Origin of the sequence: Pantoea vagans (assembly GCF_001506165.1) — a bacterium.
GTDB classification, from domain to species: domain Bacteria; phylum Pseudomonadota; class Gammaproteobacteria; order Enterobacterales; family Enterobacteriaceae; genus Pantoea; species Pantoea vagans_C.
Genome location: NZ_CP011427.1, coordinates 4082396 through 4140066 on the forward strand (window position 1 = coordinate 4082396; position 57671 = coordinate 4140066).

52 protein-coding genes and 1 pseudogene (1 of these 53 cut by a window edge) are annotated in these 57671 nt (G+C 54.4%); 13 read left to right on the forward strand and 40 right to left on the reverse strand.

The window, feature by feature from the left end; all coding sequences use genetic code 11:
* Window positions 1-27: 27 nt before the first annotated feature.
* From LK04_RS18855 to LK04_RS18870, 4 genes are read right to left on the reverse strand one after another with little or no spacing between them, the layout of a single operon-like run.
* Window positions 28-828: a 2OG-Fe(II) oxygenase gene (locus LK04_RS18855; RefSeq protein ID WP_039332088.1), complete on the reverse strand. Its 801-nt coding sequence runs from the start codon at window positions 826-828 to the stop codon at window positions 28-30.
* 5 nt (window positions 829-833) lie between these two features.
* Entirely contained in the window at window positions 834-1544 is a 711-nt protein-coding gene (locus tag LK04_RS18860; RefSeq protein ID WP_039332044.1) for a class II glutamine amidotransferase, read from the reverse strand.
* Window positions 1532-2809 carry an ATP-grasp domain-containing protein gene (locus LK04_RS18865; RefSeq protein WP_039332046.1) on the reverse strand — a complete coding sequence of 426 codons (1278 nt, stop codon included), beginning with the start codon at window positions 2807-2809 and terminating at the stop codon, window positions 1532-1534. Before LK04_RS18865 ends, LK04_RS18860 begins: the two co-directional genes overlap by 13 nt.
* A 17-nt stretch (window positions 2810-2826) precedes the next feature.
* Entirely contained in the window at window positions 2827-4293 is a 1467-nt protein-coding gene (locus LK04_RS18870) for a hypothetical protein (protein WP_039332048.1), read from the reverse strand.
* 170 nt (window positions 4294-4463) lie between these two features.
* On the opposite strand from LK04_RS18870, the gene LK04_RS18875 reads away from it, so the two are divergent.
* Window positions 4464-5912: a PLP-dependent aminotransferase family protein gene (locus LK04_RS18875; protein WP_039332051.1), complete on the forward strand. Its 1449-nt coding sequence runs from the start codon at window positions 4464-4466 to the stop codon at window positions 5910-5912.
* 7 nt (window positions 5913-5919) lie between these two features.
* On the opposite strand, the gene LK04_RS18880 is transcribed toward LK04_RS18875, so the two are convergent.
* The 9 genes from LK04_RS18880 to LK04_RS18920 form a co-directional block, all read right to left on the reverse strand.
* Entirely contained in the window at window positions 5920-7158 is a 1239-nt protein-coding gene (locus tag LK04_RS18880) for a valine--pyruvate transaminase (protein WP_039332052.1), read from the reverse strand.
* Window positions 7159-7240: 82 nt separating this feature from the next.
* Window positions 7241-8215, reverse strand: coding sequence for a glyoxylate/hydroxypyruvate reductase GhrB (ghrB, locus tag LK04_RS18885; RefSeq protein ID WP_039332054.1), 975 nt, complete (start codon window positions 8213-8215; stop codon window positions 7241-7243).
* Window positions 8216-8286: 71 nt separating this feature from the next.
* Window positions 8287-9567 (reverse strand): MFS transporter, encoded by a 1281-nt coding sequence (locus LK04_RS18890; RefSeq protein WP_039332056.1) that lies wholly within the window; start codon window positions 9565-9567, stop codon window positions 8287-8289.
* A 249-nt stretch (window positions 9568-9816) separates the two neighbouring features.
* Window positions 9817-10755, reverse strand: a complete 939-nt coding sequence (locus LK04_RS18895; RefSeq protein WP_039332059.1) for a sugar kinase — start codon at window positions 10753-10755, stop codon at window positions 9817-9819.
* Between the two features lie 10 nt (window positions 10756-10765).
* Window positions 10766-11515 (reverse strand): sugar phosphate isomerase/epimerase family protein, encoded by a 750-nt coding sequence (locus LK04_RS18900; RefSeq protein WP_039332061.1) that lies wholly within the window; start codon window positions 11513-11515, stop codon window positions 10766-10768.
* Window positions 11516-11659: 144 nt separating this feature from the next.
* A complete protein-coding gene (locus LK04_RS18905) occupies window positions 11660-12685 on the reverse strand; it encodes a LacI family DNA-binding transcriptional regulator (protein WP_039332063.1) in 1026 nt (341 codons plus the stop codon).
* 58 nt (window positions 12686-12743) lie between these two features.
* Window positions 12744-13748, reverse strand: coding sequence for a LacI family DNA-binding transcriptional regulator (locus LK04_RS18910; protein ID WP_039332065.1), 1005 nt, complete (start codon window positions 13746-13748; stop codon window positions 12744-12746).
* Window positions 13749-13908: 160 nt separating this feature from the next.
* Window positions 13909-14571 (reverse strand): OmpA family lipoprotein, encoded by a 663-nt coding sequence (locus LK04_RS18915; RefSeq protein ID WP_039332068.1) that lies wholly within the window; start codon window positions 14569-14571, stop codon window positions 13909-13911.
* Window positions 14572-14680: 109 nt separating this feature from the next.
* Entirely contained in the window at window positions 14681-15241 is a 561-nt protein-coding gene (locus LK04_RS18920) for a DNA-3-methyladenine glycosylase I (protein ID WP_039332070.1), read from the reverse strand.
* 195 nt (window positions 15242-15436) lie between these two features.
* Between LK04_RS18920 and LK04_RS18925 the strand changes: the two genes are divergently transcribed.
* From LK04_RS18925 to LK04_RS18940, 4 genes are all read left to right on the forward strand, one after another.
* On the forward strand, window positions 15437-16129 hold the full coding sequence (locus LK04_RS18925) for an autotransporter domain-containing protein (RefSeq protein ID WP_039332072.1): 693 nt from the start codon (window positions 15437-15439) through the stop codon (window positions 16127-16129).
* A gap of 97 nt (window positions 16130-16226) precedes the next feature.
* The gene (dnaT, locus tag LK04_RS18930; RefSeq protein ID WP_039332074.1) at window positions 16227-16763 is read left to right on the forward strand and encodes a primosomal protein DnaT; all 537 of its coding nucleotides are present in this window, start codon (window positions 16227-16229) and stop codon (window positions 16761-16763) included.
* Window positions 16763-17503, forward strand: coding sequence for a DNA replication protein DnaC (gene dnaC / locus LK04_RS18935; protein WP_039332076.1), 741 nt, complete (start codon window positions 16763-16765; stop codon window positions 17501-17503). The genes dnaT and dnaC overlap by 1 nt, the downstream gene beginning before the upstream one ends.
* 15 nt (window positions 17504-17518) lie before the next feature.
* Window positions 17519-18652, forward strand: a complete 1134-nt coding sequence (locus tag LK04_RS18940) for an ROK family protein (protein ID WP_039332079.1) — start codon at window positions 17519-17521, stop codon at window positions 18650-18652.
* Window positions 18653-18665: 13 nt separating this feature from the next.
* On the opposite strand, the gene LK04_RS18945 is transcribed toward LK04_RS18940, so the two are convergent.
* Window positions 18666-20129 carry a sugar porter family MFS transporter gene (locus LK04_RS18945; RefSeq protein WP_039332081.1) on the reverse strand — a complete coding sequence of 488 codons (1464 nt, stop codon included), beginning with the start codon at window positions 20127-20129 and terminating at the stop codon, window positions 18666-18668.
* A gap of 403 nt (window positions 20130-20532) precedes the next feature.
* Here LK04_RS18945 and LK04_RS18950 point away from each other — a divergent pair, with 403 nt between their 5' ends.
* Both LK04_RS18950 and LK04_RS18955 read left to right on the forward strand, forming a co-directional pair.
* Complete coding sequence (locus LK04_RS18950; protein WP_039332083.1) at window positions 20533-21525, forward strand: LacI family DNA-binding transcriptional regulator; 993 nt, start codon at window positions 20533-20535, stop codon at window positions 21523-21525.
* A gap of 104 nt (window positions 21526-21629) precedes the next feature.
* A complete protein-coding gene (locus LK04_RS18955) occupies window positions 21630-22781 on the forward strand; it encodes a DDE-type integrase/transposase/recombinase (RefSeq protein WP_059109794.1) in 1152 nt (383 codons plus the stop codon).
* A gap of 79 nt (window positions 22782-22860) precedes the next feature.
* Here LK04_RS18955 and LK04_RS18960 read toward each other — a convergent pair whose 3' ends face one another.
* The 24 genes and pseudogenes from LK04_RS18960 to ravA all read right to left on the reverse strand — a co-directional run bounded on the left by LK04_RS18960 (window position 22861) and on the right by ravA (window position 49750).
* Window positions 22861-24099, reverse strand: coding sequence for an MFS transporter (locus LK04_RS18960; RefSeq protein ID WP_039333019.1), 1239 nt, complete (start codon window positions 24097-24099; stop codon window positions 22861-22863).
* A gap of 119 nt (window positions 24100-24218) precedes the next feature.
* Window positions 24219-24953 carry a phosphate signaling complex protein PhoU gene (phoU, locus tag LK04_RS18965; protein WP_038643963.1) on the reverse strand — a complete coding sequence of 245 codons (735 nt, stop codon included), beginning with the start codon at window positions 24951-24953 and terminating at the stop codon, window positions 24219-24221.
* A 14-nt stretch (window positions 24954-24967) separates the two neighbouring features.
* Window positions 24968-25741, reverse strand: a complete 774-nt coding sequence (gene pstB / locus LK04_RS18970) for a phosphate ABC transporter ATP-binding protein PstB (RefSeq protein ID WP_039333017.1) — start codon at window positions 25739-25741, stop codon at window positions 24968-24970.
* A gap of 44 nt (window positions 25742-25785) precedes the next feature.
* Window positions 25786-26673: a phosphate ABC transporter permease PstA gene (gene pstA / locus LK04_RS18975; protein ID WP_039333015.1), complete on the reverse strand. Its 888-nt coding sequence runs from the start codon at window positions 26671-26673 to the stop codon at window positions 25786-25788.
* On the reverse strand, window positions 26670-27632 hold the full coding sequence (gene pstC / locus LK04_RS18980) for a phosphate ABC transporter permease PstC (protein WP_039333012.1): 963 nt from the start codon (window positions 27630-27632) through the stop codon (window positions 26670-26672). The genes pstA and pstC overlap by 4 nt, the downstream gene beginning before the upstream one ends.
* A 90-nt stretch (window positions 27633-27722) precedes the next feature.
* Window positions 27723-28766 carry a phosphate ABC transporter substrate-binding protein PstS gene (gene pstS / locus LK04_RS18985; protein ID WP_039333010.1) on the reverse strand — a complete coding sequence of 348 codons (1044 nt, stop codon included), beginning with the start codon at window positions 28764-28766 and terminating at the stop codon, window positions 27723-27725.
* 177 nt (window positions 28767-28943) lie between these two features.
* A complete protein-coding gene (gene glmS / locus LK04_RS18990; RefSeq protein ID WP_039333008.1) occupies window positions 28944-30773 on the reverse strand; it encodes a glutamine--fructose-6-phosphate transaminase (isomerizing) in 1830 nt (609 codons plus the stop codon).
* A gap of 247 nt (window positions 30774-31020) precedes the next feature.
* The gene (gene glmU / locus LK04_RS18995; protein ID WP_039333006.1) at window positions 31021-32391 is read right to left on the reverse strand and encodes a bifunctional UDP-N-acetylglucosamine diphosphorylase/glucosamine-1-phosphate N-acetyltransferase GlmU; all 1371 of its coding nucleotides are present in this window, start codon (window positions 32389-32391) and stop codon (window positions 31021-31023) included.
* Between the two features lie 270 nt (window positions 32392-32661).
* On the reverse strand, window positions 32662-33081 hold the full coding sequence (locus tag LK04_RS19000; protein WP_034830038.1) for a F0F1 ATP synthase subunit epsilon: 420 nt from the start codon (window positions 33079-33081) through the stop codon (window positions 32662-32664).
* A 24-nt stretch (window positions 33082-33105) separates the two neighbouring features.
* Window positions 33106-34503 (reverse strand): F0F1 ATP synthase subunit beta, encoded by a 1398-nt coding sequence (gene atpD, locus LK04_RS19005; protein ID WP_039333004.1) that lies wholly within the window; start codon window positions 34501-34503, stop codon window positions 33106-33108.
* 63 nt (window positions 34504-34566) lie between these two features.
* On the reverse strand, window positions 34567-35433 hold the full coding sequence (gene atpG / locus LK04_RS19010) for a F0F1 ATP synthase subunit gamma (protein ID WP_039333002.1): 867 nt from the start codon (window positions 35431-35433) through the stop codon (window positions 34567-34569).
* A 52-nt stretch (window positions 35434-35485) separates the two neighbouring features.
* Complete coding sequence (gene atpA, locus LK04_RS19015) at window positions 35486-37027, reverse strand: F0F1 ATP synthase subunit alpha (RefSeq protein ID WP_039333000.1); 1542 nt, start codon at window positions 37025-37027, stop codon at window positions 35486-35488.
* Window positions 37028-37041: 14 nt separating this feature from the next.
* Window positions 37042-37575: a F0F1 ATP synthase subunit delta gene (gene atpH / locus LK04_RS19020; RefSeq protein WP_039332998.1), complete on the reverse strand. Its 534-nt coding sequence runs from the start codon at window positions 37573-37575 to the stop codon at window positions 37042-37044.
* 14 nt (window positions 37576-37589) lie between these two features.
* Window positions 37590-38060, reverse strand: a complete 471-nt coding sequence (gene atpF / locus LK04_RS19025; RefSeq protein WP_007893603.1) for a F0F1 ATP synthase subunit B — start codon at window positions 38058-38060, stop codon at window positions 37590-37592.
* Window positions 38061-38167: 107 nt separating this feature from the next.
* A complete protein-coding gene (gene atpE, locus LK04_RS19030) occupies window positions 38168-38407 on the reverse strand; it encodes a F0F1 ATP synthase subunit C (protein WP_003849523.1) in 240 nt (79 codons plus the stop codon).
* 50 nt (window positions 38408-38457) lie between these two features.
* Window positions 38458-39276, reverse strand: a complete 819-nt coding sequence (gene atpB, locus LK04_RS19035; RefSeq protein ID WP_039332979.1) for a F0F1 ATP synthase subunit A — start codon at window positions 39274-39276, stop codon at window positions 38458-38460.
* A gap of 8 nt (window positions 39277-39284) precedes the next feature.
* Complete coding sequence (atpI, locus tag LK04_RS19040; RefSeq protein WP_039332977.1) at window positions 39285-39665, reverse strand: F0F1 ATP synthase subunit I; 381 nt, start codon at window positions 39663-39665, stop codon at window positions 39285-39287.
* Window positions 39666-40378: 713 nt separating this feature from the next.
* Entirely contained in the window at window positions 40379-40996 is a 618-nt protein-coding gene (gene rsmG / locus LK04_RS19045) for a 16S rRNA (guanine(527)-N(7))-methyltransferase RsmG (protein WP_039332975.1), read from the reverse strand.
* 47 nt (window positions 40997-41043) lie between these two features.
* Window positions 41044-42933 carry a tRNA uridine-5-carboxymethylaminomethyl(34) synthesis enzyme MnmG gene (mnmG, locus tag LK04_RS19050; RefSeq protein WP_039332973.1) on the reverse strand — a complete coding sequence of 630 codons (1890 nt, stop codon included), beginning with the start codon at window positions 42931-42933 and terminating at the stop codon, window positions 41044-41046.
* A 441-nt stretch (window positions 42934-43374) separates the two neighbouring features.
* On the reverse strand, window positions 43375-43815 hold the full coding sequence (gene mioC, locus LK04_RS19055) for an FMN-binding protein MioC (RefSeq protein ID WP_039332970.1): 441 nt from the start codon (window positions 43813-43815) through the stop codon (window positions 43375-43377).
* 154 nt (window positions 43816-43969) lie between these two features.
* Window positions 43970-44431 carry a transcriptional regulator AsnC gene (asnC, locus tag LK04_RS19060; RefSeq protein ID WP_034830053.1) on the reverse strand — a complete coding sequence of 154 codons (462 nt, stop codon included), beginning with the start codon at window positions 44429-44431 and terminating at the stop codon, window positions 43970-43972.
* 108 nt (window positions 44432-44539) lie between these two features.
* A complete protein-coding gene (gene ovoA, locus LK04_RS19065; RefSeq protein ID WP_039332967.1) occupies window positions 44540-46666 on the reverse strand; it encodes a 5-histidylcysteine sulfoxide synthase in 2127 nt (708 codons plus the stop codon).
* A gap of 130 nt (window positions 46667-46796) precedes the next feature.
* Window positions 46797-48257: pseudogene (viaA, locus tag LK04_RS19070) on the reverse strand (ATPase RavA stimulator ViaA).
* On the reverse strand, window positions 48254-49750 hold the full coding sequence (gene ravA / locus LK04_RS19075; protein WP_039333021.1) for an ATPase RavA: 1497 nt from the start codon (window positions 49748-49750) through the stop codon (window positions 48254-48256). Before ravA ends, viaA begins: the two are co-directional and overlap by 4 nt.
* A gap of 299 nt (window positions 49751-50049) precedes the next feature.
* Here ravA and kup point away from each other — a divergent pair, with 299 nt between their 5' ends.
* Complete coding sequence (gene kup, locus LK04_RS19080) at window positions 50050-51918, forward strand: low affinity potassium transporter Kup (protein WP_039332964.1); 1869 nt, start codon at window positions 50050-50052, stop codon at window positions 51916-51918.
* A 12-nt stretch (window positions 51919-51930) separates the two neighbouring features.
* Here the strand turns inward: kup and qseC are convergent, their stop codons facing one another.
* Both qseC and qseB read right to left on the reverse strand, forming a co-directional pair.
* Window positions 51931-53262 (reverse strand): quorum sensing histidine kinase QseC, encoded by a 1332-nt coding sequence (gene qseC / locus LK04_RS19085; RefSeq protein WP_039332962.1) that lies wholly within the window; start codon window positions 53260-53262, stop codon window positions 51931-51933.
* Window positions 53259-53921 carry a quorum sensing response regulator transcription factor QseB gene (qseB, locus tag LK04_RS19090; RefSeq protein ID WP_039332960.1) on the reverse strand — a complete coding sequence of 221 codons (663 nt, stop codon included), beginning with the start codon at window positions 53919-53921 and terminating at the stop codon, window positions 53259-53261. The genes qseC and qseB overlap by 4 nt, the downstream gene beginning before the upstream one ends.
* Window positions 53922-54081: 160 nt before the next feature.
* On the opposite strand from qseB, the gene LK04_RS19095 reads away from it, so the two are divergent.
* The 5 genes from LK04_RS19095 to rbsB all read left to right on the forward strand — a co-directional run.
* Complete coding sequence (locus LK04_RS19095; protein ID WP_039332957.1) at window positions 54082-54477, forward strand: YgiW/YdeI family stress tolerance OB fold protein; 396 nt, start codon at window positions 54082-54084, stop codon at window positions 54475-54477.
* Window positions 54478-54647: 170 nt separating this feature from the next.
* Window positions 54648-55067 carry a D-ribose pyranase gene (gene rbsD / locus LK04_RS19100; protein WP_039332955.1) on the forward strand — a complete coding sequence of 140 codons (420 nt, stop codon included), beginning with the start codon at window positions 54648-54650 and terminating at the stop codon, window positions 55065-55067.
* 7 nt (window positions 55068-55074) lie between these two features.
* Window positions 55075-56583: a ribose ABC transporter ATP-binding protein RbsA gene (gene rbsA / locus LK04_RS19105; protein ID WP_039332954.1), complete on the forward strand. Its 1509-nt coding sequence runs from the start codon at window positions 55075-55077 to the stop codon at window positions 56581-56583.
* Complete coding sequence (gene rbsC, locus LK04_RS19110; protein ID WP_034830072.1) at window positions 56580-57551, forward strand: ribose ABC transporter permease; 972 nt, start codon at window positions 56580-56582, stop codon at window positions 57549-57551. The genes rbsA and rbsC overlap by 4 nt, the downstream gene beginning before the upstream one ends.
* 27 nt (window positions 57552-57578) lie before the next feature.
* Window positions 57579-57671, forward strand: the start of a protein-coding gene (gene rbsB / locus LK04_RS19115; RefSeq protein ID WP_039332952.1) for a ribose ABC transporter substrate-binding protein RbsB. Its footprint extends 783 nt past the window's final position; the window shows 93 of its 876 coding nt (coding positions 1-93); the start codon lies at window positions 57579-57581; the stop codon falls past the right edge of the window.

The following is a 57671-nucleotide window of genomic DNA, read 5'->3' on the forward strand; positions in this document are numbered from 1 at the left end:
ACTCTTTTCCTCGTCGAAGGCCTGGCGTTAACTCCAGGCAATGGCGTGCTTCATTTTTTTGTCGGTCAGGCCAAAGAAAAAGCCCATGGTGATTCGCGTGTCGCCTTCCACGCGATCAATCTCGTGATAAAACGCCGGGTTAAACAGATAGATATCGCCGCTGCGCGGAGAGAATTCGCACACTTCGCTGTCTTCTACCACGCCGCTCTGATAGCCGAGTTCGCCCTGGGTTTTGAAACGTTCATCAACCGGCTGCCACTTCTTGTTGAAGATGCGCAGTTCACCGCCCGCGTTGCACTCCTGCAAACAGACCACACAGCTCAGCTGATGCAGAATCTGCGTCACCGCCAGACCACTGCCAGCGGCATCGCGCACGATGTTGTCGTTATGCAGTGGATTGGCGACGCCGTTGGCGTGGAAGCGCACGATGGAACCGGCATAGTGGCCCAGATCGGGTTCGCTGGCGGTTTGCAGGCTGTCCAGACGCAATGAGTGCTTAACCCAGTTGTAAACCTGGTCGCGCAGGCAGTGCAGTGATGGCGGCAACGCAGGCTGAATATCGCGCAGCTCGGTGAAGTAGTTTTCCGGCTCGCGGGTGTGTTTGGCCAGATAAGGGCCAAGTGTGGTCAACGCGCCATTGGGATAGTGCGATACGCGAACCTGCTCGCGGCACTGCTGTAAATCATCCACTACCGCTTCGCGCACGTCTGGCGTGAGGAAATTTCGCAACACCAGCAATGGCACACGAGCGGTGACGATGTCATCCAGCCAGGCGCTTTCGACAAACATCTTCGGATTGATAACGCGTATCTGATTGAAAATGGCCATGCTGATCACTCCCCCAATGGAAATTCATAAAGTTCATGGTTGTGCATACGACGCCAGTCAGACGCCGCGCCCAGTGCTGGAATAGGTTCAGAAGCGATAATTGTGGTGTTGTTGTGATGCAGGTGGTGCAGCGTGAAATAGTTGGGATAAGGCGTATCTTCAGGATGCCACTGCCACGCCCAGGCTTTCTCTCGCGTAACGAAAATCGCATTGGCGGCGCTGCCCCCCGGTGCGACGCGCGCCATTTTGTCGCGCAGGTAGTCGCGGGTGAAATCGGCTGGCGTGGCCTGTTTGACCATGTACTCAAGGTATTCGGCGGAGTCGAAGCGGGATTCTGCCATGCCAAGCTGGGCATACACCGTGGGCAAAAAACCGTTATGCATCATGTGCCACTGTGTGGCGCCACTGGTTCGCCACAGCGGATGAGAGAATTCGATGCCCTGATTTTTGCTCAACGTGGCATGACGCACATGCACCGCCAGAAAACGGCAGTGGCGCAGGCGATCAACATCAATGCCCGGTAAGGCATCGGCGAAGGTGCCGGTGCCGTGCAGGGTGCGAATGTGCCCCTGTTCCAGCCATAAACAGCCCCAGCCGTTAGGATGCTGCTTAATCGGACCTTCATGCGTGGCGGTTTCCCCACAACTCATGGCGCGCGCGGCATCCAGCACCGCGGCGGCGTCGAACTGGCCGTGAGCCACAATCATTCTGCACATAGTAAATCTCTCCGTGTGGCTAAGGTCGGCACCGCGAGAATATGGTTGAACACCGCCAGTACCTCATCACGGCTGCTGGCGGCGAGACGGAAGGTGGCGAGAATTCCGGCATGGCGGGTGAGATCGGCATACAGCGAAGAGCGGGACGACACCTCCAGCACCGGCAGATTCAGCGGCGGCAGGAGCTGCCCGCGCTGATGCTGTGCAATCCAGCGCTCGGCGGCGTCATGCTGGAGACGCTGGCGCAAACGCAAACGTCCAATCGCTTGCGGCTGTGGCGGGAAGTGCAAAGCGGGTAAACCGCGCCCGGCTTCAATCTGGAACGCCACTTCTGCCCAGTTGATGCCGGTAACCTCTTCCACCAGATTCACCACCCCCATGCCTGATAAGCGGAAGCCCATTTCGAGGAAGTGCGGCTCACCGTTTACCATGATGAAGTCGATGTGGAATGCGCCCTGGCGATAGCCAAAGGTTTCGCAGCAGAAGCTCATCAGGCTGACAAACGCGGCAGGCAGCTGTTGCGCTGCCATAGCAACATGGCCGGATTCGTAGAAGCTGATACTGCCTTCCTCATCAATCTGGTGCTCGATCACCTTCTGACAGCAGGTCAGCGCCACCGCATGACCGTTATCCACCACGCCCTGCAGCGAGTATTCATCGCCCGCCAGCCAGCTCTCGACAATAAAGCCGCTAAAGCCGCGTCCGCCGTAGTTCATGGTTTCCACCAGCTTGGCGACGGCGGCATCCAGCTGGCTGGGTTCTTCTACTAACCAGATACCCAGCCCGCCGCCCCCATCAACCGGTTTGATCACGCAGGGGTAAAGCAGCGCATCACGCGCGTCACGAATACTGAGCGGCGAGGCGAAGAAGCGGAACTCCGGCTGGGGAAAGCGCGGCCAGGCTTTGCGTAACGCCATGCGCTGCGCATATTTGTCCGGTGGAATAAAACAGGGACCGGCATCCGGCCCGGCCAGCAACTCACGCACGCGACCGGCGCTGGCGTTGTAGGCTTCGAAGCCTGCCAGTACCACCTGAGGGTGTTCCAGTAACCCGGCCCGCAGGCATGCCTGCAACACATCCCACGGATTTTCCGGGCGATCGAGACGCACAATCAGATCGAACGGGAGCTGAAGGCTAAGGCTCTGGTAGTCGACGAAGTCGCCCATCTCTGCCAGCACGGTAAAATAGCCTTCACGTTTTGCCACCGCGCAATAGGGATTTTGTCCGTCACGGGTGGCACCAATCTGCAGGAAAATCTTTCTCATCGCGTCGCCTTACCGGGTTAACGCCCGGAGATCACTTCCGTAACGATGTCTTGCAAGGCACCGTTGTTGACCTGAATCACGGCTTTATGTGGATCGAAACGCAGCACGCGCGACAGCGCATCACCACGCGTTCCGTCCAGCAAGGTGTTGACCTGTGCGCTGCGCCAGCACTGGCGCATTTGCGCAATCGTCAGACCCGAAAGCCGTTCCAACTGCTGAGCCAGCAGCACGTCATCACTGTCACTGCTGAGCAGCGCACGCACCGCCTGCTCATCTGGTGCATCGGTTAACTGCTGTAACCAGGCATTGAGCTGGTGGCCCTGCGCGATAAACGGCGAATAGATCATGCACACCAACTGTGTCTCATTCAGGCCAAAAGCCTGTTCAGCAAAGCGGGCGGCACGCTCACGCGCCCGTTCTATCGCTGCATCGTCCTGATAACGCGCGGCCATTTCGCTGATCAGCTGCGGCGGGAAATCTTTCTTCTCCATCAAGCCGAGGGCAAAGCGCACATATTCGCGAATGCCTTCGGCGTAGCTGCGCTGCATCAGCGTCTCCGCACGCAGACCGCGAATATGTGCCATTAACGTCGGGTTACCGCAGTCCGATTCGGAGAAGCTGAACATCAGTTCATCAAAGCGGAAATGCATGAATTCAGTGAGCAGGGCCCAGTGCGCACCGGCTTCATAGGCGGTGTCCTGGTAGATATTGAAGAACAGGGGATCGCGCTCAAGCTGCCAGGTAATGCGATGCGCAGGCGTGACCTGATCGGCACCGTAGATATCGGCAAAATAGCGCTCTGCCACGCCATCCAGGGTTTGCAGGAAACCGCTAAAGCCGCGTGATTTATCCGCCACAGGCGCATCAAACAGGCGTGACAAGTGGCGCGCCCAGGCGAGGTAGGCGGTCTGCTCCTGTGGGGAATCACCGGTGATGATCACATCGACGCCGCCCGCGTAGTGCGCCGCCAGGCCAAAGGAGTTCACCATACTGAGGTTGCAGGCGTTGCAGAAGGTGGAACGTGCATCGGCGCGAAAACGGTGGCCATTCATCAGCACATCGTTGCGATTCTGCTGGCGCACGCTGTCGGGCATCGGTAAGTGGCGATCGAAAGCGCGGATCTGCAAGCCATCGGTCACCAGGCACTCGGTAAAATCATCGTTGTGGATGCGCAAAGCGCGGTACACGCGGTCAATATTCTCCATCACGCTGTCATTCATCGCCGCGTGACGGTTAGTGCTGATACGGAGCTGGAAGGTGCTGCCCTGCTGTTGCCAGATCAGCCCCTGAATGTAACGCACATAGGCCACCATGTAGCTGCTGTCTTTACCGCCGCCATACGCAAGCAGCACGCGGTTGCGAGCAGGATTTTCACTATCGGGTAGGGCATCGAGTAAACGGCGAGAGCAGCGTTGAGCAGAATCGATAATGGCGGGTGTCAGGTAGCCTTCTATTTCTCTCATCATGGTGGGCAGATTATTCATTTTTTGACTTCATCCTTTGGCGATTAAAAACGCGTTTGCCGTGCTGGCGGCAAACCACGGGAAAAGGAAACGCAATGAATGTCTGAAGCTGAATTAACAGATGCAACCTAAAGTACTTTGAATGTAATCTGAGGGATACGCACAGATGTGTACGATATGGGGTGGAACAGATGACGGCTGGAGCGAGTGAACAGGAGAGTCAGAGTAGTCGTTACCGTCAGATCGCAGAGCAGATAAAACAAGCCATTCACAGCGGATCGCTGCCGCCGGACAGCCGTTTACCTTCAGTGCGTACGCTGGCCACACAGTACAGTGTCAGCATGACCACCGCGTTGAAAACATTACGCACGCTGGAGGATGAGCACTACGCTGTGGCGCGTCCTAAGTCCGGTTTTTTTGTCGCGCCACGTAAGGTGGAAAAGTCACTGCCTGTGCCACTTAACAGCGAACAGCCGCGCGAAGTGGCGCCGCTGGATGAGCAAACCGAACTGCATCTGGCGATGCTGGGCTCCGATTGTCGCGTCAGGCTGGATCTGGCGAACGGCGATATTTCCCTCTATCCGGTTAAGAAAATTGGCCTGCTGATGCGTCAGATGGGTTACAGCAAACCGGCACTGTTGGGTAACACGGTGAAAGGCACCGGCTATGCGCCACTCAAGGCAGAAATCGCCCGACGCGCAGTGGATTATGGCTGCAATATCAGCGCGGATGACATCCTGATCACCAATGGCTGCATCGAAGCCATTTCACTCGCTTTGCGCGCCACCACGCGTCCTGGTGACATCGTGGCGGTGGAGTCACCTTGCTACTTTGTGCTGTTACAGATGCTGCACAACCTCAACCTGCGGGTGATTGAAGTTGAAGCTGGGCCTGAGGGCTACGTTAACGTCTCCAAGCTTACGGCGTTGTTCCAGCGCAAAGCGGTGCAGGCGTATCTCACCATCAACAACATCAATAATCCGCTGGGCAAAAGCATTCCCAACGAGCAGAAGGCCTACATCGCGCGTCAGGCTGATGAAAACGATGTGGTGATTATCGAGGACGATATCTTTGGTGACACCGCGTTTGGCGAGCGGCGTCCGTTCCCGATGCGCGCTTTCAGCCCAAATGCCATCCTGTGCAGCGGCTTTTCAAAAACCGTGGCACCCGGCATTCGCATTGGCTGGGTGCACAGCAGCAACTACATGCGCAAGATTGCCTCACTGAAGTACACCACCAGCATGGGCACCTCGGTACTTTCACAGGCGGCGATTGCTGAACTGCTGCGCAGTGGCGGCTACGATGCGCACCTGCGCAAACTGCGCCGTGAGCTGAAGAATCAAATCCACCATATGCGCCAGGCGGTGCTGCGCTATTTCCCGGCGGGCACGCGCGTATCAGAGCCGGAGGGCGGGTACGTATTGTGGGTGGAGATGCCGATGCAGGCGTTAAACGTGCGCGCTCTGTTTCTAAAAGCGCGCAACGCGGGGATCGGCATTGCGCCGGGGCATATCTTCGCCACTGACCACCGCTACGATCACTGTTTCCGACTCAACGCCGGGTTTGGCTGGAATGCTGAAGTGGAAGAGGCGATCAAACAGCTGGCACAGTGGTGCCAGCTGTCGTTAACAGCGGATTAAGCAGCCTTTAAAGCTTATCCAGCTCTTCCGCCAGAATCTGTACCGCGCGTTCAATCTTCTCTGCATCCGGCACATAGTTCATGCGCATACACTGATGGGTATGCGGCCACGCTTGTTCCAGACCAGGGAAGAAGAAGTGACCTGGCACCATCAACACGCCGCGTGCCTTCAGGCGTTGATACAGCGCTTCGGTGCTGATCGGCAAATCGCGGAACCACAGCCAGAGGAAAATCGCCCCTTCAGGTTTGTGGATCAAGCAGCGGTCTTCCGGCAGATAGCGACGCAGAATCGCAATCGTCTCGCTCACCTTGGACTGATAGAACGGCTTGATCACCTCTTCTGACAGACGCAGCAAATCACCACGCGCAATCATCTCATTGGCGATCGCCGGACCAATGCTGCCCGGCGCCAGGCTGATTATGCCGTTCATGTTGCCAATGGCGCTGATGGTGTTCTCATCGGCGACGATAATGCCGCAACGTGCACCAGGCAGGCCGAGTTTCGACAGGCTCATGCACAGTATGGTATTCGGGTTCCACAGCGGACGCGCTTCGCTAAAGATGATGCCGGGGAAAGGCACACCGTAGGCGTTATCAATCAGTAGCGGCACGCCGTGTTGCTGCGCCAGCGCATCCAGTTGCATCAGTTCGTCATCGGTGATCACGTTGCCAGTCGGATTGGTCGGACGCGACACGCAAATCAAGCCCACATCATCATTCAGCGGCAGGTGCTCGAAATCGACGTGATACTTAAACTGGCCTTCTGGCAACAGCTCAATGTTCGGTTTAGCGGAAACGAACAGATCCTCTTCTAACCCTGCATCGGCATATCCGAGATACTCCGGTGCCAATGGGAACAGCACGCGTTTCTTACTGCCGTCTGCGCGACGACCCGCGAACAGGTTAAACAGGTAGAAAAACGCACTCTGGCTGCCGTTGGTGAGCGCAATGTTCTGTGCCGTAATCGGCCAGCCCAGCTCTTCCCGCAGCATCTTCGCCAGTGAATCCAGCAGCAACGCTTTGCCACGCGGGCCATCGTAATTGCACAGCGCTTCGCTCAGCTTGCCGTCCTGATGCATCTGCTGGAGCAGCTGATTAAAGTAGTCATTGATGGCCGGGATCTGCGCCGGGTTGCCGCCGCCAAGCATAATGGTGCCAGGTGTGCGCAGGCCTTCACCCATGTCTTCCATCAGACGTGAGATGCCGGAATGTTGAGTAAATTTGTCGCCGAACTGAGAAAAGGACATAGGAAGTTAAAACATTGTGATCGGGAATGGGCAACCACCATAGCGCCCGCGGCGGGCAGGCGCAATGGCTAAAGCAGCGGGCTTAACCTTGAATCTGTGGGTTAACGCAGTTTTTCTCAACTTTGCCGCTCAGTGCGGCAATCAGGTTATCCACCGCATCACGTGCCATACCGTAGCGCGTTTCATGGGTGGCAGAACCGATGTGCGGCAGGGCCACCACGTTCGGCAGCTTGAGCAGTTCCGCATTAGCGGGAACCGGCTCCACTTCAAACACGTCCAGACCCGCTGCATGAATGGTGCCGTCCTTCAGTGCGGCGGTCAGTGCCTGTTCATCCACTACCGGACCACGGCCTGCGTTAATCAGAATCGCGCTGGATTTCATCTGCTTAAGCTGTGCTGCGCCGATCATGTGGTGCGTCTGTTCGGTCAGCGGCAGGCTGATGCAGACAAAATCGCTTTCTTTCAGCAGTGTTTCCAGGTCACAGGCGCGCGCGCCGAAACGCGTTTCCGCCTCTTCATGCTGACGACGAGCGTTATAGAGAATGTTCATGCCGAAGCCAAAGTGCGCACGCTGTGCCAGCGCCAGACCGATGCGGCCCATGCCGAGAATGCCGAGGGTTTTGTGATGCACATCGGTGCCGTAATATTCCGGGCCGATGCTCTTCTTCCATTCGCCCGCTTTGACCCATTTATCCAATTCCGTCACACGGCGGGCGGTGCTCAGCACCAGCGCCATCATGGTATCGGCCACGGTTTCAGTCAGCACGGTCGGGGTGTGCATCAGCAGCACTTTGCGTTGGTTTAGTGCCTCGACGTCAAAGTTGTCGTATCCCACCGACACCGTCGAGCAGGCACGCAACGCGGGCATCGCCGCCAGCAGATCGCCATTCACTTTCCCGCCGGAACCCAGCAAACCCTGCGCTTCAGCAAATTGCGCCGCGTGTTGCTGCACGGTTTCTGGCGCAACGTTATTCACTTCGGTCACGGTAAAATGGGCATCGAGCTTCGCGCGCAGGTCATCGGGCAGGCTCTTATACAGAATCACAGCAGGTTTCATCGTATCTCCCTCAAAATGTGTCGGGGAGGCCTTCAGGCCTCCCGTGGCAATGGACGCGCTAAGGCACATCCTTACGCGTGCTTTGCGCCATGAATCGGCGATGTTTTGTTCTCAGCCGGTTTGACAATCAACGTCAGCCATACCGAAACCAGCAGCGCGGCACCCATGAAAATGTAGGAAGCGGCGGGGCTGCCGGTCGCGCCATTAAGATAGCCCACAATCCAGGAACCGATAAAGGAACCGAGCGCACCCATGCTGTTGATCAGGGCCATGGCACCGCCTGAGACGTTACGCGGCAGCATCTCAGGAATGATGGCAAAGAACGGACCGTATGGCGCGTACATGGCACCTCCAGCAATCACCAGCAGCGTATAGGAGAGCCAGAAGTTGCTGGAACCCACCAGATACGAACCGAGGAACGCCAGCGCACCAATCAGCAGCAGCGGCCAGACAAACAGCTTACGATTTTGTGTTTTATCCGATGCCCAGGACACCACCACCATCGCGACAGTGGCGACCAGATACGGCACCGCAGAAAGCCAACCGGCTTCCACCATACCCATCTGCGTACCGTTACGCAAAATGGACGGCAGCCACAGCACGAAACCGTACACGCCGATGCTCCAGGCAAAATATTGCATGCACAGGATAATCACGTTGCGATTACGGAACGCTTCACCATAGTTGCGGACCGCTTTGATGCTCTCCTGCTCTTTCTGCAACTGTGCCTGCAGGGCAGATTTCTCTTCGTCGCTCATCCATTTGGCTTGTGCGGGTTTGTCCTGCACCAGGAACCACCAGGCCACCGCCCAAATCACGGCGGGAATGCCCTCGAAGATGAACATCTCGCGCCAACCGAAAGCGTTAATCAGATAGCCAGACACCACCGACATCCACAGCACTGTGACCGGGTTGCCGAGGATCAGGAAGGTATTAGCACGTGAACGTTCTGATTTAGTGAACCAGTTGCTGATGTAAATCAGCATCGCCGGCATCACCGCAGCCTCAACCACGCCGAGCACAAAACGGATGGCAGCCAGCATCGGGATATTGCTCACCACGCCGGTTAAAGAGGCGCAGCCGCCCCATAAAATCAGGCACCAGAAGATCAGCTTCTTCACGCTGCGGCGTTCGGCATACATCGCGCCGGGGATTTGGAAGAAGAAGTAGCCAAGGAAGAACAGGGCACCCAGCAGCGATGACATGCCTTTGGTGATGCCGAGATCGTCATTAATCCCTGCGGCAGAGGCGAAACTAAAGTTCGCCCGGTCCAGATACGCCAGACTGTAGGTGATAAACACGATGGGCATGATAAACCACCAGCGTTTTGGCGCGATTGTCTGCGATTTCATGGGTGACTCCTCTGTTTTGAGGCGGGCACATTCAGTGGATATGCCTCGGAATAGTGTTGTATACCCTTCATACTTCAAATTTCAGGTGCGTTGGCTACGTGCATTCTCCTCTGTCACTGACTTCAGTAAGCTCCCGAGGATTCATGCACTTGCCGCCTTCCTGAAATTTGAATTATTTTGGGTATCTCGAATTATTTTGGGTATAGAGACAGAAGGATTAGCCAGGTACGCACTTATGGCGACCGGTGATTAATAATCCCCCAGCGCTGCTCGCGTGGGCAGCCCTTCGCTGTCGCCCGCGACCTGAATCGCCAGCGAGCCGATTTTATTGCCACGCAGAATCGCCTGCGGCAGTGATTGACCTTCCAGCAGTGCGCTAATCAGCCCCACGGCAAAACCATCGCCCGCACCAACGGTATCCACCACGTTCTCGACCAGAATCGGCGCGACCGAGCCTTTTTCGCCCTCAGCGGTTTTGTACCAGGCACCGTCGCAGCCGGTTTTGATCACCACGGCACGCACGCCTTTATCAAGATAGAAATCAGCGATAGCTTCCGGCTGGCGATAGCCGGTGAGGATCAGCCCCTCTTTCTCGCCTGGCAGCACCCAGTCTGCGTACTCTGCCAGCCCATTCAGTTGCTTGCGCATCTCTTCTTCACTGCGCCACAGCACCGGGCGCAGATTGGGATCAAAGGAGATGGTTTTACCGCGTACGCGCATCTCCTTGGCAGCATGTTTGCTCAGTTCCAGTGAACTGGCGGAGATCGCGGCGGCCACACCACTCAGATGCAGATGGCGTGCACCCCCGAAGTAATCGGCGTCGAAGTCATCGGGTGACAGATGGCTGGCGGCAGAGCCCTGGCGGAAATACTCCACTTCAGGGTCTGAACCGTCATCGACGCGCGACTTGAGCTGAAATCCAGTGCGGTAGCGCGCATCCGTGGTCACACAGTGATGATCGACATTCTCTTTCGCCAACTGCTGCAAGGTAAAGCGTCCGAAGCTGTCGTCGCCGACGCGGCTGACCCAACCGACCTGCAAGCCCAATCGCGCAAGCCCGATCGCGACATTCAGTTCCGCGCCGGCAATGCGTTTAACGAAGTGGTCAGCCGCTGCGAGATCGCCCGCCTGTTGCGCGATAAACATCGCCATCGCTTCGCCTATCGTCACCACATCAAGTCGCTTCATGGTCGACTCCTTACACCGCACGCAGCAGATCAACGTAGTGACGGGTTACCGCCAGCAGATCTGCGCCTTCCAGCGGGAACTCAATGCCGCGCGGCGCATCTTTTGGCAGTGCACTGAGCAGCGGTCGCCAGCTTCCGTCGGTTTCATCCAGCGCGATGGCGCGGAACGTCTCACCGTGCGGTACGGCGGCCTTAACATGGATGTAGCTGACGTAGCGGCTCAGCTGTTCTGCGGCTTGCAGAGCGTCTTCACCTGTCCACACCCAGTTAGCCATGTCGAAAGTCATATCCAGCGGTAACGCCGCATCACAGGCGCGATGGAAGAAGTTCACCATCGGCGCGAGTTTGCTGTCAGGCGTTTGATCATTTTCGACCACCAGCGTCACCGGCGATGCCGCCAGCACCTCAACCAACTGCGGATCAGAGAGGCCGACGAAATGGCCGAGGGCGATTTTAAGCCGCTTGGCACCGATCTGTTCGGCTTCTAACAAGAACTGGGCCAGGCGCGGGTTCAACGTGCCATCTTCTAACCACAACGCCTCGGGTACCGAGTAACTGGCACTGAGTTGCTGCTCAGCCAGTGCCTTGTTCAGCGTGTGCAAACGCAGCAAATCGTCTTCGCTGAACAGTTCGCGACGGATTTCTACGCCATCTGCGCCCGCGGCTTTAATCATCGGCAGCAGTGCCGTTTGCCCGCCCAGTTCCGCGACTTTCTGTGTGCCGTAAGCGGCGGTGACCACGATAATTTCCGGATGTGCCATTTTCGATTCTCCTTGAGGCCGTTGCGTCTGAAACACGCACCCTACAAACATCATGATAAAAACCTAAATGGAACCGGTTCCAAAAGAAAGCCACAGAGTGTGGATTTATGATCCTGCTCACGAAGTGAGCCAAAGGGAGGAGACTTAGCGTAGCGGCTGGCTGGAGCCGCGCACAATCAATTCACCGGAGAAAACCTGCTCGCTGATCGGCTGGTCATTGCCATCAATACGCGCAATCACTTGTTCCAGCGCGGCATAGCCAATTTGCCAGGTGGGCTGTTTCAGGGTGGTAATCCCGACACCCGCCAGTGCGGCCCACTCCAGCTCATCAAAGCCCAGCAGCCCGATGGTTTCGCCCCAGCGCAATTCAAGGCGCTGTAAAGCGCGCGCCACCTGCAGCGTCAATGCACCGTTGGCGGCAATGACGGCGCAGCGCTTCTCTTGATGACGTTGCTGGAAGGCGCGCAATACGCTTTCCATTTGTTCTGGTTGATGTAGCGGCACTTCGGCGTTTTCAGCCAGCACGTGCGCGCGTGTTTTGCAGGTGTGATGAAAAGCGGCCAGACGTTCACGACGGGTGTTGACGCTACCGAGTGGTTCGCTGAGGAACAGCAGGGCATCATAGCCATTATCCAACAGATGCTGCGTGGCAATATGCGACGCTTCAGGGTTATTCAGGCCCACCACATCGCAGGCAAAGTCAGGGATTTTGCGGTCAATCAGCACCATGGGCAGCATCGACTGCTGCAGGCGTTTCAGCACTTCTTCGTGCATACCGACGGCATTCACCACAATCCCCTCGACCTGATAGCTGCTCAGCAGTTGCAGGTAATACTGCTCACGGTCGACTTCGTTGTTGGTGTTACACATCAGCAGGGTGAAGCCCTGCGCACGGCAGGCTGCTTCAATGCCGCTCAACACATCCACCGAGTAGGGGTTGGTGATATCCGCAATAATCAGGCCAATCAGGCGCGTGCGTCCGCGCTTCAGGCCGCGTGCCATTTGGCTTGGACGATAATCAAGATCGGCGATGGCCTGTTCAATACGTGCTTTGAGATCGGGCGAGAGCACATTCACTTCGCCATTGAGGTAGCGGGAAACGCTGGTTTTACCGGTTTTTGCCGTACGGGCAACGTCACTGATTGTGGCTCGTGGCGGCCTGGTTTTCATTGCGGATACCTGAATAATTCAATCAGGCGAAGACTACCACAGCGCAGGCGTCACGCAATCATTGTGCGTCAGAAGTGAGGCGCAGCATCGGTTGCCACAGTGTTTGCAGGGTCTCGAGGGGCGCACCTTCGAGCAGTTGCAGCACCATCTCTGCCACGCGTTCGCCAATGCGCTGTTGCGATAATTGCAGAATGGCATTCACGGGCTCGTCAATAATCGAGTCGTGCGGCAGGCCGTCATAAACAAACAGCGGAATCGCTCGTGAGCCGCTCAGGCGTCCGGCCTGTTGCAGCGCAATCGCCGCGCCTTCGCCCAGCGGCGCGCAATCGGTGATGATTGCCTGAGGTGCGATGTCCTGCGACAGCCAGCGCTGCGTTTGCTGATAACCCGAGCGTCGGGTGACGGGCAGCGCCGCCAGCATGGTAGGCGCAATGGAGGGCTGGTGCTGGGTGAACGCATCCACAAAGCCCTGGCGACGATCGATAATGTAGGTACAGGGTTCGTCGCCCCCGAGATAGGCGAGACGCGTCCATCCCTGCTGCAGGCAGTGTTCGGCAGCTAACAGGGTGCCTGCATGGTTGTCGTAATCAAACCATGCGTAAGGCTGTGGGAGTTGGCTGCGACCCAGCGTCAGAAAGCGATACCCCTTTTGTTGCAGGCGTTCCAGGCGCAGATCGTGCGGCAGGGTGTGCGTCAAAATCAGCGCGTCAAGTGAGCCGCTGCGCAACATACGCATGACAGTTCGGTGCTGATCGTGCGGTTTATCCGGCAGAATCATCAGGTCGATTTCATGCAGCGCCAGGCGCTGATCGAGCGTTTGCAGCATTTCGCTGTAGTAGCTGTCATTGAGGGAGGCGGTGCTGACGGGAAAGACCAAGCCAATGGCGTTGGCTCGGCCGGTTTTTAAGCGACGGGCAGCATCATTAGGGCGATAGCCGCGCGAGGTGGCTTCATCTTCAATCCTTTTGCGCGTGGCTTCCGCCACATCATCATAGCCATTTAGCGCACGACTCACGGTAGTAACAGAGAGGCCGAGGGCCGCAGCAATGGCTTTTAGCGACATGATGAGATGTTCCACCGATCAATTTTTGATCACGCTAGCATAAAGTATTTTTCGGCTCTATCGGTTGACGATTATTGAGCGTTTTCTTACACAAAAAGCGCTAAATACCGCGCAAAAAAGCGCACAAACGCCGATCTGCAGTAGCAGACCGGCGACAGAATTAGCCCAGCGGACTGAGCGTAATCTCGACACGACGGTTTTGTGCTTTACCGGCTTCTGTGCTGTTGCTGGCAACTGGATTATCCGGGCCCATGCCTTGCGTACGCAGACGGTTCTGCGCCACACCTTGCAGAATCAGACCGCTGGCCACGCTTTCCGCACGCTGCTGTGACAATTTCATATTCAGCGCACGTGTGCCGGTGCTGTCGGTGAAGCCCACCACATTCACGGCGGTTTTTGGATACTCTTTGAGGACCATCGCCACGCCCGTCAGGGTGTTGGCGCCTGCCGGTTTTAAGTTGCTGCTGTTCGAGTCAAAGGTCACGTTGTTCGGCATATTCAGCACGATATTATCGCCCTGGCGCGTTACGCTGACGCCAGTACCGCGCATTTTATCGCGCAGTTTCGCTTCCTGCACATCCATGTAATAACCAACACCGCCGCCCAGTGCGGCACCGGATGCGGCACCAATCAGTGCCCCTTTACCGCGATCTTTCTTCGAGGATGACAACACACCCACGCCCGCACCCAGCACGGCACCCAGGCCCGCGCCGATGCCCGATTTACCGGCCTGTGATTCGCCGGTATAAGGATTGGTGGTACAACCCGACAGCGCCACGCTGCCGCTCAGTAACAAGGCCAGCGCCAAAACACGCTTATTCATTGGAAATCCCTCACAAAGTCAAACGGGGAAAATGCCCCAAACGGGGCTATTATGCCGTTCAATAATGGGGAAATACGTGAGGCCCAGTCTTAAAATGTAAAGATTTGCGTTAAAGATTATCGGGATGGCAGAAACAGCTGGTTTGATGATCGTTGATCAAGCCACAGGCCTGCAAAAAAGAGTGGCAGGTTGTGGGGCCGACGAATTTAAAACCACGCTTCTTTAGCGCTTTAGATAGCGCAATGGCAGGCTCAGAGGTGGTAGGGGCCAGTTTATAATCCGCGAAACGGTGTAAAATCGGCTGGTTATCGACAAATGCCCAGATAAAGCCTGAAAAGTCTACGCCCTCAGCCTCCAGCGCCAGCATCGCACGCGCATTATTGATTATCGCTTCCAGTTTGCCGCGATGGCGAATCAGCCCGCTATCCTGCAGCAAACGTTGCATATCAGCCTCATCCATCCGGGCGACAGCATGGGGGTCAAACTCATGGAAGGCGCGGCGGTAGTTTTCACGTTTTTTCAGCACGGTGATCCAGGACAATCCAGCCTGTTGTCCCTCAAGGCAGATCATCTCAAATAAGGCACGCTTATCAGTTTGCGGTACGCCCCACTCGTTATCGTGGTACGCCAGATAGAGCGGATCCTGTGTTACCCAGCCACAACGTTGCATTGCATCACTCCCTTAGCATGAGGAAAAAGCTGTTAATCTCTTGACGTATCTCAGAATCGATTAATAGTTAATCAAAGGGTGCCGATAATATACCTGTCATTTTTCGTGGAGCAGTTGCGTTGGCTGCACGGCAGATGATGACAGGTATCCATAACCTTAAAACCCGATCCCTTTCTGGCTCGTCAGGAGTCTTTCATGTTGCAGAAAAGTCAGCGGACAGGCCAGCACATTCGCATGCTGGCTTTTGGCGGTGTGTGGCTGTTATTTACGGCCATGTCTGCCAATGCCTGGGGCCAGGCCAGCGGGGATAATGTGCCGGATTACAACGCGATACTGGCGGAAAAGATTTCCAGTAATCGCCTGATGTTGACAGAAAATAACGACATCAGCTTGATGGATGCCGTGCTGAATTCACCGGATGAGGGCGCAATGGTGCTGCACAGTGAAACGGCCAGCGTGGGTAATGCGCCTTTCGCTAATCGCTATTCAGCGGGCTGGCAAATGCCAATGAGCCAGACGGTCAGCACCGGACCGGTGGCGCAATTTGCCGTAGATGACTCCCATCTGAGTTGCCCGAAGTGCGAATTTGTTGATGGCAATAACGCCGGGCATGTGGCGTCACTGGGCTGGCGCGTTGATTCCACACTTGGCTGGATTTCACCCTGGGCACAGGTTAGCTATAGCCATCAATTGAACTACGATAGCCCGCTAGCCACGCGCGATCGTCCTGAAGAAATCAATCAGGAGAGCCGCTGGGTGGATGTGAGCGTGGGCGCGAATGTCCCGTTGGGGCAAAATCTGGCGGCCTTTGCTTCTTTCTCTCAGACCGGTGCGGTGATCAGCGGTGAACAGTTTATTTACAGCCTCGGCGTCAGCGCCAGCTTCTAATTCCTGCGCGATCCGTCGCATTAAAACAGGTACACTGGCCGCTTAGTGCCGAAGCTGTACGCTAAATACTTCAGGTTAGTCAACGTCAGGTTTCTTCATGTCAGTTAAAATCTTATCTTCAACGCTGGTGGGGCTGGATGGCTTTTGCCAGGATCCGCTTGCCGTGTTGCAGCAGGCCGATAACGGTGTGCTGGCGGTGTTGCACAACAATGCGCCGGCATTTTATGCCATTACGCCGCAGCGCCTGGCGCACTTGCTGGCGCTGGAAGCCGCCGCGCAGCAGCCGAATGATGTCACCCTGGATGACAGCCTGTTTCATACCGATGCCGCGCCGATCAGTACGCCGGTGGGGAAATTCGCCCTGTATCAGGGCTGGCAGCCCGATCAGGATTTTCAGCGCCAGGCCGCCATTTGGGGCATCGCACTCAGCGAGCCGGTGACGGCTGCCGAGTTGGCGACTTTTGTTGCTTACTGGCAGGCGGAAGGCCGACTGTTTCATCATGTGCAGTGGCAGCAGAAACTGGCGCGCAGCGTGCAGATGAACCGTGCGGCCAACGGCGGACAGCCGAAGCGTGACGTAACCCAGGTCAGCAATACCAATTACGATATTCCCGATGGATTCCGAGGTGAGTGATGAAAACGCCGAACGATCTTTTCAGTCGCCTGAAAAAATTTATGCCTGCGGATGTGCAACCGAAATTTAAAAACGGTAAAGAGCTGCTGGCGTGGAATCAGGAGCAGGGCCGTCTGCGATCTGAAGCCATCGTGCGGGAAAACCGCGCCATGAAAATGCAGCGCATCATGGGGCGTTCCGGTATCCGTGAACTGCATATGAACTGCTCGTTCGACAACTACCGCGTTGAGAACGATGGCCAGCGCAAGGCGCTGGCTTTGGCGCGGGAATATGCCGCCGGATTCGACAACAGCATCGCCAGTTTTGTGTTCTCTGGCCGTCCCGGCACCGGTAAAAACCATCTGGCGGCGGCCATTGGTAACGATCTCATCCTGCGTGGCAAAAGCGTGCTGATTGTGACTGTGGCCGATTTGATGTCGAGCATGAAAGGCACCTTCAGTGGCGGCAGTGATATTACTGAAGAGCGTCTGCTGCAGGATCTCAGCCATGTGGATCTGCTGGTGATCGATGAGATCGGCATGCAGAGTGAGTCACGCTATGAAAAAGTGATCATTAACCAGATTGTTGATCGTCGTTCTTCTTCAAAACGGCCCACCGGCATGCTGTCCAATCTTGATCCTGCTGGGATGAACGGATTGCTGGGCGAACGCGTGATGGACCGTATGCGCCTTGGCACCAGTTTGTGGGTACGTTTCGACTGGGAAAGCTACCGTAGCCGCGTGCGCGGCGATGAGTATTGATTAGGTAAGCGCGCAATGAAAGCAGCCGGTAAAGGTCCCGCGTTACTGCGACTCAACAATCTTAAGCGGGTGATGACGCAACTGCGTACCACCCGCATCACCTCTCGCCAGGATCTGGCACTCGCGCTTCAGCTCAGCAAAAACACCGTTTCCCTGATTGTCGATGATTTATTGGCGCAAGGGCTGATCAATGAGCTCGGTCCGGTGAGCGTGGCTGCCGCCGGGCGGCCAAAAATCGAGATAGAGCTGCGCGCAGAAAAGCTGAAAAATGCTGGCATCATGGTGGAGCGCAACGCCATTCACTGGCGGGTCTGCGACTATTACTCTCAGGTGATTGCCGAACAGACCTGGCACTCCAACACGGCCGACCCTGCGCTGCTGCTGCAGGAGTTGGCGGAAGTGTGCCAGACACTGCACGCTGCTCATCCCGAGCTATTGGGCATCGCCGTGGGTTTCCCCGGCATCATCGATCCCCAGCGTGGTTGGGTGCACTTTTCTGCCCACCTTGACTGGCAGGATGTTGATGTACTCACACCGCTGAGCTGTGCCACCACTTTGCCGCTGCGCATTATGCACAACGTGAAAGCGGCGGCGCTGCTCTCGGTGCAGCAGCTTGACCTGGATAAATCACAAAGCCATTTCTACCTGCGCATTGGCGAAGGTGTCGGCGGCGCATTGGTTGAGCAAGGGGAAGTGTTTGTCGGCGGCAGCTGGACCGCCGGTGAGATTGGGCACATGCAGGTGCAGCCACAAGGTCTGCGCTGTAGCTGTGGTCGGTTAGGCTGTCTGGAAACGCTGGTCAGCCATCCGGCGATCCAGCAGCAGTTGGGACAACGTAAAACCGGTTTGCGCTGGCAAAACGCGGCGAGTGAACCGCAGATCGTTGATGAGGTGATGGCGTTAACCGGTCATCATGTGGGACACGCACTCAGTCATGTGATGCAGTTGGTGAATCCGGCCAGTATTATTATTGATGGGCCGTGGAATGCGCATCCTGCTTTTGTGCAGGCGGTGCAGCAAGCGGCACAGAATGGCACATTGGCATTTACCTTTAGCCATACTCAGCTGCATTTCCTGCCGCAGCGTATTGATCCCGCCAACGGTTTGGCGCTGGCGGTGATCGAGCAGTATGAGCGCGCGGTGAATTAATTGGATTGCGCAATCAATGCCGTGGGATATCAAACGACTCGCTGGCCTTGCTGGTGGTGGTGCTCTGCGGCAACTCCGCATCGACGTTAAACTTCTCCAGCACTAAGCCGTGGATTTTCTCCAGCGATACGCCGGCTGTTTCTGGCAGATAGCGGAAGGTGAAGAAGTACATACCCAGCGAGAAAATCGCGAACAGCAGCAGCGGGAAGCCGCCGTGGAACAGATCCAGTAACATCGGGCTGCTGTTCATAATTGGGAAGGTGCTGCTGATGACAAAGTTCGCCAGCGACATCGCACAGATGGAAATTCCCACGCAAATCGAACGAATCTCCGTCGGGAAGATTTCGCCCAGCACCGTCCAGACAATCTGACCCCAGGTCATGCCAAAGAAAATCATATATGCGAACAGACCCACCACCGCCAGTAAACCCGGCAGATGATAGAAGAAGGCGATAAACGAGTAAGCAAGGCAGACACAAGAGGTGATCGCGCCCAGCAACAGCAGTTTACGACGACCTATCTTATCAATCAGCATCATGCCTGCCAGCACGCCAATGAACTGACAAATCGACAGCCAGAAGGTTTGCAGCAGGGCCGAATCAGTACTGCCCGCAACGTTTTTCAGCAGCGTTGGACCAAAATACTGAATCACGTTGATGCCGCTGATCTGGTTACCCACGGCCAGACCAATACCGATCACCAGTAATGGGATGGTGGTTTTATCCAGACGCAGGCGCGCTTTATGCTGCTGCGCGGTCTTCTCAGAGAAGGAGTGTTTAATTTCATTGAACACGCTTTCGGCATGTTCGCGGTTGGAGATTTTGGTCAGGGTATCCAGTGCTTCATTGTATTTTCCCTTCAGCACGTTCCAGCGTGGTGACTCTGGAATAAAAGCGATGAAGAAAATAAACAGCGCACAAGGCACCAATGCGGTGGCCAGGATGTAACGCCAGCCCATGGCTATCATCGCTTCTGGCAGCATGGACTTGGTGATGAAGTAGTTCGTCAGCAACACTACCGACTGGCCGCCCACACAGCACACTGCATAGAGCGCGGTGGTGCGGCCACGAAATTTCGACGGTGACAGTTCAGCCAGATAGATGGGGGAGATCACCGAAGCCAGACCAATGGCTAATCCACCAATCATTCGGAACAGCACGAACACGGTGAAGTTGTGTGCGATGGCGGTGCCGATCACCGAAACGGTAAACAGTAATGCGGTGATAGCGAGGGACTTTTTACGGCCTAATTTATCGCTCAGGCGCGGGGCAATAAAACAACCCACTAAACTGCCGAGCAGAATATTCGAAACGGCCCAACCGGTCTCTGCGGGCGTCAGCTGGAAGTATTCGCTTAATGGTTCAATTGCACCGGAGATGATAGAAGAGTCATAACCCATTAACAGTCCGCCAAATGCCGCGACGGTACAGCAAAGGATGACGTACTTCATGTTGTAGCGTTTTTGCCTGGTATCCATTGTTATAGCCCCTTGTCTCTACAGCCTGAACGTTACGTGTTCAGAAAGAGGAGTGGTGTAGGTTATCGATGTTCAGCGTTATTCACTCGAGGTAATCATCATGGAATATATGTTCTAAATGATGGTTTTTGGATCATTTTTTCCGGAAAGTGTGAAGGAGGTTGCGAAAATTGCTGTTGGTCGTGATCTCGTCAGGGCCATAAATGGCTGAAATGATGGGTTTCTTATCAAATCGCTATAAAACAACATTGCATTTTTTGTTTTCTATTGAAAATGTCTGAAATTTTCATTCTGCAATTTCACGATAATTTTTCCTCATCATTGATACTGTGTGTTCGTTTCATTTTTTGGCGGGCAACGGGCATAATACGTTGATTGACAGGCCATCTTTGCGGACGTCGCAATGAAAACGCAGCGCATCACTCTGGACGATATTGCTACCCTGGCGGGCGTCACCAAAATGACGGTTAGCCGCTATTTACGCACGCCGGAAAAGGTCAAAACGGAAACGGCGGAGAAAATCGCTGGCGTGATTGCCGAAATCGGCTACATCCCCGATCCTGAAAACGCCGCCGTGGCGAACCAAAGCCAGCCGCGCATCGGTGTATTGATCCCTTCATTTAATAACCAAATCTTTGCCGATTTGCTGGCAGGCATTGAGTCCGTGACCAGTGCGCACGGTTATCAGACGCTGGTGGTCAACTATGACTACAACGCCCAGCGCGAAGAAGAGCAGATTGCTACCGTGCTGGCGTTCAATATTAAAGGGCTGATTCTGACGGAATCGGTGCACACCGTCCGCGCTGAGAAATACCTCAATGCCGCCAACATACCTGTGGCAGAAGTGATGGGCCTTACCGAGGCAAACGGGCGCATTAACGTGGGGTTTGATAACTATCGCGCAGGCTATGATATGACATCCATGTTGCTGGCCAGCGGCAAGCAGCGCGTCATCTACTTTGGTTCGATGTCCGATCGCCGTGATGAGCAGCGCTATGCGGGTTATCGTGATGCGGTAGAAGCGGCAGGTTTTCCGGCAGGGCGTATTGTGCCGAACAAGGTCTCTTCAGTATCGATTGGTACCGGCATGATGACGCTGGCGCGCCAGCTCTATCCGGAGATGGATGCCATTCTGTGTACCAATGATGATTTGGCGGTTGGGGTATTGCAGGAGTGCCAGGCCGCAGGTATTGCGGTCCCTCAGGCCATGGCGATTGCCGGTTTCCACGGACTTGATATCGGTCAGGCGACCACGCCACGCTTAGCCAGCGTGATCACCCCACGATTTGAGATGGGGAAAGTGGCGACCGAGATCGTGTTGAAAAAGATCAATCAGCAACCCACCATCGAACAGGTCAACCTGCATTACCGGCTTTCCATGGGTGCGACCATCTGAGATGAAACCGGTGCGCATTCAGGTGCAAACCGGGCACATAGGTAACACTTTAGACCGGGCACATGGGTAACAGTTATAAATTGGTATAGCAGAGGAGACTCACTATGCCCTGGACTGAGACTGTTACCATGCAACGCCTTCATTTCATCCTCGCCTGTCAGGCAGGCGAGAAATCCATGACCGAGCTTTGCCACCTTCACGGCATTAGTCGAAAAACCGGCTATAAATGGCTTAAGCGATTTAATGCTGAAGAGCTCTCCTCTGTTGAAAATCGCTCCCGTGCCCGTCTCACGCAGCCAGAAAAAATCCCTCCGGATATCGCCGGACAACTCGTCCTCTTTCGCCAGCAGCATCCCGACTGGGGGCCTAAAAAAATTCGCCACTGGTTCCTCAATAACAACGCTGACTTCATCGTTCCCGCGGCCAGCACGATAGGGGACCTTTTGAAAGAAGAAGGGCTGGTTTCTCCACGGATAAGGCGCAAGCGTACGCCGGGAAATCTGAACGAACTCACCGATGCGAACAGGAATAATCACGTCTGGAGCGCTGACTTTAAGGGCCGCTTTCGCCTGAAAGACGGCAGCTGGTGCCGCCCGTTCACCCTCACCGACAACCACAGCCGCTACCTCCTGTGCTGTGAGCCCGGCACGTCAGAGACCACGACATTCGTGCGTGGCTGTATGGAAGCCGCCTTCCGCGAAGGTGGACTCCCCGACATTATCCGCACCGATAACGGCTCTCCCTTCGTCGCGCCGGGCATCCTGGCGCTGACACAGTGGAGCGTGTGGCTGATGAAGTTGGGTATTAAAACAGAAAGAACCACGCCGGGATGTCCGGGGCAAAATGCCCGTCACGAGCGCATGCATCTCTCGATGAAGACCGCGATGAGCCACCATGATGTGTTTGGCTCGCTGTCGGAACAACGGGTGTGGTGTAACGGATGGCGTAATGAGTTCAATCGGGAGAAGCCGCATGAGGCTCATGGACAGGTACCGCCCGCAAAAATATGGGTGCCCTCACCGCGAAGTTGGGATGGAAAAGTGCCTGAGGTGAACTATCCGGAGGGGGCAAAGCTATATAAAGTCGGAGAAAAAGGTGACCTGAGCCTGAACGGGCGCACGTTCCTGAGTTCGGCATTACGGGGTGAGTACGTGAGGTTCCTGGAAGTGGATGACGGAGTTGACGTCATCCTCTTCGACAGGGTGATACTGGCGTATTATGACCGGGCAGAAAAAAGTATTATTCGAATCGACTGAGCACAAAAGTGTTACCTATGTGCCCGGTCTGATCTGTTACCCATGTGCCCGGTTGTACCTTCATGCGCACCAGCAAATTTTAACCAATCGCGCCCAGCGAATCTTCGTTACTCTGCTTCTTCGGCAACAGGAACAGTGTGGCGACAATATCCAGCAGATAAATCAGCGCCAGCAGCGTGATGGCCGCAGTAAACGAGATTTTTGCCGCCAGCAAGCCGATGACTAACGGGCCAAAGCCACCCACACCACGTCCCAGATTGAACAAAACGTTCTGCGCGGTGGCGCGTGCCTGTGGCGGGAAGGTGTCAGAGATCAGGGCACCGTAGCCGCCAATCATGCCATTCACAAACATCCCCATAATGGCCCCGGTAAACAGCATCACCGTAGGGTCACGCAGTTGCGCATACACCACCACCATGGCCACCGCACCAAACTGATACAGCAGGAAAATTTTCCAGCGCGCAAAACGATCGGCCAGCACGCCAAACAGCCAGATACCAAAGGTCATGCCGACCACGGTGACAGCTGTCCAGAGACCCGATTTGGTCAGACTGAAGCCAAAGCTGGATGACAGATAGCTTGGCATCCAAATCATCAAGCCGTAATAACCAAAGTTTTGCACCGAGCAGAGAATAAAGATGCCGAGGCTGGCTTTACTGGTGGCGCGATCGGCAAACAGCAGTTTGATGCGCGCGGCAAACGACAGCAGTGGGGTTTTCTCTACGTGTTGAGTAAAGCCCTCAGGCTCGCCCATACTGCGACGAATCACAAATGACACCAGTGCAGGCAGCAAACCCACCAGGAACATGCCGCGCCAGCCAATCACGCTCAACAGCGGCGGAGTGATAAACGCCGCCAGCAACACGCCGAGCTGCCAGCCAATGCCCACCCAGGCGGAGGCGCGATTGCGCTTCTCTTTCGGCCAGGCTTCGGCAATCAAAGCCATGCCGATACCAAACTCACCGCCCAAGCCCACGCCCGCCAGCGTGCGGTAAGCCAGTAAATCCCAGTACCCCTGTGCCACCGCACACAGCCCGGTAAACACGGAGAACATCAGAATCGTGACGGTGAGGATGCGAATGCGGCCATAGCGATCGCTGAGGTGGCCAAACACAATGCCGCCTATCACCGCACCAATCAGTGTCCAGGTGACCAGCGAACCGGCCTGAGAAGGATCGAGCGCCAGCGAGACGCTGATCGCCGGTAACATAAAGCCCAGAATAAGCAGATCAAATCCGTCCATCGCGTAGCCACTGATGGCGGCCAGCATCGCTTTAGCCGGTGTGACGGCATTTTTTTTTGGTTTTGCGGAAGACATGTAACAGCACCTGGCAGAAAAAAGTGCGCCAAGTATAAAGAGAGGAAATCGCGGAGACCAATCAGAAATGAAGATAGCTGCCTGTGTGCCACAGTGGCAACAGGCAGCCGAAACGGCAATTAAGAGGGTTTGTTGCTGCCGTCGTCGCCTGACAGCAGTTCATCCAGCTTGTCGCCGCCCACGTGACGGAAATCCTGACCTTTCACGAAATAGAAGATAATTTCGCAGATATTCTGGCAGCGGTCGCCGATACGCTCAATCGCACGGGCGCAGAACAGGGCAGTCAGTACGCTGGGGATGGTGCGTGGATCTTCCATCATGTAGGTCATCAGCTGGCGCACGATGCCTTCATACTCTTTATCCACTTTCTTGTCTTCGCGGTAGATCTTAATGGCTTCATTCAGATCCATACGCGCAAACGCATCCAGCACGTCGTGCAGCATTTGCACGGTGTGGCGGCCCAGAGACTCCAGGCTGACCAGCAACGGCAGGTGCTGCTGGCTGAACTTCTCCAGCGCCGTGCGGCTGATTTTTTCAGCCACGTCACCAATACGCTCCAGCTCAGAGATGGTCTTGATGATCGCCATCACCAGGCGCAAATCGCTGGCGGTAGGCTGGCGTTTGGCGATGATGCGCACGCAGGCTTCATCAATCTCCACTTCCATCATGTTGACCTTCTGGTCACCGTCGATCACGCGACGTGCCAGCTCGCCATCCTGATTGTGCATCGCGGTAATGGCATCGGTGAGCTGCTGCTCCACCATGCCACCCATGATCATCACCTGAGTGCGAATGTGTTCCAGCTCCGCGTTGAACTGACCGGAGATGTGTTTGTTCAGATTCAAATTGTCCATGTGCGTCTCCTGAATCAGCCGTAACGACCGGTGATGTAATCTTCGGTCTGCTTCTGTGCGGGCTTGGTAAACAGTGTATCGGTGTCGCTGAACTCAATCAGTTCGCCCAGATACATGAAAGCGGTATGGTCAGAACAACGCGCGGCTTGCTGCATGTTGTGCGTCACGATCACCACAGTGTAATCCTGCTTCAGCTCAGTGATCAGCTCTTCAATACGACCGGTAGAGATCGGGTCGAGTGCCGAGCATGGCTCATCCAGCAACAGCACTTCCGGGCGAATCGCGATGCCGCGTGCAATACACAGACGCTGCTGCTGGCCGCCGGAGAGACTGTAACCGCTCTGATGCAGCTTGTCTTTGGTTTCATTCCACAGCGCGGCTTTGGTCAGCGCCCACTGCACGCGTTCGTCCATATCGGCACGTGACAGTTTTTCAAACAGACGCACACCGAAGGCGATGTTGTCATAAATCGACATCGGGAACGGTGTTGGCTTCTGGAACACCATGCCCACGCGTGCGCGCAGCAGGGCGATGTCCTGACTGGAGGCCAGAATGTTGTCGCCATCCAACAGAATGTCACCTTCCGCACGCTGCTCAGGATAGAGCGAGTACATCTTGTTGAAGGTGCGCAGCAGGGTGGATTTACCACAGCCTGACGGTCCGATGAAGGCGGTGACCTGGTTCTTCGCGATATCCAGGTTAATGTTCTTCAGAGCGTGAAACTTACCGTAATAGAAGTTCAGATTGCGAACCTGAATTTTACCGGCAGAAGTCGTTGCCATACTCATTGCTCATCTCTCTTGTGCAGCGCCGCCGAAGCCGCGCCGGGGAATTAATGTTTGCCCTTGGCGAAAACAACACGCGCGACAATGTTCAGCAGCAGCACGCACAGGGTGATAATCAACACACCCGCCCACGCCAGACTTTGCCATTCGGCAAACGGGCTCATGGCGAATTTGAAGATGGTCACCGGCAAGTTCGCGATGGGCTGCATCATGTCGGTGCTCCAGAACTGGTTCGACAGCGCGGTAAACAGCAGCGGTGCCGTTTCACCCGCAATACGCGCGACGGCCAGCAGGACACCGGTAATGATGCCGGATACCGAGGCTTTCAGCGTGATGGCGGAAATCATCTTCCACTTTGGCGTACCCAGCGCATAAGCCGCTTCACGCATGCTGTCTGGCACCAGACGCAGCATGTTTTCTGACGTACGGATAACGATTGGAATCTGCAAAAGTGCCAGTGCCACTACGCCCGCCCAGCCAGAGAAGTGCTGCATCTGCGCAACCACGATGGTGTAAACGAACAAACCGACCACAATCGAGGGCGCTGACAACAGGATGTCGTTGATGAAGCGAATCACTTCCGCTAACCAGTGCTTGCGGCCATATTCAGCCAGATAGATGCCTGCCATGATCCCCAGCGGCGTACCAATCACCGTTGACCACAGAATCAGTAATCCACTGCCGGCCAGGGCGTTGGCTAAACCACCGCCTGCGGTGTTCGGTGGCGGCGTTGATTCTGTAAATAACGACCAGCTCAGGCCATCAATACCTTTGGTGACGGTAGTGAACAAAATCCAAATCAGCCAGAACAGGCCGAAGGCCATGGTCAGCATGGATAACGTCAGGGCAACTTTATTCTTGGCGCTGCGTCGCGCCTGCATTTTACGACGCGACGCTTCCAGCTCAGCACGTGCGTGCATTTCGATAGCGGTCATGAACGGGCTCCTTCACTCTTCGCCAGACGCAGGATCATCAGTTTGGAGATCGCCAGCACGATAAAGGTAATCACGAACAGGATCAGACCCAGTTCCATCAGTGCCGCTACGTGAACGCCCGATTCGGCTTCTGCAAACTCGTTCGCCAGCGCGGAGGTAATACTGTTGCCCGGCATAAACAGCGAGGCGCTGTCGAGCTGGTAAGTGTTACCGATGATAAAGGTTACGGCCATGGTTTCACCCAGTGCACGACCTAAGCCAAGCATCACACCACCGATGACCCCGTTTTTGGTGAACGGCAGCACGATGCGCCAGATCACTTCCCACGTAGTGCAACCAATGCCGTAGGCGGACTCTTTCATCATCACCGGCGTCTGCTCAAACACATCACGCATCACCGATGCAATGTACGGAATGATCATGATGGCGAGGATCACGCCGGCGGCCAGGATACCGATACCGAATGCCGGGCCTGAGAACAGGGCACCCACAAACGGAATGTTCGACATGATGTTGCCGACCGGTGTCTGGAAGTACTCAGCGAACAGCGGGGCGAAGATAAACAGGCCCCACATGCCGTAAACGATACTGGGGATCGCGGCCAGCAGCTCAATTGCCGTGCCCAGCGGGCGACGTAACCAGTTGGGCGCCAGTTCCGTCAGGAACAGCGCAATACCGAAGCTCACCGGCACAGCGATGATCAGGGCAATAAGTGAGGTGACGAGGGTGCCGTAAATCGGTACCAGCGCACCAAATTGTTCATTTGGCGCATCCCAGGTTTTGGTCCATAAGAAGGAAAAACCAAATTTCTGGATGCTTGGCCAAGAGGAGAAAATCAGGGAGACGATAATGCCACCCATCAACAACAACACGATAAGCGCGGAAAGTTTCACCAGCGCGCCAAAAATCATGTCACCTTGTTTACCTGGGGCTTTGAACGTCGGCTTAGTGGCAGCCATAAGTTTCTCGGTTCTCAGAGGAAGTTCAGGGCGGCATTTTATGCCGCCCATCGGGGTGGGTCAGCCAGGTGGGCTGACCGGGTCATTCGCTTACTTGTAAATCGCTTTGCCGGCGCTGTCTTTGATGTTCGCTTTCCAGGCAGTACGAATCTGGTTAGCCACGCTTTCTGGCAGTGCAGCGTAGTCCAGTGAGGTTGCAGTTTTGCTGCCGCCTTTGTAAGCCCAGTCGAAGAACTTCAGCACTTCAGCACCCTTCTCAGCATTCGCCTGATCTTTGTAAATCAGGATGAATGTGGTTGAGGTGATCGGCCATGCGTCGTTGCCTTTCTGGAAGGTCAGGTCTTGAGCGAAAGATTCGCTCCAGTTTGCGCCTTTCGCTGCATTCGCAAAGCTGGCTTCGCTTGGTGCAACTGATTTGCCGTCTGCATCAACCAGTTTGGTATAAGTCAGGTTGTTCTGCTTAGCATACGCATATTCTACGTAGCCAATTGAACCCGGCAGGCGCTGTACGAAGGCTGCAACGCCATCGTTACCTTTACCGCCCAGACCGGTTGGCCAGTTAACGGTGTTGCCTTTACCAATTTTGCTGTTCCAGTCTGAGTTAACTTTAGACAGGTAGCTGGTGAACACGAAAGAAGTACCTGAACCATCAGCACGGCGAACCACGTTGATGTTGGTGTCTGGCAGTTTCACACCTGGGTTCAGTTTAGTGATCGCCGGGTCGTTCCACTTTTTGATGTTACCCAGGTAGATGTCACCCACAGTTTTGCCGTCGAGGGTCAATTCACCTGATTTCACACCTGGGATGTTAACGGCCAGCACCACACCACCGATAACGGTAGGGAACTGGAACAGACCATTTTTTTCCAGATCGGCATCAGCCATCGGCGCATCAGACGCACCGAAATCAACGGTTTTAGCGATGATCTGCTTCACGCCGCCTGAAGAACCAATACCCTGATAGTTGATTTTGCTACCGGTGGCTTGCTGGTATTCTGCTGCCCACTTGGCATAAACCGGTGCCGGGAATGTACCGCCAGCGCCAGTCAGATCGGTGGCTGCAAAAGCAGATACCGCGCTTACTGCGAAGGTGGCGGCGAGGATTCGGGCTACGGATGTACGCATCAGTGTCATGTTCCCTCCAGGGGATTTAAAAAAAATCAGGCTCAATGCCATTTTAGTTGGAGTCAGTGATTGCTGCTGGAGGGAAAATAGGACAGTTTGATGACAGTGAAATGTACGAAATATGACAGTTATATGACATCGTTTAAAAAGCAAGCGGGCCCATTGCAGACCCGCTCTTTTTACTGATTATTCAACGGTAACCGATTTCGCCAGGTTACGCGGCTGGTCAACGTCGGTGCCTTTGATCAGCGCAACATGATATGAAAGCAGCTGCAAAGGAACGGTATAGAAGATCGGTGCAATCACTTCTTCAACGTGCGGCAGAGAGATAATTTTCATGCCATCACTGTCCGTAAAGCCGGCATCCTGATCGGCAAACACATACAGCAGACCGCCGCGTGCGCGTACCTCTTCAATGTTGGATTTCAGCTTCTCCAGCAGCTCGTTATTCGGTGCAACGACGATCACCGGCATATCGGCATCAATCAGCGCCAGCGGGCCGTGTTTCAGCTCTCCGGCCGCGTAGGCTTCAGCATGAATATAGGAGATCTCTTTCAGCTTCAGCGCGCCTTCCATGGCGATTGGGTACTGATCGCCACGGCCAAGGAACAGCGCGTGATGCTTGTCGGAGAATCCTTCAGCCAGGCTCTCAATCACCTTATCCTGTGCCAGCATCTGCTCGATACGGCTCGGCAATGCCTGCAGCGCATGCACAATCTCATGCTCGGTTTCCGGCTTCATGCCGTGCAGTCGGCCAAGTTTCGCCACCAGCATCAGCAACACCACCAGCTGCGTGGTAAATGCTTTGGTCGAGGCGACACCGATTTCAGTACCGGCTTTGGTCATCAGCGCCAGATCCGATTCACGCACCAGTGAAGAACCGGCAACGTTACAGATAGCCAGCGAGCCAAGATAACCCAACTCTTTCGACAGGCGCAGGGCAGCCAGCGTGTCAGCCGTCTCACCCGATTGCGACAGGGTGATCAGCAGGCTGTTTTTACGCACGGCGGATTTGCGGTAGCGGAATTCAGAGGCGATCTCTACATCGCAAGGGATGTTGGCCAGCGACTCGAACCAGTAACGTGACACCATCCCGGAGTTATATGAGGTGCCGCAGGCGATAATCTGGATGTGCTCAACCTGGCTCAGCAACGCTTCGGCATTGGCACCCAGTTCGCTGAGATCGATTTGCCCGTGATTAAAACGACCGGTGATGGTGTTTTTAATCGCGTTTGGCTGCTCGTAGATCTCTTTCTGCATGTAGTGGCGATAGGCGCCTTTATCACCGGCATCGTACTGCGCAGTGGATTCGATTTCCGCGCGCTTCGCGGGTTTACCATCACGATCGATAATGGTGACTTCGCGGCGGGTAATCTCGGCGATATCGCCCTCTTCCAGATACATAAAGCGGCGGGTCACCGGCAGCAGGGCCAGCTGATCGGAGGCGATAAAGTTTTCACCCACGCCGCGGCCAATCACCAGCGGGCTGCCGGAACGGGCGGCCACCAGCACAGAGGGATCGCGGCTGTCCATGATCACCATGCCATAGGCACCGCGCAGTTGCGGAATAACGCGCAACACCACTTCGCGCAATGTGCCGCCCTGCTTCTGCTCCCAGTGCACCAGATGCGCGACCACTTCGGTATCGGTTTCTGAAGCGAAGCTGTAACCACGTTCGATCATCTGGGCGCGCAGTGGCTCATGGTTCTCAATGATGCCGTTATGCACAATGATGATGTGCTCAGAGATATGCGGATGCGCATTGGCTTCTGACGGCTCGCCGTGTGTTGCCCAACGCGTGTGCGCGATACCGGTACCGCCAATCAGCGGTTGCTGTTCAGCCGCTTCTGCCAGATTCGCCACTTTACCCAGACGACGCAGACGCGTCATGTGGCCCTGACGGTCAACCACTGCCAGACCAGCAGAGTCATAACCGCGATATTCAAGACGACGCAGACCTTCCAGCAGAATTTCTGCGATGTCACGCTGCGCTACTGCACCAACAATTCCACACATAATAATTTCCTGACTTCATGGCTTTCGGCCATTGCGTTGTCTTTTTGACCTGATTTTCCCCGAGCCTTGTAGAGAGTGGGGGATCTACCCTTCATACTTCAAATTTCAGGTGCGTTGGCTACGTGCATTCACCTCAGTCACTTACTTCAGTAAGCTCCTGAGGATTCATGCACTTGCCGCCTTCCTGAAACTCGAATTATTTCGGGTAGCTTTTTCTCACAAGCTGATCTTTGCCAGCCCTTAAAATTTATTTCTTCTTAACCGGACGCTGCCAGCCAGACTTCTGATTTTGTTCTTTACGGTTATAGACCAGATCGTCAGCCAACACGTCTTTCATGACCGTGGTGCCTGCTGCAATAGTGGCACCCGCCGCGACCGTAACCGGCGCGACCAGTTGTGTATCGGAGCCAACAAACACGTTATCACCGATAATAGTTTTCGATTTATTGGCGCCATCGTAGTTACAGGTAATGGTGCCTGCACCGATGTTCACGCCCGCGCCAATCTCCGCGTCCCCGAGATAAGAAAGATGACCGGCTTTAGATCCTTTGCCCAGGGTGGCTTTTTTCATCTCAACGAAATTGCCGACGTGTGCCTCTTCCGCCAACTCACTGCCGGGACGCAGACGCGCAAAGGGTCCAACCGTACAAGCGGCGGCCAGCGTGGCATCTTCAATAACGGAATAGGGGCTGATTTCGCAGTCATCAGCGAGCGTGCTGTTTTTGATGATGCACCCAGCGCCTATCTTGACGCGGTTGCCCAGCGTGACACGGCCATCAATGATGACGTTGGTATCGATCTCCACATCACGACCATGTTGCAGAGTGCCGCGCAGATCGAAACGAGCTGGATCGCGCAGCATCACGCCCGCCAGCAGCAGTTTTTCTGCCTGCTCGCTTTGGTAGGCGCGTTCCAGCGTCGCCAGTTGCAGGCGGTTGTTCACGCCATCGGTTTCACTGATACGAGCCGGATGGACGGCATTGATCACGCGACCTTCATGGTGCGCCATCGCAATGATATCGGTGATGTAGAATTCACCCTGCGCATTATTGTTATCGAGCTTGGCCAACCAGCGCTTGAGATCCCCGCCATTGGCAATCAGGATGCCGGTGTTGATCTCAGGGATTTTAAGCTGCTCGGCTGAGGCATCTTTCTGCTCGATAATTCCGGTGACGGTGCCGTTTTCACGCACGATGCGGCCATAGCCGGTTGGATTATCCAGCACCACCGTCAGCAGACCAATGCCGCCTTCCGGCTTAGCCTCGCGCAGGCGCTGCAATGTCGGCTGGGAGATCAGCGGCACATCGCCATACAGCATCAGGATATCTTCGTCATCGGCAAAGAACGGTGCCGCCTGCTGCATCGCATGGCCCGTACCGAGTTGCTCTGCCTGCAGTACCCAGTTCAGGCTGTTGTGTGCCAGCTTCTCTTGTAGCAGATCGCCACCGTGGCCATAGACCAGATGCACATGCTGAGCGCCAAGGCCGGTTGCTGCATCGATCACGTGCTGAACCATCGGTTTACCTGCCAGGGTATGCAACACTTTTGGCAGATCGGAATACATTCGGGTGCCTTTGCCAGCGGCCAGGATCACCACACTCATTGCGCTTGTAGACATAACTATCCAGACTCAATTTATCTTTCGAAAGTGTAAGGTTTACCTCTGAGATTACTACATTTTTCTCGGGGCGAAATTAGCGGATAAAGATGAAAGGGGCGAGACCGTGCGGGTGGCCGCCATAAAGGGCAATCCGGCAACGCTGTTACACGACTTTAGTGGGGTTAAATGCCCGAGCCGAAACTTACTCAGTGCAATTTGTCGTGCGGCGCAGCGGGCAAAAAAAATGCCAGCCCAATGGGCCGGCATTTCGTGACGCATAAAGCCTGATTACATCGCTTTTTTGGTCAGCTCGATGACACGCAGTTTTGCGATAGCTTTCGCCAGTTCCGCAGAAGCCTGAGCATAGTCCACGTCGCCGTGGCTGCTGTTCATGTGCTCTTCTGCTTTACGTTTCGCTTCCAGCGCGCGCGCTTCGTCAAGGTCTTCACCGCGAATCGCAGTGTCGGCCAGAACGGTCGTGCTACCCGGCTGTACTTCCAGCACGCCGCCAGAGAGGTAGATATACTCCTCTTCGCCGTGCTGTTTCACGATGCGAATCATACCAGGCTTGATGGCTGTCAGCAGCGGGGCGTGGCCAGGGTAAATACCCAGCTCACCTTCGCTACCTGACACCTGGATACGCTCTACCAGACCGGAGAACATTTGCTGCTCCGCGCTGACAACGTCCAGATGATAAGTCATAGCCATACTCTTCCTCCTGGGAAACCGTTATTACAGTTTCTTCGCTTTTTCTACAGCTTCGTCGATAGCGCCGACCATATAGAACGCCTGCTCTGGCAGGTGGTCGAATTCGCCTTCCATGATGCCTTTGAAGCCACGGATAGTGTCTTTCAGGGTCACGTACTTACCTGGAGAACCGGTGAAGACTTCAGCAACGAAGAACGGCTGAGACAGGAAGCGCTGAATCTTACGCGCACGTGCCACCAACAGTTTGTCTTCTTCAGACAGCTCGTCCATACCCAGGATGGCGATGATGTCTTTCAGTTCCTGGTAACGCTGCAGCAGAGACTGCACGCCACGCGCAACATCATAGTGCTCCTGACCCACGATCAGTGGATCCAGCTGACGGCTGGTTGAATCCAGCGGGTCAACGGCTGGGTAGATACCCAGAGAGGCGATCTGACGGCTCAGCGTAACGGTTGAGTCCAGGTGAGCAAAGGTGGTTGCTGGTGACGGGTCAGTCAAGTCATCCGCAGGAACGTAAACGGCCTGTACAGAGGTGATTGAACCGGTCTTAGTGGAGGTAATACGCTCCTGCAACACACCCATCTCTTCTGCCAGCGTTGGCTGGTAGCCTACCGCAGATGGCATACGACCCAGCAGTGCTGATACTTCAGTACCGGCCAGGGTGTAACGATAGATGTTGTCGATGAACAGCAGAACGTCACGGCCTTCATCACGGAATTTTTCCGCCATGGTCAAGCCGGTCAGTGCTACGCGCAGACGGTTACCCGGCGGCTCGTTCATCTGGCCATACACCAGCGCTACTTTATCGATAACGTTGGAGTCGGTCATTTCGTGGTAGAAGTCGTTACCCTCACGAGTACGCTCACCCACACCAGCAAATACCGAATAACCTGAGTGCTCAGCCGCGATGTTACGGATCAGCTCCATCATGTTTACGGTTTTACCTACACCCGCACCACCGAACAGACCGACTTTACCGCCCTTAGCGAACGGACACATCAGGTCGATAACCTTGATGCCGGTTTCCAGCAGCTCTTGCGAGTTAGACTGATCTTCATAAGAAGGCGCAGCACGGTGAATAGAGGAAACCTCTACAGTGGTGCCGTCTTCATTCTGCAGGTCGCCTTTCATGTCGATTGGTTCACCCAATACGTTCATGATACGGCCGAGGGTTGCTTTACCAACCGGTACCTGGATCGGTTTTTTCAGGTCGGTTACTTGCAGGCCGCGCTTCAGGCCATCAGAAGTACCCATGGCGATGGTACGCACCACGCCACCACCCAGCTGCTGCTGAACTTCCAGCACCAGACGAGCGTCACCATTTTGAACCTCAAGAGCGCTATATACCTGCGGTACTGCGTCCTGAGGGAATTCGACGTCAACTACGGCGCCGATAATCTGGACAATCTTTCCAGCTGCCATCTTGAATCCTCTACCTAATACGAGAATATCCGGCCGCGCTCGCGCGACAGGATATATGCCTGGTTAAACCGCGGAGGCTCCCGAGACGATCTCGGTAAGTTCCTGGGTGATGCTGGCCTGACGAGCTTTGTTGTAAACCAACTGCAGCTCTTTGATCAGGTTTCCGCCGTTATCGGTTGCAGCTTTCATTGCCACCATACGTGCGGCCTGCTCACTGGCCAGGTTTTCCACCACACCCTGATAAACCTGCGATTCGACATAACGGCGCAGCAGAGTATCCAGCAGCGCTTTCGGATCGGGTTCGTACAGGTAATCCCAGGTCTTCGCCTTCATCTCTTCTTCACCTTCCGCTGGCGGTAACGGCAGCAGTTGGGTAATGGTCGGAGTCTGAGACATGGTGTTATTAAACTTGTTGCCGACGATATACAGCTTGTCGATGCGACCTTCATCATAGGCCTGCAACATCACTTTTACTGGGCCGATAAGATCAGACAGTGCAGGCTTATCGCCCATTCCGGTGACCTGAGCCACGATGTTGCCACCGACAGAGCCGAAGAATGAATTGCCTTTAGAACCGATAATGGCCAGATCGCTCTGTACACCTTTATCCGTCCAGCTCTTCATATCTGCCAGCAATTTTTTGAACAGGTTAATGTTCAAACCACCACAAAGCCCGCGGTCAGTCGAAACGACCAGGTAGCCGACGCGCTTAACGTCACGCTCATCCAGGTAAGGGTGCTTGTATTCCAGATTACCCAACGCAAGGTGACCAATCACTTTGCGCATAGTATCTGCATACGGACGGCTGGCCGCCATGCGTTCCTGCGTTTTACGCATTTTGGAGGCGGCGACCATTTCCATCGCTTTGGTGATCTTCTGCGTATTTTTTACGCTTCCAATCTTGGTACGTATTTCTTTTGCACCGGCCATTAGCTTCTCCTCAAAGCCTTGCGGCCTGCCTTTTCAGACAAGCCGCCAGACATTACCAGGACTGGGTTGCTTTAAACGTTTCGAGGAGGCCTTTCAGCTTCTCTTCGATTTCGTTATTAAAGTTGCCCGCTTGGTTGATTTCAGCCATCAGCTCAGCGTGATCGCGATCCGCGAACGCCAGCAGAGCGGCTTCAAAGCTACCGATTTTCGCCAGTTCAACGTCGTTCAGGAAGCCGCGCTCAGCAGCAAACAGCACCAGACCCTGTTGCGCGACAGACATCGGCGCATACTGTTTCTGTTTCAGCAGCTCGGTCACTTTCTGACCGTGGCTCAGCTGTTTACGCGTTGCATCGTCCAGATCAGATGCGAACTGAGAGAACGCAGCCAGTTCACGATACTGTGCCAGAGCGGTACGGATACCACCGGACAGTTTCTTGATAATCTTGGTCTGTGCAGCACCACCAACACGGGATACAGAGATACCCGGGTTAACGGCCGGACGAATACCGGAGTTGAACAGGTTTGATTCCAGGAAGATCTGACCATCGGTAATCGAGATTACGTTAGTCGGAACGAACGCAGAAACGTCACCCGCCTGGGTTTCAATGATCGGCAATGCGGTCAGAGAACCGGTCTGGCCTTTCACCGCACCGTTAGTGAAACGCTCAACGTAGTCAGCGCTCACGCGTGATGCACGCTCCAGCAGACGAGAGTGGAGATAGAACACGTCGCCTGGGAATGCTTCACGGCCTGGTGGGCGGCGCAGCAGCAGAGAAATCTGACGGTAAGCAACAGCCTGCTTAGACAGGTCATCGTACACGATCAGTGCATCTTCACCGCGGTCACGGAAGTATTCACCCATTGCGCAACCGGCGTATGGCGCCAGGTATTGCAGTGCAGCGGATTCAGAAGCAGAAGCAACAACCACGATGGTGTTAGACAGCGCACCGTGCTCTTCCAGCTTACGTACCACGTTAGAAATGGTTGACGCTTTCTGACCAATCGCAACGTAGACACACTTGATGCCGGAATCGCGCTGGTTGATGATGGCGTCGATTGCCATAGCGGTTTTACCGGTCTGACGGTCACCGATGATCAGCTCACGCTGGCCACGGCCGATTGGAATCATCGCATCGACAGATTTGTAACCGGTCTGAACAGGCTGGTCTACTGACTGACGGTCGATAACGCCCGGTGCAATCACTTCAACAGGCGAGAAGCCGTCGTTGTCGATTGCGCCTTTACCGTCGATCGGTGCACCCAGGGTGTTCACCACACGGCCCAGCAGGCCACGGCCAACTGGAACTTCAAGAATACGGCCAGTACATTTAACCTTCATGCCTTCGGCGAGGTCAGCGTACGGGCCCATCACTACTGCACCAACCGAGTCACGCTCGAGGTTCAGTGCGATAGCGTAACGGTTACCCGGCAGGGCAATCATCTCACCCTGCATCACATCGGCCAGGCCGTGTACGCGGATGATACCGTCACTTACAGAAACAATAGTACCTTCGTTGTGAGCTTCGCTCACTACATTGAACTGAGCAATGCGCTGCTTGATCAGTTCGCTGATTTCGGTGGAATTCAGTTGCATATGCTCCAGTCCCCTTAAGACTGCAAGACGTCTGCCAGACGATCAAGACGGCCGCGTACGCTACCATCAATGACCAGGTCACCCGCACGGATAACCACACCTGCCATTACAGACTTGTCAATTTTGCAATTCAGCTTAACTTTGCGTGACAGACGTTTTTCCATCGCGGCGCTGATTTTCGTCAGCTGGCTGTCACTCAGGGTACTGGCAGAAATCACATCAACTTCGGCGGTCGCTTCATAAGCGTCGCGCAGTTGAATGTACTGTTCCAGTACCGCTGGAAGTGCTGTCAAACGTCCGTTTTCCGCCATCACCTTAATCAGGTTCTGAGCGGGTTCATCAAGTTGATCGCCACACACTGCATTGAAAGATGCAGACAAAGCTTCCGGCGCGATTGCACCGGAAAGAAGATCTGCCATCTGTTCGTTGCGAGCCACTTCTGCGGCAAACGCCAGCATAGTCTGCCAGCGATCGATGCTTTGATGCTCAACAGCAAAGTCAAAAGCTGCTTTGGCGTAGGGGCGAGCTACAGTAATCAGATCAGACATCAGCCCCTCCCTCCTTACAGTTCAGCGACCAGTTTATCAACGATGTCGCTGTTAGCAGCTTCATCCACGGAACGTTCGATGATTTTCTCGGCGCCAGCTAATGCCAGCAACGCGACTTGCTTACGCAGCTCTTCACGGGCACGTGAACGCTCGGCATCAATTTCTGCCTGCGCTTGTGCCACGATGCGGTTACGTTCAGTCTCAGCTTCGGTTTTCGCTTCGTCCAGAATCTGGGCACGGCGTTTGTTCGCCTGCTCGATAATGACTTGAGCGTCTTCTTTCGCTTTCTTCAGCTGGTCGGTCGCATTGGCCTGCGCGAGATCTAAATCTTTCTTCGCGCGCTCAGCAGAAGCAAGGCCTTCAGCAATTTCTTTCTGGCGCTTTTCGATGGCAGCCATAATCGGCGGCCATACGTACTTCATGCAGAACGCGACAAACAGAATGAACGCGATGGCCTGGCCGAGGATTGTTGCATTAATGTTCACAGCACAATGCCTCTTATTAAGTTAACTTGCTCTGCCGCTATCGGCGATAGACGGCAGAATCCGTTCCTCATCACACCGGGTGCCATGAGTGAACAAGGCTACCAGGTTTAGGCGACCGCAAACATCACGTAGAGACCCAGACCTACAGCGATCATTGGGATTGCATCCACCAGACCCATTACAACAAAGAACTGCGTACGCAGCAGAGGAATCAGATCCGGCTGACGCGCTGCGCCTTCCAGGAATTTGCCCCCGAGGATGCCGATACCGATCGCAGCACCGATTGCCGCCAGGCCCATCATCACAGCGGCAGCCATGTACAGCAGATCCATATTCAGGTTTTCCATGACAGTCTCCAGTTTGTTTCAGTTAAAAGCTTAGTGTTGAGATAAAAAAATCAATGTTCTTCAGATGCCATCGACAGATAGACAATCGTGAGGACCATGAAAATGAAAGCCTGCAGCGAAATGATCAGGATGTGGAAAATGGCCCATGGCACATTCAACACCCACTGCGACCACCACGGCAGCAAGCCGGCAATCAGGATAAAGATCAGCTCACCCGCATACATGTTGCCGAACAGTCGCAGACCGAGTGAAACCGGTTTAGACAGCAGGCTAACACCTTCGAGAATCAGGTTGATTGGGATGAAGATCGGGTGATTAAAAGGCTGCAGCGTCAGTTCTTTGGTGAAGCCGCCAATGCCTTTCATTTTGATGCTGTAGAACAGAATCAAAATAAAGACGCCCAACGCCATAGACAGCGTGATGTTCACATCTGCAGACGGCACAACGCGCAGCGCTGGCAGGCCTAAATAGTGCTCACCGATAAACGGCAGCAGGTCGATAGGCAGCAGATCCATGAAGTTCATCAGGAAGACCCAGACAAAAATCGTCAGAGCCAGCGGGGCGATAAGTTTGCTTTTGCCGTGGTACATGTCGCGCACGTTGTTATCAACGAAACCGACAACCAGCTCGATAGCCGCTTGTAATTTCCCTGGAACACCGCTGGTGGCGCTTTTTGCCACTTTACGGAACAACACCAGGAAAATCAGTCCCAGTACCACAGAGAAAAACATGGAATCGATATTTAATACCCAGAACGTCGCAGGAGCGTCGTGCGGATTCACCAACTCGAAAGTACGCAGGTCCAACTGAAGGTTATTCAGGTGGTGACCTATGTATTCTTGCGGAGTAGAGATTTCTCCAGCAGCCATGATGCCTCTTACCCTTTGTTGTTAATTACAGCCGGCGCGACGATCTGCACCACCAGCACCGATAACCAAGTGATTGCGAGTGGCCAGAAGACCGCTCCAAACACACCTAACGCCACCATGAGAAGAATGACCGTCGTGAACACCTTCAACACTTCACCAAGGGCGAAGCTCCAGGCCACACGACCTTTGGCAGGCGTTTGATCCTGCAGGCGCCAGGCTAAAAACATAAACAACACATTCGGCAGCCAGGCTGCCGCTCCACCCGCGATGGCGGAGGCGCCCCAGGTGACATCTTTCAGAGTAAAGAGTGCGCCGATAATGACAAAAGTCACCAGCTGGATGACCAGCACGGTCCGGGCTAATTTCACACTGTAAAGTGACACTGACATGGCGTTGAACTCTCCTGCCCCGAACGGGGTATGTCGCGTGTCGTATAAGACTGCCTTTACTCATTTGAGTCAAGCAGCAAAAGCCGTGCAAATTATACGGGCGCCACCTGCGATTTCAATCGGTAAGTAGCGAAAAGGTGAACAATTATTTAAATTTCTTTCTGGAGGGCTATTTTTCAAAACATCACCTTCCGCGATGACTCGGCCAAAAGTCTGAAATTGCCGTGATTGCTTGCTTTTAAAGCGTGCTTTAGATCACATTATAAGCAAGACACCAGCGGTTTAATTTGTATTAAACGTGAATTTTAAGATTTCAAAGCCAGTCAATATTGTTCTAATTCATAAAGATAGAATAATCCATCCAACATCACGCTATGATTTACGATAAAAACACTCTATTGACATCATAGGCCGCAATAAAAACGTAAAACTGATATTACGCACGCCGATTTATTGCAGAGTTATATTTTCACGCGTGACTATTTGGCCAGGTAAATACAGGCAATAAAGTGATCTATCTGATAATGAAATGTGAATTATTCGTTAAATGTAACAAGCTTTTTCAGATAATTTCCGTGGCGGATGTTAACGGCTATCCCCTGCCCTACCGAATAAAAGCTTTTGACTGAAAGTGTTTAAATGCTGTTTTTTTATTCAGCGGGTTTTCGAAGACAAAGGGTACTGATTGTCTTAAATCCGCACCCTTTTTAAGGCTATTGGCGTTTAATCACCACCAGATGGCGTTCACCATCCAGTTCAGGTACGCGCAGCGACTCGATTTTCTCGACCGTAAAGCCCGCAGGTAAGGCCGCTATTTCATCATCAGGACGCACACCCTTCAGCGCGTAGAAACAACCTGAAGGGCCTGGCAGATGGTGACACCAGGTCAACATATCTTCCAGCGAAGCAAACGCCCTGCTGATCACGCCATCAAACGGTGGCTCAGCGGGGAACTCCTCCACACGGCTCTGTACAGGGGTGATGTTAGTAAGCCCTAACTCATGCTGCACCTGACGCAGGAAACGGATTCGCTTGCCTAAGCTATCCAGTAAGGTGAAATGCGCTTGCGGACGCACAATGGCCAAAGGAATGCCCGGTAATCCTGGCCCCGTTCCCACATCAATAAAGCGCTCACCCTGCAAATGCGGTTCGACCACCACGCTGTCGAGAATATGGCGCACCAGCATCTGCTGCGGGTCGCGCACCGATGTCAGGTTGTAGGCTTTGTTCCACTTATGCAGCAATTCAACATAGCCAACCAGCTGCTGTTTTTGTTGATCGGTAAGGGAAATGTTTGCTGCAGCAAGCAGCTGGGAGAGTTTGTTAATCACAAGGATAATTCCATTAACGGGGGCGAGTCATCTCGCCCCGAAGTCTGTCAGGCGCTTTTACGCAGCAGGCCCTGTTTTTTCAGGTAGATCAGCAGAATGGAGATGGCCGCTGGCGTGATGCCCGAAATGCGCGAAGCCTGACCAATTGAGGTTGGCTTATGATCGTTCAGTTTCGCGATCACTTCATTCGACAGGCCATTGACCTGGCGATAATCGAGGTCGACTGGCAGCAAGGTGTTTTCATTGCGCTGCTGGCGATCGATCTCTTCCTGCTGACGCGCAATATAGCCTTCGTACTTCACCTGAATCTCAACCTGCTCTGCCGCCTGAACGTCGGTCAGCGCCGGGCCGTAGCTCGGTAACGTCATCAGTACATCGTAGGTCATTTCCGGACGACGAAGCAGGTCTTCACCGCTGGCCTCTTTGGTCAGTGGTGCGCTGATCACCGTATTTACTTCAGCCACGTTCTCAGATTTTGGGTGCACCCACAGATCGCGCAGTCGCTGGCGTTCTTGTTCAATCGTCTCCAGCTTCTGGTTGAAGCGTGCCCAACGAACATCATCAACTAAGCCCAGCTCACGACCCGCTTCGGTCAGGCGCAGGTCGGCGTTATCTTCGCGCAGCATCAAGCGGTATTCCGCGCGCGAGGTGAACATGCGGTACGGCTCTTTGGTACCTAAGGTGCAAAGGTCGTCGACCAACACGCCGAGGTAAGCCTGATCGCGGCGTGGCGCCCAGCCCTCTTTGTCTGCTGATGCACGTGCGGCGTTCAAGCCCGCCAGCAGACCTTGCGCTGCGGCCTCTTCATATCCGGTCGTGCCGTTGATTTGACCGGCAAAGAACAGGCCGTGAATAAATTTGCTTTCCAGCGTCGGTTTCAAATCACGTGGATCGAAGAAATCGTACTCAATGGCGTAGCCAGGGCGCACGATCTTCGCATTTTCCAACCCTTTCATCGAGCGGACGATTTGCATCTGCACATCAAATGGCAGGCTGGTTGAGATACCGTTCGGATAGATTTCGTTGCTGGTCAGGCCTTCCGGCTCAAGGAAGATCTGATGGGCGTTACGATCGGCAAAGCGCATCACTTTGTCTTCGATCGATGGGCAGTAACGTGGGCCGATCCCTTCGATGATCCCTGCATACATCGGGCTACGATCGAGGTTATTGCGGATCACATCATGGGTCTGTTCGTTGGTGTAGGTGATCCAGCATGGCACTTGCTGTGGATGCTGAGAAACGTTGCCCATAAACGAGAACACCGGCATCGGTGTATCACCATGCTGAGGGGTCAGCACGGAAAAATCGATAGTACGCGCGTCAATACGCGGTGGCGTACCGGTTTTCAGGCGATTAACACGTAGCGGTAATGCACGTAGACGTTTAGCCAATGGGATGGATGGCGGGTCGCCTGCACGGCCACCGCTGTAATTATCCAGACCAATATGAATTTTGCCGTCGAGGAATGTTCCGACAGTCAGCACCACGCTCTTCGCCCGGAATTTTAATCCCATTTGCGTCACAGCACCGACCACCCGATCGTTCTCGACGATCAGATCATCAACCGCTTGCTGGAAGATCATCAGGTTCGGTTGGTTTTCCAGTGCCGTACGAACGGCCTGACGATACAGCACGCGGTCTGCCTGAGCACGTGTAGCACGTACCGCAGGACCTTTGCTCGCGTTTAGTATCCTAAACTGGATGCCGGCCTGGTCAATTGCTGTGGCCATCAAACCGCCTAAGGCATCCACTTCCTTCACCAGATGTCCCTTTCCGATACCACCGATCGCTGGGTTGCAGGACATTTGTCCAAGCGTATCAATGTTATGGGTGAGTAACAGCGTTTGCTGACCCATTCGGGCAGCGGCCATCGCGGCTTCTGTGCCCGCATGACCACCACCGATTACGATGACGTCAAAGGGTTCTGGATAAAACATGAAGTGGGTCCTCGTTAGTGTTCGGACAGGGATCGTTGCCCTGGGCGGTGGATTCTACTGAAATTCTGTCTGCTGCGAAAGCCGCGGGATCCTGCGGTTTAAAAGAAAGGATCTTTATTCTTTTATATGATCTCTCTGTTAGATCTCTTATTAGGATCGCACCGGGCTGTTGATAACCCAGAAAAGCCTATTTTTTACAGAGAATTAGCGAGGATCACTTGCTGTTAATGATCGGTGATCCTGATCCGTATAAGCTGGGATCAAACAGGCTACTTATACACAGATGAAAAAAGCATCATCGGTTGTTCTTGGGATAACTACCGGTTATACGCAAGATTAAGGCTATGTTATCCACAGTCAGTGGCATAAAAAAAAGCATAAAACAGTGCATTAATCTGGGGATCGTTCTTTTTTCCCGATCCCCCACTCTCTGAGATCGTCTTAAATCTGGGTTTTCCAGGTGGTGACCCACACTTCTGCCGGATCTTCTGGAATCTCATGCTCCAGCACGTCGATCTCAAGGCGATCGCCAATGCGAGTGGCACCGAGTTGGTTTAACTGCTCCTCCAGCAGCTTGATCGCGCCGCAGAAAAGATCATATTCATGATTTCCGATACCCACTGCGCCATATCGGACGCCAGACAGATCCGGTTGTGTCTCTTGCAGTGCTTCATATAAAGGAAGCAAGTTGTCAGGCAGTTCCCCCGCACCGTGCGTCGAGGTGACAATCAGCCAAATTCCTTCCTGCGGCAGTTCATCCAGCTCTGGGCCATGCAGCACCTCGGTTGAGAAGCCCGCTTCCTGCAGTTTTTCTTCCAGATGTTCGGCAACATATTCGGCGCTGCCAAGGGTACTTCCACTGATTAAGGTAATATCGGCCATGATGATCTCCCGCACTAAAGGCGAGCATTGTACGCTGTGATCAAGCCGTGATCCACCTGTGGAAAACAGGGTTAATACCAGAAAGCATCAGGCGACAAGGCGCATCACGCGTGTGATCCGCCTGGGATAAGGTTGTGCACAATAAAAGGGGATTTTAAGGCTTAATGGTGCGCATGATCGGGTTTTGTAACGAGATCAGCGTTTCAGTGGACTGGATTTCATCAATGGTCTGGATCTTGTTGATCAGCACCTGTTGTAAGGCATCGATGGATCGGCACATCACCTTAATAAAGATGCTGTAGTGGCCGGTGGTGTACCAGGCTTCGACGACTTCATCCAGCGCTTCCAGTTTGCTCAGGGCGGCGGGATAATCACGCGCACTCTTCAAAATAATGCCGATAAAGCAGCACACATCAAAGCCAAGCTGACGCGGATCGATTTCCACGCGCGTGCCCAAAATAATTCCCGCTTGTCGCATTTTCTCGACGCGTACATGAATGGTGCCGGGGCTGACGTTGAACTGCTTGGCGAGTTCGGCATAAGCGGTGCGCGCGTTCTCAAGTAGTGCATTGAGAATGCCGCGATCAAGGTTATCCAGTTGCAGTTGTTCCGCCATCATCCATCCTCTTTGAGTTCTTCTTCTATGAACAGTGGAGAATGTGCAGCAAATTAGCAGTGCAGGCAAGATGCAGACCACGCGCGTGACGCAGTCTGCACGCTTTTTTTAACGCTTACGCCAGATTGTTAGCTGCGCTTGAGTATGTTGAAACTTACGCGCTGTCTCGCGGATAACGAAAGGCACATCTTGTGGCGTGCCCACTTCTTCGAACTTATCACGCAATAAACGCTGTAGAGCCTGGTAGGTTGTCAGTGCCTCGCCGTTCTCGCGGACGCCACCCAGCCAATTTTCTTTTGGCGTAAACTCTTCTAACCATGTGTAGGGCGAAGAGAGCACCAGCAGTCCGCCAGAACGGATCATCGGGGTAATGTCTTGCAGGAAACGTTGAGGTTGGCGCAGACGATCAATCAAGTTGGACGCCAATACCAGATCGTAACGATCCGGCTGAGGTTTAAGGTTACAGGCATCACCCTGCACAAACTGAATACGTTGTGCCTGCTCGCTGTCGAGGTTGAAATCTTTCAGGCGCACCTGACGATACTCCACCAGATCCCCCTCTTCCGGTACTACGTAGCGGAAATCTTCACCGGATGTTAGTTGTAGCGCCACATCAATGAAGCGCGCGGAATAATCCATACCCGTTACGGCATCAAAATGGCGCGCCAGCTCAAAACTGGCACGGCCGGTGGCGCAGCCGATATCCAACGCCTGACCGCGCACCGGGCAGTGTGGTAACAGTTTTTCCACCAGCGCCGCGGCATAATTAGGCACATCGTAATAGCTGGGACCGTACTGAAAATCGAGGTACTGCGACACCATGCTGTCAGTTTCATACGGATTGAGAGCCATGGTTTCCTGGTGTGAAGACACCACATAGCGGAAACCTGCATGCTGGAAGAAATGACGGCGGAACGCATAGCGTGCAGATTTCAACGCCTCGTTACCGGTGGAGATCCAACTGCCACCTTTAATCAGTGCATGTTTGCCATCAAAGGTCGGCGTAGAGAAATCATCGTACAGCGGATGAACCTTAAAGCCTTCAAATCCGTTGGTGGGTGTGGTGGTCCATTGCCAGACATTGCCGACGATGTCGTAAAATTCGCCCTGAGCAAAACCATCCACCGGATTAGAGGAGGCCCAGTACGCGAGATTGATATTGCCCGGTGCCTCATGCCAGTCAGGTTGGTCGCCGCTGACTTGTTCACGCAGTTGCGCCCATTCAGCTTCGCAAGGTAGCTGGATTGATTTGCCGGTTTCTTCCGCTAACCAGCGACAGAACGCAGCGGCTTCCAGTTGATTAACTTCAGCGGGCCAATCCCATGGCATGGTCACTTCTTCAGTCATCAAACGCAGTTTTAGCTGATCGGGTTGTGAAATATCACCAACCCAAAAGGTTGGCATCTGCGCGCCAGAAAATTCGCGCCAGCCCCAGCCTTCGTCATCCCACCAGCGGCGCTCGTTGTAGCCATTCGCCGCGATAAAACGGTAAAACTCGGCGTTACTGACCAGCATTTTACTGGCTTTAAAGGGTTTGAGATCGACCACCTGGCTGCCGTATTCATTATCCCAACCGTAGGTGTCGTCCGTTTTTCCCTGCTGGACGTGACCACCGGGCATCGCGATCAGTGAATTAGCCGGAACCGAGCTGCGATCGTGTCGTGCCTGCGGGCAAATGGGCCAATGTGGCTGCGGTTTTACCCAGTCAATCGGCAACTGGCGGATTAGCACGCTGGAGGTTTCCAGGTGAATACGCTCGTGTTCGATGCCCATCAAAATCACCCATGCTGGGCTATCCCAGGTGATAGGCAGTTCCAGCGGCATCGTGCGAATGAACTCACTCACCAGGCTTTTCACTTTGCCACGATAATCGCGGACTTCTTCAATGGTTGGCCACGCATAATGGCTGTCGTTGAGGTCATCCCAGCTCATCTCATCCACGCCAATCGCCATCATCGCTTCGATGCGATCGTCTACGCGATCCTCCAGATAGCGCCCCGCCATGAGCTTATTCATATAGAAAGTGGCGGTGTGGCCAAAGTAGAAGATCAGTGGATGGCGCAAGGAGATGGCTTTATTGAAGAAGGCGCGCTCGTCAGCCAGGCAATCAAACAGGCTTTCGTAGAGATCCCAGGTTTGGGTGAAATACGTCAGCAACTCGCTCCGTTTTTGTTCGGTGTTTTGACCGGAGAGCTGCAACGTGCGGGTGGGTGCAGGAAGTTGGGCGGTAGTCACGAAATGCTCCAGATGCTGAAGAGGCGCCCGAAAATCGCAGTGCCGTCTTTGATAAGGGAAGCCTGAAGGTTTCCCCTACATAGTGAATATGAATATTCACTATAGCAAATAAGCATTTCTGCCAGATGAATTAGCGTTTCCAGCGGCGCAGCAGGCGGCTTTTCAGGCCGGTATCAAAGCGCCAGATATGATCGAAGATGCGCAAAATACCCGGCTTACCATGGAGCGACATCGCAACCGCATGAAAACGCTGTTGATGCTGGCGTTGACGTTGTTTGATGGCGTTAATCGTCTCATCAGGTAAACGTTGGGCGATAAAGTCTGACACGATCACCGCATCGGCTTCGTCCCAGACGGGGCCTTCCATGCGTTTCACCACTGCGGCGAGGCAAGCGGCGAGATCGGTACCGCCGCGGAAACGTTGACTGAGAAAACGGATAGCCTGCTCAATACCGCTATCGGCCGTCAGTTCGTAGCCGATCACCTCATGGGCGAACAGCATGATATAGCAGCGGCGTTTATCGGCTAATGCCACTTTCAGCAGCGCCAGGCAGAAGGCTTTCGCACAGCGTTCATTGAATCCGCCCATGGAACCGGAGGTATCGACGCAGACGATAAAAGGCCCACGCGGTTGTTCTTTATGCTGCTAGTGGCTGACGGGACGCAGCGTGACTTTTTCGTGCCAGGCATCGCCTTGCAACTGATAAGTCAGCAGACGTTTCTCAACCAGGCGGCGATAGAACTCCAGCTCCAGTTCACTGATGCTCAGTGCCGCCAGTTCGGGCGGCAGCAGGCGCAGCACATCATCGCTTTGATGAATGCCGCTCACTTCTTCCGGTACGTTGTCTGGCTCACGTACCCACTGGTGAAATTCTTCCAGCGGGGCATCCTGAGAAGGTACCGATTTCGCCTCACGGCTGCGCCCCAACTGCTGCGCCAGTTTCATTAACTCCGGCTGCTGGGCGAGAAAATCGCCATATTGCACGATCAGCTGGTAATCACCGTGCTGCAGCGGCGCTTTGCTCATGTCCCATAAACGTCCGGCGGCGGCTTCGTCATCATCAGTCAGAATCGGTGCCAGTTGGCCGCTGATCGCCATTCGCTGTTGCAGTTCGGCCATCAGGCGTTCGCGCTGCTCTTCCAGGATGGTTTCGTTGAGCGTCAGAGTTTGCAGCGTCAGACTCAGACGCCAGCGTTGTAAAAACAACGTATGTTGCGCATTGCTCAGCTGCTCATTTTCATTGTGCAACAGCAGTTTGCTGGCTTCTTCGATAAACGGCGATGGCAGGCTTTTAAGCTGCGAGATTATATGGGGAAGCTGTTGGGTGAAATCCCGCGTACTGAGTAACTGCATTTGCTGGAACAGCTGGAACTCCTGCGCCAGCGCTTCGGGCACCGGCGTGGTTTTCATCTGTTCGGCGATTTCGCTGCGCCAGCGAGGCAGATCGCGCATCATTGCCTGCTTCAGGCGCGGGAATTTCTCAAAAAAAAGGGCCAGTTGGGGTGACGCGAGCATCGCGATAATCAATTCTTCGATTAACTCTGTTTCGCCAATCGACAACAGCGCGCTCAGCGTCTCCAGTGAAATCATTTTTTCGCCTGTTTCAGCTGTTCTGACACATCCTGCAAGCTGGTCTCGATGCGTGCCAGCCAGTCATCACTGATAAACAAGCAACGTTGATGCTGGCTAAACAGCGTGCGCTGTGCACGTAATTGCGCATCCAGCGCGTCATACTCTTCGACGATTTCCTGGGGTATTTCACTGCTACTGCTGGCACCGGGCAGGGTCAGTCTTGTCGATTGCAGGCTGACATCACGCAGTGTCAGGCAATGATGCGCATCCACCAGCAAATCAAGCGTTTGACCAAAGCCAATGCCATTCAACTTGCCGCGAATTTCGCCACCTTTCATCAACCATTGATTCAGCGCTTCACGCGCAATCAGGACGTGTGTCACCTGCATATCATGCAGCGTCAGCGGTTGTTGCAGCATTAAGGTGAGCTGTTCATCGCCAATCGAAGCGGGCAATTCGTAATGCGGTTTACGGCTGAACATGCCGCTGTGTTTTTCCAGCGTCAATGCCTGTGCCACACTCTGCTGCTGTTGCAACGCCAGGCGGCGAGCTTTGATTTGCTGGAGCTTATGCAACATCGGTTGCTGCTGCCAAGCGTGTTGGGTCATCAGCGCGTCAATTTCGCGATCCAGCAGTTGCATCGACGCTACGTCATGCCACAGGCAATCCTTCAATAAGATGAGATCGATCGGGGCGATGCTCACGCGGCCGCTGTAAAACGCACTGGCCTGCAGCAGATGGATCGCTTTTTTCCAGCGACGGTCGGAGATGTAAGGCGCGCTGGGTAAATTCTCCAGTTGCTGACGCAGCTGATAAATCAGTTCAAAAACGTGGTCGGGCAAGCTGACCTGACTGATGCCTTTCTGCCACTGATGGTACTCTTCATCGCTGATACGCAGCGCTTCCGTCACGGGATTATCGTTTTCATCCTGCTGGTGGGTCAGCATGCTGCGGAAGTTTTGCTTCTCATGCACGTTATCCAGCCACAGGCGGATCAGCATACGGTCATACAACGCTTCCAGGCCGCTGTCGGTTTCGGGCAGTTCGTTAGAGGCGGTGACCAACAAGCGCATCGGGATTTTTTCTTCGCTGTCACCGTTGCGGAAGCGGCGCTCGTTGATGGCGGTCAGCAGCGTGTTCAAAATAGCCGGGCCCGCTTTCCAGATCTCATCGAGGAAAACAATCTCAGCATCTGGCAGGTAGCCTTTGGTCAATCGCTGATAGCGGCCTTCATCTTTCAGCGCCTGAATCGATAAGGGGCCAAACACCTCTTCAGGCGTCGAAAAGCGGGTCATCAGGTATTCAAAGGCGCGGGCGTGCTGGAAGGCATATTTCAGGCGGCGGGCAATCAGGCTCTTGGCAATGCCTGGCGGACCGAGCAAAAACACGCTTTCGCCACTTAACGCGGCCAGCAGGCAGAGACGAATCGCGTGGTGTCGCTCGTACAGCCCTTTTTCCAGGGCGTTACTCAGGCGAGAAATTCTTTCTGCCAAAAGATGGGGTTGAGCCATAATCACATCATTATCCTTTTGATCCTGGTGCCGACATATTTTGGCGAGCGCAATACTCTACTGATTATCATGCTGGATTGCGTTGATAGCCGTCAGCTTTTTTGTTTCAGAAGGTTGAAGCGAGGCAACTCGCTGCTTCAGGCGGTTTTTTTGGCCAAATTTCGGCGAAAAACCGTGTCGCTGACGTGATGGTGACACTTTGTAAGATTAGTTTTTTTTGGGAATATGTGCATACTGTGCGCTTTTTGATGGCCTGAGCGGTAGGCAGATGCCTTATCAGCTCCAACAAAAGACAACTTATGAGCTCGGATAAGAAGCAGTCCCTTGGCGCAGTCACACTCGCCGCGATTGGCGTGGTGTATGGCGATATCGGTACCAGCCCGCTCTATACTTTGCGTGAATGTCTCTCTGGCCAGTTCGGCTTTGGCGTGGAACGTGAAGCGGTATTTGGCTTTTTGTCGCTGATCTTCTGGCTGCTGATTTTAGTGGTGTCACTGAAATACATCAGTTACGTCATGCGTGCCGACAACGCCGGCGAAGGCGGTATCCTAACGTTAATGTCTCTGGCCGGACGCAATACTGGCGCACGCGCCACGGCGATTCTCGTCATTATGGGCCTGATTGGCGGCAGCTTCTTCTACGGTGAAGTGGTGATCACGCCTGCGGTTTCGGTGTTATCGGCGATTGAAGGTCTGGAAATTGCCGCACCGAGTCTGGATACCTACATCGTCCCACTTGCGATTGCTGTGCTAACGCTGCTGTTTGTGATTCAAAAACACGGTACGGGTATTGTCGGTAAGCTGTTTGCGCCGGTGATGCTGCTGTGGTTTATCATCCTGGCCGTGCTGGGCGCGCGCAGTATTATCAATAATCCTGACGTGCTTCACGCCATGAACCCGTATTGGGCGATGCACTTCTTTATCCAGTACAAAACAGTGTCATTCTTCGCGCTGGGCGCGGTAGTGCTGGCCATCACTGGTGTTGAAGCGCTGTATGCCGATATGGGTCACTTCGGTAAATTCCCGATCCGTCTGGCGTGGTTTATTGTTGTGCTGCCTTCGCTGGTGCTCAACTACTTTGGTCAGGGCGCGCTGTTGTTGAAAAACCCTGAGGCGATCAAAAACCCCTTCTTCCTGCTGGCACCGGACTGGATGCTCATCCCGATGCTGATTCTGGCAACGCTGGCGACGGTAATCGCTTCACAAGCGGTGATTTCTGGCGTGTTCTCGTTAACGCGCCAGGCGGTGCGTTTGGGCTATCTGCCGCCAATGCGCATTGTGCATACCTCAGAAGAGGAGTCGGGCCAGATCTACATTCCGGTGATTAACTGGCTGCTCTACTTCTCCGTGGTGATCGTGATTGTAGGTTTCGAGCATTCCAGCAACCTGGCGGCGGCCTACGGCATTGCGGTAACCGGCACCATGGTGTTGACCGCCATCCTCTGCTCGACAGTGGCAATTCAGAACTGGCACTGGAACCGCTATCTGGTGGTGCTGATCCTGATCGGTATGCTGTGCATCGACGTCTCGCTATTCTCTGCCAACCTGGTAAAAGTGTTCTCCGGTGGCTGGTTGCCGCTGACGTTGGCGCTGATGATGTTTATTGTGATGACAACGTGGAAAAGCGAGCGCTTCCGCCTGCTGCGTCGCATGCATGAGCACGGCAATTCGCTGGAAGCGATGATCGCCTCACTGGAGAAATCTCCACCGGTGCGTGTGCCGGGCACGGCGGTGTATATGTCGCGAGCGTTGAACGTGATCCCGTTCGCTATGCTGCATAACCTCAAGCACAACAAAGTGTTGCATGAGCGCGTGGTGCTGCTGACGTTGCGTACTGAAGATGCGCCGTACGTTCACAACGTGCGACGTGTGACCATTGAGCTGCTCTCCCCAACGTTCTGGCGTGTGGTGGCCAGTTATGGCTGGCGCGAAACCCCTAACGTGGAGGAGATCTTCCACCGCTGCGGTCTGGAAGGCCTGAATTGCCGCATGATGGAAACCTCGTTCTTCATGTCGCATGAGTCGCTGATAATCGGCGATCGTCCATGGTATCTGCGCTTGCGCGGCAAGCTGTTCCTCGCACTGCAACGCAATGCGCTGCGTGCGCCGGACCAGTTTGAGATCCCACCTAACCGCGTTATTGAGCTGGGCACCCAGGTCGAGATTTAAAGATACCGCGCGTCACCAGCTCAGGGTGACGCGCAAGCCTTGTGGCGTGGCATGGCTAAACGCGATGCGGATACCGTGTAACTGCGCAATATTCTTCACTATCGACAAGCCCAACCCGCTCCCCGTTTGCGCTTGCCCCGGTGGTCGCCAGAAGCGTTCCCCGAGACGGGCTAGCTGTTCATCGCTAACGCCTGGACCATTATCTTCAAGGATGATGGCGCGCGGCTGGAGGATGAACTGAATCCGACTCCCCGGCGGTGCATAGCGCAGCGCGTTATCCAGTAGATTGCGCACCAACAAACTCAACAGCAGCGGATGACCGTTCATCACCGGTTCAGCCTCGGTATGCAGTTGCACATCCATCTGCTGCGCCTCAGCCTGAGGGAAATGTTCGGCGAGTAAATTTTGCAGCAAAGGTGCCAGTGCAACCGGCTGAAATTCGCTGCGCAGATCGTCAGCTTCCACGCGGGAAAGGGTTAACAGCTGATCCACCAGCCGCGTGGCGCGCAGAATGCCGCTGTCGAGTTGCTGTAAAGCGTGTTGGCGCATCACTTCATCATCATCAGCGAGTTGAATCACTTCGCTCTGCACACGCAAGGCGGCCAGCGGGCTGCGCAACTCGTGTGCGGCATCAGAGGTAAAACGGCGCTCGCGTTGCACCAGCTCTGCCATGCGCCGAAACAGCCCATTCAATGCAATGACCAGCGGCTTTACCTCTTTGGGTAAACGCGTATCGGCGAGTGGTGTTGCGTCATCGGGGGCTCGCTGCTTGAGTGATGCGGTGAGGCGCTTAAGCGGACGTAGTTCAAACCAAACCAGCACCAGCAGCATCAGAAGCATGAAAGGCATGGCGTATAGCCATGGCATCAAACTCGCCAGAGCCAGATCGCGCGTCATGTCGTCACGGTATTCCCACTCCTGGCCGACGACAACGCGATAGCTTTTATCTTCAGAAGTTAGCCACAACAGCCGCCAACTGTCCTTATCGCCACGTAAGCGGCCATCACGGAAGCCGTCGCGCTTATCATCAAACTGCAAATCGCGCCCGTTTTCACCGTCATTCAGCAATGGCTGACCGTCTGCACGGAAGATGGCGAAAGCCAGCGCGTCATCATCCTGATCGCCACGATGATGGCGCAGAATGGTTTTCGTTTTGGGTAGCGAAGCGGCGTGCAAGCTGGTGGGGTCGAGCGCCAGCAGGCGTTTAGCAAACAGCATTTGCTGGGTATCGAATAACTCATTCACGGTGTCGCGGGTCTGATGCCAGGCGCTGTAGCTGGCGACACCACCACACAACACGATCAGCAGCACAAAGCCGATCGCCAGCCGAAGAAACAGGCTCATTCTGCTGCACCAAGCATATAACCCACGCCATGTACGGTGCGGATAAATGCACTGCCCAGCTTTTTGCGCAGATGATGAATATGCACTTCCACCGCATTGCTGGAGACATCGTCATCCCAATTGTAGAGTTTTTCCTCCAGCTGACTGCGCGTTAGCACGCGGCCAGGGTTGCGCATAAACAGCTCAAGCAATGCCAGTTCGCGACTTTTCAAACTGATGGCTTCACCCTCAAGCCAGACGCTGTGGCTGGCCGGCGCCAGCACCACTTTGCCGTGTTTCAATTCAGGCTGCAGCTGCCCATGGCGGCGGCGAATCAGCGCCTGCAAACGTGCGGCGACTTCGCTGAGGGCAAAGGGTTTGCAGAGATAGTCGTCTGCACCAAGCTGTAACCCCTGAACACGTTGATCGAGGGCGTCACGCGCAGTGAGGATCAGTACCGGCACATCCGCGCCCTGCTCACGCCACTGACGCAGGATCTCCAGACCATCGCGTTCCGGCAGCGAAAGATCCAACACCACCGCATCCCACGGCGCGGCCGCCAGCGCCTGATAACCTGCTTCGCCGGACACGAACCAGTCCACGCTGAAGCCGAGTTTGATTAAGCCCACTTTCAGGCCATCACCAATCAGCGTGTCATCCTCAATCAACAAAATGCGCATGCCCTTCTCCTCTTCTGCTTGGGTGGTTATACGAAGCAGAACCCCGCTTGTACAGTGCAAATCGCTGCAAATCACCTATTTTTTCTCTTTAAGATCCTGTTAAGAACCTTATGGTGAAATGGCTCCTGACTTCCGCACATTCATGGAAAAGAGGTGAAAAATGAAAAAGAGTGCAGCGATCTTAGCCATTGTGATGTTGGCCGCCACGCCCGTTCTGGCCGCGCAACAAGGTGGGTTTGTGGACCCCAATGCGCCGAAAACCCAGGTTCACGCCGGTGGATTCCAGGCTGACAACACCAGCGTTGTGACGGTGAAACAAGCCGAAGAGATGAAAGACGATAGCTGGATCACCGTGCGCGGCAATCTTGATAAGCAAATCGGTGATGAAGACTATTTGTTCCGCGACAGCAGCGGCACCATGAAAGTAGAGATCGACCACAAGCGCTGGCATGGTCAGACCATCACGCCGAAAGATCAGGTCGAACTGACGGGTGAACTGGATAAAGACTTCAACGCCATTGAGTTGGACGTTAAACAGGTTCGCAAACTGCCATAACACCCTCCAGAGCCGCTTCAGCGGCTCTTTTCTTTTTCCAAAATCAAATTTTATCCGGTACAAGCGAAACGTTTCGATGGCGATCACATTTCCGTGATATCGCCATTGAGTTGCCCTGCGCATTTAATACACTCCCAATCAGCGAAACGTTTCGCTGTGGAGTGGAAGAAATGAAAAAAGGTCGCTTGTTAAACGCTGAAGTCTCTCATGTGATTGCCCGCCTGGGGCACACCGACACGCTGACGATTGCTGATGCAGGCTTGCCGATCCCGGCCGGTCCGCAGCGTATCGATCTGGCGTTGACGCCGGGAACCCCCGAATTTTTGCAGGTGGTTGATGTTGTCACGCAGGAGATGCAAGTCGAAAGCGCCCTGATGGCGGAGGAGATCAAGCAGCACAATCCGCAGCTTCACAGCGCACTGCTCGCCGTGCTCGATGCCTTGCAACAGCACCAGGGGAATATCATCACCATTCGTTACACCAGCCATGAACAGTTCAAACAACAGACTCAGCGTAGTCAGGCGGTCATTCGCAGCGGAGAGTGCTCTCCGTATGCGAATGTCATCCTGAGCGCTGGCGTGACCTTCTGAGGCCGTTATGCAACCGTTATTGCAACTCAAAGGGATTGAAAAGTCGTTTCCTGGTGTAAAAGCGCTGAATGGTGCCTCGCTGGCCGTTTATCCGGGCCGCGTGATGGCACTGGTCGGGGAAAACGGTGCGGGTAAATCCACCATGATGAAAGTGCTGACTGGCATTTACAGCATGGATGCCGGTTCGCTGCAGTGGCTGGGTAAGGATGTGGCTTTTTCTGGACCGAAAGCGTCGCAGGAAGCGGGCATTGGTATCATCCATCAGGAACTGAACCTGATTCCGCAATTGACCGTGGCAGAGAATATTTTCCTCGGTCGCGAATTTGTTAACCGCTTTGGCCGTATCCAGTGGCAACGGATGTATGCCGAGGCGGACGCTTTATTACATCGCCTCAACTTACGCTTCAATAGCCATAAGCTGGTGGGCGATTTATCGATTGGCGATCAGCAAATGGTTGAGATTGCCAAAGTGCTGAGCTTCGAGTCACAGGTCATCATTATGGATGAACCCACCGATGCCCTGACCGATACCGAGACCTTGTCGCTGTTCCGCGTGATCAACGAGCTGAAAGCCCAAGGCTGCGGCATCGTGTATATCTCGCACCGCATGAAAGAGATCTTCGAAATTTGCGATGACGTGACCGTATTCCGTGACGGCCAGTTTATTGCCGAGCGCGCGGTCAGCGATCTCAGTGAAGAGAGTCTGATCGAGATGATGGTCGGCCGTAAGCTGGAAGATCAATATCCGCATATCGATCAAGCCCCGGGGGAGGTTCGCCTGAAGGTGGAGCACCTCAGCGGTCCGGGTGTGGATGACGTCAGCTTCACTTTACGTAAAGGCGAAATTCTGGGCATTTCCGGCCTGATGGGCGCGGGACGTACTGAACTGATGAAAGTGCTGTACGGTGCGCTGCCACGCACGCACGGTAAGGTCACGCTGAACGGGCGCGAAATCACCACCCGATCCCCACAGGACGGTTTGGCAAACGGCATCGTTTATATCTCAGAAGACCGCAAGCGTGATGGCCTGGTACTCGGCATGTCGGTGAAAGAGAACATGTCGCTGACGGCGCTGCGCTATTTCAGCCGGTCTGCGGGCAACCTCAAACACAGTGAAGAACTGTTAGCGGTGGGTGATTTTATCCGCCTGTTCAACGTCAAAACCCCTTCGATGGAGCAGCCGATTGGCCTGCTGTCTGGCGGAAACCAACAGAAAGTGGCAATTGCGCGCGGATTGATGACGCGTCCAGACGTGTTGATTCTTGATGAACCGACCCGTGGTGTAGACGTAGGCGCAAAAAAAGAGATTTATCAGTTAATTAACCAGTTCAAAGCCGAAGGGCTAAGCATCATTTTGGTGTCGTCGGAAATGCCGGAAGTACTGGGCATGAGCGATCGCATCCTGGTGATGCATGAAGGCCACCTGAGTGGCGAATTTTCCCGTGAGCAGGCTACCCAGGAATCCCTGATGGCGGCAGCAGTCGGTAAGCAACACAGCGAGGAATTAGTTGTATGAGCACCCAAACCTTACCCGCCAGCCGTCGCTGGTTCAGCAAAGCCTGGCTGCTGGAGCAGAAATCGCTGATTGCGCTGATCGTGCTGATTGCCGTGGTGGCGAGTCAAAGTCCAAACTTTTTCACCGTCGCCAATATGTTCAACATCCTGCAGCAGACGTCGGTCAACGCCATTATGGCGGTTGGTATGACGCTGGTGATTTTGACTTCGGGTATCGATCTGTCCGTGGGGTCGCTGCTGGCGCTGACCGGTGCGGTCGCGGCCTCGATTGTGGGTCTGGAAGTGAACGCGCTGGTGGCGGTGGCCGCTTCGCTGGCATTGGGTGCGGCGATTGGCGGTATTACCGGCGTGATTGTCGCACGTGGCAAGGTGCAGGCTTTTATCGCCACCTTAGTCATGATGCTGCTGCTGCGCGGTGTCACCATGGTGTACACCAACGGCAGCCCGATCAACACCGGCTTCAGTGATAACGCTGATCTCTTTGGCTGGTTCGGGATTGGGCGTCCGCTGGGGATCCCAACACCAGTATGGCTGATGGCAGTGGTGTTCGCGCTGGCCTGGTACATGCTGCATCACACACGTCTGGGCCGCTACATCTATGCGTTGGGTGGTAACGAAGCGGCAACGCGTCTGTCAGGCATTAACGTTAACCGCGTAAAAATCATCGTTTATTCATTATGCGGTCTGCTGGCAGCGCTGGCCGGCACCATTGAAGTGGCGCGCCTCTCGTCTGCCCAACCGACGGCGGGCACTGGCTATGAACTGGATGCGATTGCTGCCGTTGTATTGGGCGGAACCAGTCTGGCGGGCGGTAAGGGTCGCATTATGGGCACGTTGATTGGTGCGCTGATCCTTGGCTTCCTGAACAATGGCCTGAATCTGATGGGTGTGTCTTCTTACTACCAAATGATTGTTAAAGCCGTAGTCATTCTGCTGGCGGTGCTGGTGGATAACAAAAGCAGTAAGTAACTCTGACCTTCACACAGGATTATATAAATGAAAAAGTTAACTGCATTGGCCGTCATCCTTGGCGCCACCCTCAGTGCTGGCGCGATGGCAAAGGACACCATTGCGTTGGTGGTATCGACT

Excerpts from the sequence above, each read along its gene's own strand:
- LK04_RS18855 (WP_039332088.1), bottom strand. The coding sequence starts at position 828 with ATGGCCATTTTCAATCAGATACGCGTTATCAATCCGAAGATGTTTGTC.
- LK04_RS18860 (WP_039332044.1), bottom strand. The coding sequence starts at position 1,544 with ATGTGCAGAATGATTGTGGCTCACGGCCAGTTCGACGCCGCCGCGGTG.
- LK04_RS18865 (WP_039332046.1), bottom strand. The coding sequence starts at position 2,809 with ATGAGAAAGATTTTCCTGCAGATTGGTGCCACCCGTGACGGACAAAAT.
- LK04_RS18870 (WP_039332048.1), bottom strand. The coding sequence starts at position 4,293 with ATGAATAATCTGCCCACCATGATGAGAGAAATAGAAGGCTACCTGACA.
- LK04_RS18875 (WP_039332051.1), top strand. The coding sequence starts at position 4,464 with ATGACGGCTGGAGCGAGTGAACAGGAGAGTCAGAGTAGTCGTTACCGT.
- LK04_RS18880 (WP_039332052.1), bottom strand. The coding sequence starts at position 7,158 with ATGTCCTTTTCTCAGTTCGGCGACAAATTTACTCAACATTCCGGCATC.
- ghrB (WP_039332054.1), bottom strand. The coding sequence starts at position 8,215 with ATGAAACCTGCTGTGATTCTGTATAAGAGCCTGCCCGATGACCTGCGC.
- LK04_RS18890 (WP_039332056.1), bottom strand. The coding sequence starts at position 9,567 with ATGAAATCGCAGACAATCGCGCCAAAACGCTGGTGGTTTATCATGCCC.
- LK04_RS18895 (WP_039332059.1), bottom strand. The coding sequence starts at position 10,755 with ATGAAGCGACTTGATGTGGTGACGATAGGCGAAGCGATGGCGATGTTT.
- LK04_RS18900 (WP_039332061.1), bottom strand. The coding sequence starts at position 11,515 with ATGGCACATCCGGAAATTATCGTGGTCACCGCCGCTTACGGCACACAG.
- LK04_RS18905 (WP_039332063.1), bottom strand. The coding sequence starts at position 12,685 with ATGAAAACCAGGCCGCCACGAGCCACAATCAGTGACGTTGCCCGTACG.
- LK04_RS18910 (WP_039332065.1), bottom strand. The coding sequence starts at position 13,748 with ATGTCGCTAAAAGCCATTGCTGCGGCCCTCGGCCTCTCTGTTACTACC.
- LK04_RS18915 (WP_039332068.1), bottom strand. The coding sequence starts at position 14,571 with ATGAATAAGCGTGTTTTGGCGCTGGCCTTGTTACTGAGCGGCAGCGTG.
- LK04_RS18920 (WP_039332070.1), bottom strand. The coding sequence starts at position 15,241 with ATGCAACGTTGTGGCTGGGTAACACAGGATCCGCTCTATCTGGCGTAC.
- LK04_RS18925 (WP_039332072.1), top strand. The coding sequence starts at position 15,437 with ATGTTGCAGAAAAGTCAGCGGACAGGCCAGCACATTCGCATGCTGGCT.
- dnaT (WP_039332074.1), top strand. The coding sequence starts at position 16,227 with ATGTCAGTTAAAATCTTATCTTCAACGCTGGTGGGGCTGGATGGCTTT.
- dnaC (WP_039332076.1), top strand. The coding sequence starts at position 16,763 with ATGAAAACGCCGAACGATCTTTTCAGTCGCCTGAAAAAATTTATGCCT.
- LK04_RS18940 (WP_039332079.1), top strand. The coding sequence starts at position 17,519 with ATGAAAGCAGCCGGTAAAGGTCCCGCGTTACTGCGACTCAACAATCTT.
- LK04_RS18945 (WP_039332081.1), bottom strand. The coding sequence starts at position 20,129 with ATGGATACCAGGCAAAAACGCTACAACATGAAGTACGTCATCCTTTGC.
- LK04_RS18950 (WP_039332083.1), top strand. The coding sequence starts at position 20,533 with ATGAAAACGCAGCGCATCACTCTGGACGATATTGCTACCCTGGCGGGC.
- LK04_RS18955 (WP_059109794.1), top strand. The coding sequence starts at position 21,630 with ATGCCCTGGACTGAGACTGTTACCATGCAACGCCTTCATTTCATCCTC.
- LK04_RS18960 (WP_039333019.1), bottom strand. The coding sequence starts at position 24,099 with ATGTCTTCCGCAAAACCAAAAAAAAATGCCGTCACACCGGCTAAAGCG.
- phoU (WP_038643963.1), bottom strand. The coding sequence starts at position 24,953 with ATGGACAATTTGAATCTGAACAAACACATCTCCGGTCAGTTCAACGCG.
- pstB (WP_039333017.1), bottom strand. The coding sequence starts at position 25,741 with ATGAGTATGGCAACGACTTCTGCCGGTAAAATTCAGGTTCGCAATCTG.
- pstA (WP_039333015.1), bottom strand. The coding sequence starts at position 26,673 with ATGACCGCTATCGAAATGCACGCACGTGCTGAGCTGGAAGCGTCGCGT.
- pstC (WP_039333012.1), bottom strand. The coding sequence starts at position 27,632 with ATGGCTGCCACTAAGCCGACGTTCAAAGCCCCAGGTAAACAAGGTGAC.
- pstS (WP_039333010.1), bottom strand. The coding sequence starts at position 28,766 with ATGACACTGATGCGTACATCCGTAGCCCGAATCCTCGCCGCCACCTTC.
- glmS (WP_039333008.1), bottom strand. The coding sequence starts at position 30,773 with ATGTGTGGAATTGTTGGTGCAGTAGCGCAGCGTGACATCGCAGAAATT.
- glmU (WP_039333006.1), bottom strand. The coding sequence starts at position 32,391 with ATGTCTACAAGCGCAATGAGTGTGGTGATCCTGGCCGCTGGCAAAGGC.
- LK04_RS19000 (WP_034830038.1), bottom strand. The coding sequence starts at position 33,081 with ATGGCTATGACTTATCATCTGGACGTTGTCAGCGCGGAGCAGCAAATG.
- atpD (WP_039333004.1), bottom strand. The coding sequence starts at position 34,503 with ATGGCAGCTGGAAAGATTGTCCAGATTATCGGCGCCGTAGTTGACGTC.
- atpG (WP_039333002.1), bottom strand. The coding sequence starts at position 35,433 with ATGGCCGGTGCAAAAGAAATACGTACCAAGATTGGAAGCGTAAAAAAT.
- atpA (WP_039333000.1), bottom strand. The coding sequence starts at position 37,027 with ATGCAACTGAATTCCACCGAAATCAGCGAACTGATCAAGCAGCGCATT.
- atpH (WP_039332998.1), bottom strand. The coding sequence starts at position 37,575 with ATGTCTGATCTGATTACTGTAGCTCGCCCCTACGCCAAAGCAGCTTTT.
- atpE (WP_003849523.1), bottom strand. The coding sequence starts at position 38,407 with ATGGAAAACCTGAATATGGATCTGCTGTACATGGCTGCCGCTGTGATG.
- atpB (WP_039332979.1), bottom strand. The coding sequence starts at position 39,276 with ATGGCTGCTGGAGAAATCTCTACTCCGCAAGAATACATAGGTCACCAC.
- atpI (WP_039332977.1), bottom strand. The coding sequence starts at position 39,665 with ATGTCAGTGTCACTTTACAGTGTGAAATTAGCCCGGACCGTGCTGGTC.
- mnmG (WP_039332973.1), bottom strand. The coding sequence starts at position 42,933 with ATGTTTTATCCAGAACCCTTTGACGTCATCGTAATCGGTGGTGGTCAT.
- mioC (WP_039332970.1), bottom strand. The coding sequence starts at position 43,815 with ATGGCCGATATTACCTTAATCAGTGGAAGTACCCTTGGCAGCGCCGAA.
- asnC (WP_034830053.1), bottom strand. The coding sequence starts at position 44,431 with ATGGCGGAACAACTGCAACTGGATAACCTTGATCGCGGCATTCTCAAT.
- ravA (WP_039333021.1), bottom strand. The coding sequence starts at position 49,750 with ATGGCTCAACCCCATCTTTTGGCAGAAAGAATTTCTCGCCTGAGTAAC.
- kup (WP_039332964.1), top strand. The coding sequence starts at position 50,050 with ATGAGCTCGGATAAGAAGCAGTCCCTTGGCGCAGTCACACTCGCCGCG.
- qseC (WP_039332962.1), bottom strand. The coding sequence starts at position 53,262 with ATGAGCCTGTTTCTTCGGCTGGCGATCGGCTTTGTGCTGCTGATCGTG.
- qseB (WP_039332960.1), bottom strand. The coding sequence starts at position 53,921 with ATGCGCATTTTGTTGATTGAGGATGACACGCTGATTGGTGATGGCCTG.
- LK04_RS19095 (WP_039332957.1), top strand. The coding sequence starts at position 54,082 with ATGAAAAAGAGTGCAGCGATCTTAGCCATTGTGATGTTGGCCGCCACG.
- rbsD (WP_039332955.1), top strand. The coding sequence starts at position 54,648 with ATGAAAAAAGGTCGCTTGTTAAACGCTGAAGTCTCTCATGTGATTGCC.
- rbsA (WP_039332954.1), top strand. The coding sequence starts at position 55,075 with ATGCAACCGTTATTGCAACTCAAAGGGATTGAAAAGTCGTTTCCTGGT.
- rbsC (WP_034830072.1), top strand. The coding sequence starts at position 56,580 with ATGAGCACCCAAACCTTACCCGCCAGCCGTCGCTGGTTCAGCAAAGCC.